Consider the following 55852-nt stretch of genomic DNA (forward strand, 5'->3'; position numbering starts at 1 on the left):
TCGACCAGCTCTCCTCCTTCGCCGACGAAGTCACCCGGGTCGCCCGCGAAGTCGGCACCGAGGGGGAGCTCGGCGGCCAGGCCCAGGTCAAGGGAGTCTCCGGCACCTGGCGCGACCTCACCGAGAACGTCAACCAGCTGGCGTCCACCCTGACCACCCAGCTGCGGGCGATCGCGCAGGTCTCCACCTCGGTGACCCGTGGCGACATGACCCAGCACATCACCGTGCAGGCGCAGGGCGAGGTCGCCGAGCTGAAGGACAACATCAACCAGATGATCGTCACCCTGCGGGACACCACCAAGAAGAACGCCGAGCAGGGCTGGCTGGACTCGAACCTGGCGCGGATCGGTGGCCTGCTGCAGGGGCAGCGGGACCTCGGCGAGGTCTGCCGCATGATCATGAATGAGGTGACGCCGCTGGTCGACGCGCAGCTCGGCGCGTTCTTCCTCGCCGACGCCGACGACGGGGTGACCCGCCTCGGACTCACCGCCGCGTACGGCTACGTGGCCCGGGACCACAAGATCATCTTTGGGCCGGGCGAAGGGCTGGTCGGCCAGGCCGCCGTCTCCCGCCGGACCATCCGCGTCGGCGCCGGCGCCACCGGCGCGCTCACCCTGCGCTCCGGTCTGCTCAGCATCCCGCCCCGGGACCACGTGGTGCTGCCGGTGCTGTTCGAAGGCGAAATGCTGGGGGTGATCGAGTTCGCCTCCGTCGCCGCCTTCTCCGAGCTGCACCTGGCGTTCCTGGAGCGGCTGGTCGCCACGATCGGCATCGCCGTCAACACCATCCAGGCGAACAAGCGCACCGAGGAGCTGCTCGCCCAGTCGCAGCGGCTGGCCAACGAGATGCAGGCCCAGTCGGCCGAACTGCAGCGCACCAACGCCGAACTGGAGGACAAGGCCCGGCTGCTGTCCGAGCAGAAGGGCAACATCGAGACCAAGAACCGGGAGATCGAACTGGCCCGGATCGGTCTGGAGGAGAAGGCCCAGCAGCTGTCCCGGGCCTCGGCGTACAAGTCGGAGTTCCTGGCCAACATGAGCCACGAGCTGCGTACCCCGTTGAACTCGCTGCTGCTGCTGGCCCGGCTGCTGGCCGACAACCCGGACGACAACCTCACCGGCAAGCAGATCGAATTCGCCAAGACCATCCACAGCGCCGGCTCCGACCTGCTGTCACTCATCGACGACATCCTCGACCTGTCGAAGATCGAGGCCGGCCGGATGGACGTGCAGCCGGCCGAGGTGCCGTTCGGCGAGATCCGGTCGTACGTCGAGCAGGCGTTCGCGCCGCAGGTCGACGAGAAAGGGCTGGAACTACGCGTCGAAGTGGCGCCGGACCTGCCGCCGGCGGTCGTCACCGACGCGCAGCGGCTGCAGCAGATCCTGCGCAACCTGCTGTCCAACGCGGTGAAGTTCACCGATGCCGGGTCGGTGACGCTGCAGATCGCCCCCGCCCCGCCGGACCTGACCTTCGAACAACCCGCACTGTCCACCGCCGACCAGGTGGTCGCCTTCACGGTGATCGACACCGGAATCGGCATCTCCGACGACAAGCTCTCGCTGATCTTCGAGGCGTTCCAGCAGGCGGACGGAACGACCAGTCGCCGGTACGGCGGCACCGGCCTCGGCCTGTCGATCAGTCGCGACCTGGCCCGGCTGATCGGCGGCGCGATCTCCGTCTCGTCGGTGCCGGGCGAAGGATCCACCTTCACGCTGTACGTTCCCGACGTGCTCAATACCGACGCGGTGCTGCCGCCGGCACCATTGCCGGCCGCCGCGCCGATCCGCACCGCGCTGCCACCCCTGACCCGGCCGATCGAGGTGGACCGCCCCGAACCGCCGACCACCCGGCGGCTGGACGGGGCCACCGTACTGATCATCGACGACGACGTCCGCAACGTCTTCGCGCTGACCAGCGCGCTGGAGCTGCACGGGATGACCGTGATCTACGCGGACAACGGGGTCGACGGCGTACGGAAACTCGCCGAACGCCCCGAAGTGAACATCGTGCTGATGGACGCGATGATGCCGGACCAGGACGGTTACGAGACGACCCGGATCATCCGCCGCAACGAACGCTTCGCGGACCTGCCGGTGGTCTTCCTGACCGCCAAGGCGATGCCGGGTGACCGGGAGTCCGCGCTGCAGGCCGGGGCGACGGACTACATCACCAAACCGGTCGACCTGGACGAACTGATCACCCTGATGGTGACCTGGATCAACGCGGCTGAGGAGTTGAACTCGTGACTGCCGGATCGGCGAAGGTACTGCTGGTGGACGACCGGCGGGACAACCTGCTCGCCCTGGAGGCGATCCTGCAGGGGTTGCCGGTGCAGGCCGTGGCGGTGGAGAGCGGCGAGGATGCGCTGAAGAAACTGCTGGTCGACGACTTCGCGGTGATCCTGCTGGACGCGCAGATGCCGGAGATGGACGGATTTGAGACGGCCAACCACATCAAGCGTCGTGAACGCACCCGGCACGTACCGATCCTGTTCCTGACCGCCGCGGACCGCGACGCCCAACTCGCCCTGCGCGGGTACGCCGCCGGTGCGGTCGACTACCTGATCAAGCCCTTCGACCCGTGGGTGCTGCGGGCCAAGGTCGGCGTCTTCGTCGACCTCTGGGTGAAGAACCGCCAACTCGCCACCCAGGCGGACCTGGTCCGACAGCGGGACGAACAGGTACGGCAACTGTGTGCGGCGATCGACCGGGCAACCGCCCGGCTGCGCGACGGCGAGGTGAATCCGGCCGAGGTCGCCGACGAGTTGGAGACGGCCCGCTGGGGCGGCGACGGCCGGGTTGGCTGACCGCGACGCCGAGCCGGCTGGCCGCCCCCGGTCAGCCGGCGCCGTTACGGATGGTGAGCGCCGATCGCAGCCCGGTGATGTTCAACACCCGGTGCAGGAACTCGCCGACGTTGGTGAGCAGCAGCAGACTCTGCGCATGGCTGGCCTTGCGAGTGAGCACCACCAGGGTGCCCAGCCCCTGCGAGTCGCAGAAGGTGACGCCGGCCATGTCCAGCACGATCCGGGCCGGCGCGTCACCGAGCAGATCGTTGACGGTGGTGGACAGCTGGGCGGCGGTGAGCATGTCGATCTCACCGACGAGGCGTAGCACAGCCTCGTCGGGAGTGCGCCGCAACGCGATCGACAACTCCGCCCGCTCCACCCGGCCAGCGTATCGCGACGGCGCGAACCCGGCCCTGGTACGGCGAGCGCCGCACCCCGGCCGCCGGGCCCGGCAGTCGCCGCGACCCGGCCGCTGGGCAGGGTCGGATGTGCGGTCGCCTGGTGACGCTGCCACAATGGCAGGGCCGTGACTGCCACCGAAACTGCCGGCGCCCGCCCGTACCCCGCGCACGCGCCCGCATCCCAGGCCCTGTTCGACCGCGCCACCAGGTTCATCCCTGGCGGGGTCAACTCGCCCGTGCGCGCCTTCCGGGCGGTCGGCGGGACACCCAGGTTCATGACCCGGGGGTCCGGCCCGTGGCTGTTCGACGCCGACGACCGGCGCTACCTCGACCTGGTCTGCTCCTGGGGACCGCTGATTCTCGGCCACGCCCACCCCGAGGTGGTCGCCGCGCTCAGCGCAGCCGCCGCGCACGGCACCAGCTTCGGTACGCCGACGCCCGGCGAGGTGGAGCTGGCCGCCGAGATCGTCGACCGTACCCCGGTGGAGCAGATTCGGCTGGTCAACTCCGGCACCGAGGCGACGATGTCGGCTATCCGGCTGGCCCGGGGTCACACCGGCCGGCCCCGGATCGTCAAGTTCGCCGGCTGCTACCACGGCCACGTCGATGCACTGCTCGCCGCCGCCGGCAGCGGGGTGGCCACCCTCGGGCTGCCCGACTCGCCCGGGGTGACCGGTGCCGCCGCCAGTGAGACGATCGTGCTGCCGTACAACGACGTGGCGGCGGTGGAGGCGACCTTCGCCGAGCACGGCGACCAGATCGCCGCGATCATCACCGAATCGGCCGCCGGCAACATGGGAGTGGTGCCGCCCGCCCCCGGCTTCAACGCCGCGCTGGCCCGGATCGCCCACGCCCACGGCGCGCTGCTGATCGTCGACGAGGTGATGACCGGGTTCCGGGTGGCCCGGGGCGGCTGGGCCGAGCTGGAGCCGGTCGACGCCGACCTCTACACGTACGGCAAGGTGATGGGTGGCGGCCTACCGGCCGCCGCGTTCGGCGGCCGGGCCGAGATCATGCGGCAGCTGGCCCCGGCCGGCCCGGTCTACCAGGCCGGCACGCTCTCCGGGAACCCGCTGGCCTGCGCCGCCGGGCTGACCACGCTCCGGCTGGCCGACACCGACCTGTACCGGCGGCTGGCCGACACCGCGACCCGGGTCGCCGAGCTGGCCACCGGGGCGCTCACCGCCGCCGGGGTGCCGCACCGGCTCTCCACCGCCGGCACCATGTTCTCCATCTTCTTCACCGACGCCGAGGTCACCGACTACGCTGGCGCCCGCCTGCAGGACGTCGACGCGTACCGCGCCTTCTTCCACGCGATGCTCGCGCACGGCGTCTACCTGCCCCCCAGTGCGTTCGAGGCATGGTTCGTCTCGGCGGCGATCGACGACGCCGCCCTGGAACAGCTCGCGGCGGCGCTGCCAGCCGGGGCCGCGGCCGCCGCTGCGGCGGCGGACGGCGCGCTGCGGGCACCGACGCTGAGGGACAACGCATGAAACGGACGGTCGTCCACGTACTGCGACACGGCGAGGTCCACAACCCGGAGAAGATTCTGTACGGCCGGCTGCCCGGTTTCCGCCTCTCCGAACTCGGTGTGCAGATGGCCAAGGCGGCCAGCCAGGCCCTCGCCGACCGGGACGTGGTGCACGTGGTCGCCAGTCCGCTGGAGCGCGCCCAGGAGACCGCCGAGCCGATCGCAGCCCAGTTCCGGCTGCCGGTGTCGGTCGACGAACGGCTGATCGAGTCGGCCAACTGGTTCGAGGGCCGGCGGGTCTCCCCCGGCGACGGGTCGTTCCGCGACCCGCGTAACTGGTGGGTGCTGCGCGATCCGGTCACCCCGTCGTGGGGCGAGGCCTACACGGCGATCGCCGAGCGGATGTTCGCCGCGGTGCACGCCGCCCGAGTCGCCGCCGAGGGCCACGAGGCGGTCTGCGTCTCCCACCAGCTGCCGATCTGGACGCTGCGCCGCTACCTGGAACGCAAGCGGCTCTGGCACGACCCGCGCCGCCGGCAGTGCGGCCTGGCCAGCCTGACCGCGATCCACTTCGAGGACGCGAAGGTGGTCGGCATCGGCTACTCCGAGCCGGCCGCCCACCTGATCGCCATGTCGCCGTCGGCGCGGACGGCCAAGGGGGCCTGAGATGCGGTCGGCACGTCGTGGGCTGATCGTGCCGGGCCGCCGGTCGGCCGCCGGGCTCGCCCGGTCCGCCGCCCTTCTCGCCGGTACGCTGGTCGCCGCGCTCGCCCTGACCGGCTGCGCGGCCAGCGACTGGGCGACCGACTGCGAGACCGACCCGCAGGGCGTGATCCGGTGCACCGGTGACGACCGGCCGGCGGCACCGGAGCTGGACGCCGAACTGCTCGACGGCTCCGCGTTCGATCCGGCGGCGTACCAGGGTCAGGTCGTGGTGGTCAACTTCTGGGGCTCCTGGTGCCCGCCCTGCCGGGCCGAGGCCGCCGACCTGGAGGCCACCTACCAGGCGACCCGGGACCAAGGGGTGCGCTTCCTCGGCATCAACGTCCGCGACGAACGGGACAAGGCCCGCGCCTTCGAGGCGGGTCGGGTGACGTACCCGAGCCTGTTCGACCCGGCGAGCCGGCTCGCCCTGGACTTCAACATCCCGCCGAACAGCATCCCCGCGACGATGATCATCGACCGGAGCGGCCGGATCGCCACCGTCGTACGCGCCGAGATCCGCCAGGACGACCTGCAGCCGCTGGTCGAACAGGTCGCCGCCGAGGCGACCAGCACCGGCGTCGGCACCGACCCGGACCCGGCCGATGGGTGAGACGTTCGCCGAGATCGCCCGAGGCGGTCCGGTGCTGCTGGCTCTCGGCCTGGCCGCGCTGGCCGGGCTGGTCAGCTTCCTCTCCCCGTGCATCCTGCCGCTTGCCCCCGGCTACCTGTCGTACGTCACCGGACTGGCCGGCTCCGACCTCGACGCCACCGGCGGCCGCAGCGGCAGCGGTGGCGGCGCGGGTGCCGGCGGTTCATTCGGCGGCCGACACGGCCGGGTGCTGGCCGGAACCCTGCTGTTCATCAGTGGCTTCACCGTGGTCTTCACCCTCACCGCGATCCTGATGGCCAGCGTCGGCCGCCACCTGTTCGTCTACCAGCGGCCGGTGGAGATCGGCGTCGGGCTGCTGATCATCCTGTTCGGGCTCGCCTTCCTCGGTCTGGTGCCCGGCCTGCAACGCGAGGTGCGGGTACGCCGGCTGCCGGAGGCCGGCCTGGTCGGCGCCCCGGTGTTCGGCGCGGTCTTCGCGCTGTCCTGGACGCCGTGCGTCGGCCCCACCCTCGGCGCGGTGATGGGGATGGCCACGGTCAGCGGCCAGACCGACCGGGCGGCGGCGCTCGCCGTGGCGTACTGCCTCGGGCTCGGTCTGCCGTTCGTCGTCTTCGGCCTGGCGTTCCGCCGGCTGCTCGGCGTGTTCACGGTGATCCGGCGCAACAGCCGCTGGGTCACCCGGGTCGGCGGGGCGATGCTGATCCTGGTCGGGGCGGCGCTGGTCACCGGCGCCTGGACCGACTTCGTCATCTGGTTCCAGGCCACCGTCGGGGCCGGCGAGGTCGGCATCTGATGTCCCGGCCGAATCCGGCGCTGGCTCTGCTGCGCAACTCGTGGCGGCAGCTGACCAGCATGCGGACCGCGCTGATCCTGCTCTTCCTGCTGGCGGTGGCGGCGATCCCCGGTTCGCTGCTGCCGCAACGCGACGTCAACATCGAAAACGTCGACGCGTACTTCGCGGCGAACCCGCAGCTGGCCCCGGTGCTGGACCGGCTCGGCATGTTCGACGTGTTCGCCTCGACCTGGTTCGCGGCGATCTACCTGCTGCTGTTCACCTCGTTGGTCGGCTGCATCGTGCCCCGGCTGCGCGAGCACGTACGGGCGTTGCGGGCCGCGCCACCGGCCGCGCCGCGCCGGCTGGACCGGCTGCCGCAGCACGCTCGCTGGACCACCGGCGGCGACGCCACGGCCAGCGACGCCACGGTCGGGCACAGCGCAGCCGGGGACGCACCCGCCGCCGCGCGGGACGCGATCGCCGCCGAGCTCCGCCGCCGCCGCTGGCGGGTCACCGTCACCGACGACAGCGTCGCCGCGGAGAAGGGCCACTTGAAGGAGACCGGCAACCTGGTCTTCCACCTGTCGCTGATCGGCGTCCTGCTCGGGGTCGCCGTGGGCAGCTGGTTCGGCTGGAACGGCAACCGGCTGCTGGTCGCCGGGCCGGACACCGCGTTCTGCAACACCGTGCAGCAGTACGACGAGTACCGACTCGGCCCCCGGATTTCCGACGGTGACCTGCCCCGGTTCTGCCTGGAACTGACCGACTTCACCGCCACCTTCCTGGAGACCGGACAACCGGCCAGCTACTCCGCCGAGGTACAGGTCGACGCCGACGGCGGTGCCGCCCGGACCGAGACGTTCTCGGTGAACTCCCCGCTGCGCCTCGACGACGCCAACGTCTACCTGCTCGGGCACGGCTACGTGCCGGTGCTGCGCTACACCGACCGCTACGGGCAGGCGCAGACCGTCTCCGCGCCGTTCCTGGCCGTCGACGGGATGCTGACCAGCGAAGGGGTCGCCAGCTTCCCGGACGCCAACGTCGACCCGGCGACCGGCGCACGCGATCCGCAGCTGCAGGTGGCCTTCGAAGGGCTCTTCCTACCGTCCGCCCCGCAGCAGCCGCCGTACGTCCGCTCCACCCACCCGGAGCTGCGCGACCCGGCGGTGATGCTGTGGGCGTACCGGGGCAACCTCGGGCTGGACGCCGGTATCCCCGGCTCGGTCTACCAGATCGACCAGCGGCAGGTGGAGGCCGGCAGGCTGCTGCCGGTCGGTGACCCGCAGCTGCTGCGGGTCGGCGAGACCATGACCCTGGACGACGGCACCACCATCGAGTTTCTCGACATTTCGCAGTACGTGACCCTGTCGGTCCGGCACGATCCCGGCAGCGGTCTGCTGCTGGCCAGCTCGGCGGCGCTGCTGCTCGGGCTGATGCCGGCGCTGTTCGGTCGGCGCCGCCGGGTGTGGTTCCGGGTCACACCGGCCGGCCCCGACGCAGCGTCAACGACACCCGGTAGTAGCTTGGTCGAGGCCGGTGGGCTGCCGCGCACCGACCATCCCGGGTTCGGCGACGAGTTCCGGGAGCTCATCCGGGCACTCGGCGGCGACGCCGGGCCACGGGAAGGACGGCACTGATGTCAGCACTGTCGGATCAACTCCTGGTGGTGGCGATCTTCGCGTACCTGCTCGCGATGATCTGCCACGCGGTCGAAGCCGGGTTCGGCACCCGGCGTACCGCCGCCGCGACGGTGCCCGACCGCGAACTCGCCGCCGTCGCGGCGGCCGGGACCGGCGGCGGACCGACGCAGCCGGCGCCCGGATCCGACCTGACCGGTCCGGCCATCTACAAGACCACGGGTACGGGCAGCGAGCGGACCGGCTGGGCCGGCGTCGGACTCGCCGGCTGGTTCGCCGTCGGCGCCACCGTGCTGGGTGCCTTGTTCCACCTGGCCTGCCTGGTCACCCGCGGGGTCGCCGCCGAGCGGCTGCCGTGGGGCAACATGTACGAGTACATGCTGGCCATCACCTTCGTCGGGGTGGCCGCCTGGCTGGTGATGGTCTACCGGCGGCCGTCGCTGCGCCCACTCGGGCTGTTCGTCGCACTGGTGATGGTCGTCCTGCTCGGCCTGGCCGGCCTGGTGTTCTACACCCCGATCACCCCGCTGGTGCCGGCGCTGAAGTCCTACTGGTACGCCATCCACGTCTCGACGATCATGGCGTCCTCCGGGCTGCTGCTGCTCGGCTCGATCCCGGCCACGATGTTCCTGCTCCGGTCCGGATACGAGCATGGTCGGCGCGGGTTCCCGTACCTGCTGGCCAAGCGGGTCCCGGCCGCCGCCTCGCTGGAACGGCTCACCTTCGGGCTGCACGCGATCGGTTTCCCGATCTTCACCTTCGCGGTTATCGCCGGGGCGATCTGGGCCGAACACGCCTGGAGCCGGGCGTGGGCCTGGGACCCGAAGGAGACCTGGGCGTTCATCTCCTGGGTGATCTACGCCGGCTACCTGCACGCCCGGGCCACCCCGAGCGTCCGGCGGACCACGGTCACCTGGATCGCGATCCTCGGCTTCCTCACCATGCTGATGAACCTGATCGGGGTCAACTACTTCTTCGAGAGCCTGCACTCCTACGCCTGACCGGCACCGGCCCGAGTCCGGAGGCGGCGGCGCGAATCACCGCCCCGGGTGGTGGCACCGGCCGCCGGGTAGGCCAGACTTGGCGGCATGGCGTCTCCAGGTTTCCCGTACCAGGATCTGAAGGACTTCGTCGCGGCGCTGGAGACGGCCGGTGAGCTGCGGCGGGTCGACGTACCGGTGGATCCGACGCTGGAGATCAGCGAGGTCGTCACCCGGACCGTGCGGGCCGGTGGGCCGGCGCTGCTGTTCGACCGGCCCACCCGGGGCGAGATGCCGGTGGCGATCAACCTGTTCGGCACCGAGCGGCGCACCGCGATGGCACTCGGCGTCGAGAACCTGAACGAGATCGGTGACCGGATCGGGGCGATGATCAAGCCCGACCTGCCGGTCGGCTGGTCCGGCATCCGCGACGGGCTCGGCAAGGTCATGCAGCTCACCTCGCTGCCGCCACGCAAGGTCAAGACCGCGCCCTGCCAGGAGGTCGTCTACACCGGCGCGGACATCGACCTGAACCGGCTGCCCGGGCTGCAGGTCTGGCCCGGCGACGGCGGCATCTTCCACAACTACGGGCTGACCCACACCAAGCACCCGGAGACCGGCAAGCGCAACCTGGGCCTCTACCGGCTGCAGCAGCACTCGCCGACCACGCTTGGCATGCACTGGCAGATTCACAAGGACTCGACTGCCCATCACGCGGTCGCCGAGCGGCGCGGCGAGCGGCTGCCGGTGGCGGTGGCGATCGGCTGCGACCCGGTGGTCAGCTACTCGGCGTCGGCGCCACTGCCCGGCGACATCGACGAATATCTGTTCGCCGGGTTCCTGCGCGGCCAGCGGGTCGAGATGGTCGACTGCAGGACCGTACCGTTGCAGGTGCCGGCGCACGCCCAGATCGTGCTGGAGGGCTATCTGGAGCCGGGCGAGCGGCTGCCGGAGGGCCCGTTCGGCGACCACACCGGCTTCTACACTCCGGTCGAGCCGTTCCCGGTACTGCACATCGAATGCATGACCATGCAGCGGGACCCGCTCTACCACTCGATCATCACCTCCAAGCCGCCGCAGGAGGACCACGGGCTCGGCAAGGCCACCGAACGGATCTTCCTGCCGCTGCTGCGGATGCTGATCCCGGACATCGTCGACTACGACCTGCCGGCCGCCGGGGTGTTCCACAACTGCGTGATCGTGTCGATCCGCAAGCGCTACCCCAAGCACGCCCAGAAGATCATGTCGGCGATCTGGGGCGCCCACCTGCTGTCGCTGTCGAAGCTGATCGTCGTGGTCGACGACGACTGCGACGTGCACGACTACCACGAGGTCGCGTTCCGCGCCTTCGGCAACGTCGACTACGCCCGCGACCTGCTGCTCACCGAAGGCCCGGTCGACCACCTCGACCACTCGTCGTACCAGCAGTTCTGGGGCGGCAAGGCCGGCGTGGACGCGACCCGCAAACTACCCACCGAGGGCTACACCCGGGGCTGGCCGCAGGAGATGACCATGGCGCCGGAGATCGTCTCGCTGGTGGACAAGCGGTGGCGGGAGTACGGGATCTCGTGAGCGCCGCAGCCACCGCCGGGCCGGCCGGCGCGCCCGCCGCCCCGGTCGGCAGGATCCGGGCCTTCCTACGGCTCGTCGCGATCGAACACTCGGTCTTCGCGCTGCCGTTCGCGTACCTGTCCGCGCTGACCGTGATGGCCCGCCTCGACGGCGGCGTCCGCTGGCTCGACCTGCTGCTGATCACCGTCGCGATGGTCGGTGCCCGGACGTTCGCCATGGCCGCGAACCGGATCATCGACCGGCACATCGACGCGCGCAATCCGCGTACCGCCGGGCGGGAACTGGTGACCGGGGCGGTGAGCGTCCGGACGGCCTGGACCGGCGCGGTGGTCGCGCTGGTGGTCTTCCTCGGCGCCGCCGCCGCGCTGAATCCGCTCTGCCTCGCGCTGGCCCCGTTGGCGGCGGTCCCGCTGGTGGTCTACCCGTACGCCAAGCGGTTCACCGACTGGCCGCACGCGGTGCTCGGACTGGCCCAGTTGGTCGGCCCGGTCGGTGCCTGGCTCGCGGTCACCGGCACCTTCGACGGTGCCGGGCCGGCGATCCTGCTCGGCGCGGCGGTCGGGCTGTGGATCGGTGGGTTCGACCTGATCTACGCCTGCCAGGACGCCGAGGTCGACCGTGAGATCGGGGTACGCAGCGTGCCCGCCCGGTACGGTCGACGCTTCGCGCTGCACGCCTCGACGGTGGCGCACCTGGTGACGTTCGCCCTGTTCGGATGGTTCGGCGTGCTGGTCGGCTTCGGCTGGCCGTGGTGGATCGGGCTGGCGTTGACCGCGGTGGCGTTCGGCTACCAGCATCTGGTGGTGACACCGACCGATCTGTCCCGGGTCAACCGGGCGTTCTTCACCGCCAACGGCTTCGTCGGCATCGCGTTGTTCGCGTTCGCCCTGGTCGACCTGGTGGTACGACTCGGTCTGCGCTGACCGTTGACCGCCCCGGCCGGTCAGCGCCGCTGCCGGTAGCGGGCGCTCTCGAACGACCAGTCGACGGTGCCCCGGACGGCGTACCCGACCCCGGTCAGCAGGCCGTGCGCCGCCCGGTCGTGGTCCGGCCCGAACGACGGCACCTCGGCCCGGCGTGCGTCGAACGCCGCCATCTCGGCCCGCCACCGGTGCGCGACGGTGACCAGCGCGTCGCCGATCGGCACCCGCCGCGCCTCGGCGACCGCCACCACCAGGTTGTGACCGCCGGCGGTGGTCAGGTCGCGGGGCAGCGAGAAGAGGTCGTTGTACCAGGAGAGCAGGTCGTTGCCGGCGACTCGGACATCACGTACCCGGGGGTGGTGGAAGACGGCGTCCGGCACCGGGTCGCCGGTCGCGTAGTCGATCAAGGTGTACGCCACGTGCGCCGCCGAAGTGGCCCGGCGCAACTCGACGTACTCGTCCGGGTCGGGCCGGTGGCCGGTCGCCTTGTTCGCCGCCTCGCGTACCGCTCCGTCGAGGTGCTCCGCCACCGCCTCGACGAACCGGCGGCGCCACCAGTCGGGCATCGACTGGCGTACGGCCTGCCACGGACCGGCGAGCATCCGGCGCAGCGGCCCGGCAAAGGCCGGGTCGGGACCCGGTGCCGGGTCGCTGCATACTTCCTGGTCGCTGCCCGGTTTCGAACCTGCGCGCAGCACCGCCAGCACCTCGTCGGCGAGTCGGCGTAAGCTCCCCTCCTGCGGATCCGCGACCCCGTCGAACTCGTCGTCGAGCAGGAAGAACCAGGCGAACATGGCGGCCAGCACCCGCAGCCGGTCCACCGGCGCGCTCGGGTAGAGCCGGGCGGCGTACCGGCCGATCCGGGCCCCGGCGAGCCGACGGTGGGTGGCGGTGGCCGGCGGCAGCCCGCACCGCTGCAGCCAGCCGGGCAGCCAGGCGTCGGCCTGCGCCGCGTACGGGGACAGCACGGCGGGCAGCGGGCACGCGGCGCGCAGCGTAACGAGCAGCTCGCCGAGCAGTTCGGCGGCGGGCTCATCGAGGCCGGCGGAGCTGTGCTGTACGGCGGAGCGGGGCGGCGGCGGAGTGGATTTCCGGGAGTCCATGGCCTGCCTGCGAAGTTGCTGCCAATGTGTCCGTATGGCGGATCGTCTTACCCTATGGGGTGACCGGGCACCGGCGACAGTCCGCGACCAGCCACGCGAACAGGGACCTGATGAGAAGACCATGGGTGATCGGTGTTTCCGGGGCGTCCGGTACGCCGTACCCGGCCGCGGTGCTCCGCGCGCTGCTCGACGCCGGCCATCCGGTCGACTTGGTGGTGTCGCGGGCGGCCCGACTCACGCTGCTCGACGAGACCGGCGCGCCGCTGCGGGACAGTCACTGGCGTGCCGACCTGGAACGCTGGCTCGGCCGTGGACTGGACGACGCGGACGTACGGTTCTGGCCGGCGGGTGATCTCGCCGCCGGGCCGAGCAGCGGCTCGTACCAGGCGCGCGGCATGGTGGTCGTGCCGGCCAGCACGGCGGCCTGCGCCGGCATCGCCATCGGGCTGTCAAAGGATCTGCTGCAGCGGGCCGCCGAGGTCAACCTCAAGGAACGCCGGCCGGTCGTGCTGGTCCCCCGGGAGACCCCGGTGACCCGCAGTCACCTGGAGCACCTGCTCGCCCTGCACGATGCGGGGGCGGTGGTGCTGCCGGCCAGTCCCGGCTTCTACGGCGCGGGTGCCGAGGCCACCGCTGCCCAGTTGGTCGATTTCGTCGCCGGCAAGGTGCTGGACGCGCTCGGCGTACCGCACGATCTGTTCCGGCGGTGGTCCGGCGAGTTGGGCGCGGACCGGGCGTGACCACCGGTGGCGGTACGGCCGGTGTCAGTACGGTACGACCCGGCGTCAGTACGGCCCGGCTCCTCCTGATCCGTTTTCGGTCTGCCGGGGCCGGGTGGTCTCCGCGCTTTCCGCCTGCATCTCCTCCAGCACGCCTTCGCCTTCGAGTAGCGCACGCACCTCGGACTCCCGGAACCGACGATGGCCCCCGGGAGTTCGGATACTGCCGATCCGGCCGGCCGCTGCCCATCGTGTGACGGTCTTCGGGTCGACGCGGAACAGCGCGGCCACCTCGCCCGGCGTCAGCAGACGATCTCCAGTGTCCACGGTCCCCTCCTCGCGTCCACGACGGCTCTGGCGTGGCCAGTCAGCCCCCCGATGGACCGTGTGCCAGATGCCGTAGTGCCAGACGTACGGCCATTAGAGCACCGGCCGACCGCCGTGTCCGGGAAATGAGGAAAGCTACCGGACTGGGCAGTTACCCGGTAGGATTTGCGCCCTATGTTGTAATTTACCCCAGCTCGCCAACCAGCGGATCCGGATGCGCAACGAGGCTGACACCGGCGCGGATGACTGCGGACCACCCGGGCGGGCGACAGGCACTAGGGTCTACATCCCGTGGACGCCATCGACCTCCGGCTCGTCGACCTGCTGCGCGGCAACGCCCGGCTCTCCTACGCCGAACTCGCCCGTCAGGTCGGACTCTCCGCACCTGCCGTGCACGAACGGATCGGCAAGCTCGAAACCTCCGGTGTGCTGCGCGGCTATCGGGCCGATGTACAGCCGGAATCGGTCGGCCTCGGCGTCACCGCCCTGATCGGACTGGTCGAAGACTCAGGAGCCGACACCGAGGCGGTGCTCGACGCGCTGCGCTACATGCCGGAGATCGAGTCCTGCTACTTCATGGCCGGCACCGAGTCGTTCCTCTGCCTCGCCCGGGTCGGCACCATCGCCGAGTTGGAACAGCTCATCATGCGGCTGAACCGGACACCGGGGATCGCCAACACCCGGACCAGCGTCACGCTGTCCACCAAATGGGAGAACCGGCCCCGCCCCCTGACCGGGTGATTCGGCGACGTCACTTGTTACCGTCTGCGAGTGAATCAACTGGACCGGTATGATGATGCCGGCCGGGCCTGGGTGACCGACGCGATCGCCAAGGTCGAGGCGGACGCCAACCGGTCCGCCGACACCCACCTGCTGCCGTTCCCGCTCCCCCCGGCCTGGGGCATCGACCTCTACCTCAAGGACGAGTCGGTGCACCCGACCGGCTCGCTCAAGCACCGGCTGGCCCGCTCGCTGTTCCTCTACGGCCTGTGCAACGGGTGGATCGGGCCGCAGACCACGATCGTCGAGGCGTCGTCCGGCTCCACCGCCATCTCCGAGGCGTACTTCGCCCGGATGCTCGGCCTGCCGTTCGTGGCGGTGATGCCCGCCGCCACCTCGGCGGAGAAGATCGCCCAGATCGAGTTCCACGGTGCCCGCCCCCATCTGGTCCGTGACCCGGCCGCAGTGGTGGTCGAGGCGCGGTGGCTCGCCGAGGACCTCGGCGGGCACTTCATGGACCAGTTCACCTACGCCGAACGGGCCACCGACTGGCGGGGCAACAACAACATCGCCGAGTCGATCTTCGCCCAGCTGGCGCTGGAACGGCACCCGGTCCCGCACTGGATCGTGGTCGGTGCCGGCACCGGCGGCACCAGCGCCACCATCGGCCGGTACGTCCGCTACCAGCGGCACCGCACCAAGGTCTGCGTCGTCGACCCGGAGAACTCCGCCTTCTACCCGGCGTGGTGCAGCGGCGACTGGTCGACGTCGACCGGCCGGGGGTCGATGATCGAGGGGATCGGTCGGCCGACCGTCGAAGCGTCCTTCCAGCCGTCCGTGGTGGACCGGATGATCCAGGTCCCGGACGCCGCCTCACTGGCCGCCATGCGCATCGCCAGCGAACTGCTGGGTCGGCGGGTCGGTGGATCGACCGGCACCAACCTGTGGGGCGCGTTCGCGCTGATCGACAAGATGCGCGCCGCCGGCGAGCAGGGCTCGGTGGTGACGTTGCTGTGTGACAGCGGCGAACGGTACGCCGCCAGCTACTACTCGTCCGACTGGCTGACCCGGCACGGGATCGATCTGGCCCCGTACCGGGCCGTGGCCGAACAGTTCCTGCGTACCGGCGAATGGCCGACCGACGCGCGATGATCAAGATCAGGCGCGCTGTGCCAGCCCTGGGTAGTGCAGCACGAATCCGTCCGGATCCACCGTCACCTCGGCCGTGAAGCTGTCGCTGCGGTACCGGATTCGGTCGGCGCCGAGCACCGTGTAGGTCTGCTCCATCGGCATCACCTCCAGGCTCGGCACCCGGACCCAGGCCGCGACCAGCCGGTGTTCCTGCCCGACCGGCTGCTCCGACAACCGCAGCCGGCGGACCGGCAGGGTGTTGAACAGCGGTGCGGCGTCCAGATCGACGTCGAGCGCCGCGTCGAGCCGGCCCGGTTCCTCGGTGCCGGGCAGGCCGACCGGGCTGCGCCCGGCCGACCGCAAAGCACGGTCCAGGTCACCCTGTTCGGCGGTGCTCACCCGCCACCGGCCGAGCGCCCGTTCCATCCGTACGGTCCGCAGCCAGCCGGCACCCTCGACGGTGACCGTGAGCCGGACGGCGGCCCACTGCTCGTCGGTGGCGAGCTCGTAGTGGCAGCTGTACGGCAGCGGCGCCGCCGCCACCGCCACCCCGCGCGCGGTCAGCCCGCGCTGATCGTCGAAGAGGACCTGATCGGCACCGCCGGTGTCCGTCCGCGTCCAGACGATCGATTTCGGCAACGTCGGCATGCTCCCGACCGTACCGGCCCGACGAGCCGCCGAGGAGCGGGTCGCCGGCGCCGGTCACACAGGCGGGTCAGTAACTGCGGCTCGGCCGCCGGTCGGTGAAGCGCCGGTCACCGCCGCGCCGCCGATCACCGCCGCGCCGCCGGTCACCGCCGGCCCGCTCGGCACCGCCCCGGCCGGCCCGCTCGGCACCGCCCCGGCCGGAACCGCCCCGGGCACCCCGCTCGACGTCGCCCCGGAAGCGGTCCGCTCCGTCGGTTCGGGAGCGGTCACCCCGCCCCCGGAAGCGGTCGGGGCGGTCCGGCCGGAACCGGTCCCCTCGCGGGCGGGACTGCCGGGGCGGCTCCGGCTCGTTCACGATCGGTACGCCGCTCGGCTCGGTCGCTCCGGTCAGCTCGGACAGCGCGGCGTCGCCGCGGCGTACCCGGGTCTGGGCCGGCTCGACCCCGGCCTTCTCCAGCATGGCCAGGGTGCTGCGCCGCTGCTTCGGCAGCACCAGGGTGGCGACCGCGCCGGACTCGCCGGCCCGCGCGGTCCGCCCCGCCCGGTGCAGGTAGTCCTTGGGGTCCTTCGGCGGGTCGACGTGCACCACCAGCGAGACCCCGTCGACGTGGATGCCCCGGGCGGCCACGTCCGTGGCGACCAGGACGTTCGTCCGCCCTTCCTTGAACTCGGCAAGGGTACGGGTGCGTACCCGCTGGGTCTTGCCGCCGTGCAGGGCACCGGCCCGCACCCCGACCGACGCCAGCTGGTCCACCAGCCGGTCCACGCCCAGCTGGGTACGGGCGAACATCATGGTCCGCCCGGAGCGCGCGGCGATCGAGGCGGCCACGGCGAACTTGTCGCTCGGCGGGATCAGCAGCAGATGGTGGTCCATGGTGGTCACGGCGGCGGTGGCCGGCGCGGTGGAATGGGTGACCGGATCGGTCATGAACCGCTGGACCAACGTGTCGACGTCGTTGTCCAAGGTGGCCGAGAAGAGCAGCCGCTGGGCGTCCGCCGGAGTCTTGGCCAGCAGCTCGGTGACCTCCGGCAGGAAACCCATGTCGGCCATCTGGTCCGCCTCGTCCAGCACGGTGATCTCGATGTCGTCCAGCTGGCAGACGCCGCGCTGGATCAGGTCACCGAGCCGCCCCGGGGTGGCCACGATGATTTCCACGCCGCGACGCAGCGAATCGATCTGCCGGTCGTACGGAACACCGCCGACCGCCGTCTTGAGGAAGACCCCGACCGCCCGGCCCAGCGGGAACAACGCGTCGTTGACCTGCATCGCCAGCTCGCGGGTGGGGACCAGGATCAGGGCCCGGGGTCGCAGTGGGCGGGCCCGGCGGCCGTCGGCGATCCGGGCCAGCAACGGCAGGCCGAACGCGAGGGTCTTGCCGGAGCCGGTCTGGCCCCGGCCGAGCACGTCCCGGCCGGCCAACGCGTCGGGCACGGTGGCGCGCTGGATCTCGAACGGAGTGGTGATGCCCTCCCGGGCGAGTGTCCGGACCAGTTGCCGGGGCAACCCGAGCGCCGCGAAGTCAGGCTCGTCGGCAACCGGCTCGGCGGCGGTGGCCGCGACTACCGGCTCGGCGGTCTGACTGGTCGGCTGCTCCGCCGGCAGGCCGGCGGCTTCGGGCACGGTGTCGAGAACGGAGGGGAACGTGCTGGGATCAGCGAAGGTGGTCAAGAAAACCTCTCAGAGCGGGGCGGATCTTCGCGAATGGCCCGTTCCGGTGTGCACCGTTGAATCGCCCGCAAGATCGCCCATGAGCACGCGGTAGCGCGCCGGGTTGATGATCGAGTGACAAGTGTACGGGTTTGCCGCGCTGCTGCCACCTGACCCGTCCCACCGGTGGGCCGGCTCACCTCCGCCGATCCGGCGTCAACCACCCAGCAGCCCGTCGAAAATGTCGGCGAAGGTGTTACCCACGGCGAGCACCGCGACGACGCCGATGACCACCATCACGGCCAGACCGACCACCATGGCCAGCACCACCTTGGTGGTACCGCGGTCCTCCCGCTCGGGCAGGTCCGCCCAGCCCTGGGCCAGGATGTGGCCGGTCAGCGAGCCGGAGTTCTCCACGGCTGGATCGAACGCCATGCCGCCGGGTCCCTCGGGCATGCCGCCGGGTGCCCCCATCGGCAGACCCATCGTCGGATCGGCCGCCGGCCGGCTGGCCGCTCCGGGTTGGGGAGGTACGCCGGGAGCACCGGCCGGGCCGGGTCCGGGCGCGTCGTTGTCGGGCCGGCGGGCCCCGTACACCCGCCCGGCCGCCGGGGCGGGGGTGCTGCGTGCCCATTGTCCGTAGGCCGGCGAAGGCTCCGGCGGCACGACCGGCTCCGGCGACGCCGGTGGCTCGGGCCAGGGCGTCGGCGGTGACTCGCGCCACGACGACGGTGGCACCGCCGGTGGGATCGTGTAGCCGCCAGCCGCCTGGGTCATCTGGTAAGCGGTCCCGGCCGGCGGCGGGAACGGCGGTGGCGGAGTCGGGCCCGGTGGGTTCGGACCCGGGCTCGGTGGGTACGGGCCCGGTGCCGGACCGGGTGAGGTCGGCCGAGGCGGCAACGGCGGAGCCGGGGCCGGGGCGGGTTCCGGCTCGGGTGAGGTCGGTCCGGACGGTGGTTCCGCAGGGGCGGGCGGCTGTACCGGGTCGGGGGGTAGGGCCGGATCACTGGGCGAGGGCTCGTCGGTACGACGCGCACCGTAGACACGGGTACCGCCGGTCGGCACCCGGAGCGCGCCGACGTCGCTGGCGGAGACCCGTTGCGCTCCGGCCACCGTGGCGCGGGCACTGGCCGCTGCGGCCTCCCCGCCGGCCGCCGGAGGCGCCGACACCGCGGCGGGCGGCTCAGTCGCGGCGGCTGCGGACGCCGACGCGGCATGGTCGGCCGGCGGCCGGTCCGACTTGGCCGGCGGCTGCCAGGGCGAGGCGAACGCCGACCACGGGGACGCTGGCGACGCGGGAGCCGGCGAGGTCGGAGCGGACGGCTCGGCCGCCGACGACGAGGCCGCCGAAGATGAGGAAGACGTACCAGGGACGACCGGGACGTCGGCACTGGAACCGGTGCCGACCGGCGACGCCCACAGCGCACCGGCCGGTGGTGGCGGCGGCGGACTGAACGGAGCCGGCAACTCCTCTGCCGGTGGCGGCGCCGATCCGGACCGGTCGACCTGGTCGGGCACCCGCCGCTGACCACCGTCGACCTGGTCGACCGACGACCAGGGCCGAGCTTCGTCCATCACTGCCTCCCGTGCCAGCTCACCGGAACGCCTCCGGCCGGTGAGGAGTCCGCCGGGTTTACCGTGCCATACCGATGCACCTCGGCACAGCCGGAGTATCGGCGTACCGACCGTGGCCGTCTGTCCGGTCTCGGGCGCAACAGTCCGACCGGAGGACCTACGGTCAGCCTTCCAGCGGGCCTGCGCTCGGGGTGCCGGTCGACGTCGCCGACGCGCTCGGGCCGGCCGACGCGGAACTCGACCCGCTCGGGGTACTGGTCGGCGTCTGGGAGCCGCTCCCCTCCGGGTCCGGAGTCTCGGAGCCGCTAGCGTCCGGGTCCGGGGTCTCGGAGCCACTCTGATCCGGATCCGGCGTCCCGGAGTCGGGGTCGGTCGGCGACGGACTCGGGTCACTCGGCGTCGGCATCGGGCCGGGCGTGGACGGGCTGGTCGACGGTGACGGGGAAGGCGACGGCGAATCCGTCGGGTCCGGCGACGGCGAGTCGGACGGATCCGGAGACGGCGAATCCGTCGGGTCCGGTGTCGGATCGGGCGTCGGGTCCGGCGACGGCGTGGGTGTCGGGGTCGGGGTCGGGGTCGGGGCGACCTCGCGGATCACCCGGGTCGCCGCGTAGAACCGGGACCACCAGACGGTGGAGACCTTGACCACGTCTCCGGTGGTCGGCGCATGCACCATCTTGCCGTTGCCGACGTACATCCCGACGTGGTGCACCGTCGTCCAACTGGACCCGGAGGCGAAGAAGATCAGGTCGCCGGGGAGCAGTGCCGACCGGTCCACCTTGTTGTGCCGGGTCGCGTAGTACTGATCCTTGGCGACCCGGGGCAGGCTGAAGTAGTCGGCGCCGGGTGACCGGTACGCCGCCCACATCAGGCCGGAACAGTCGTAGCGGTGCGGCCCCTCGGCCCCCCACAGGTACGGCTTGCCGAGCTGCTTGAGAGCGAACTCCAGAGCGGCGACGGCACGGGGATGGGCGGCGGCACCGTCGACCCCGTCGATGCCCTGCCCGATCTCCTGCTCGGCGGCCTCCCGCTGGCGTTCGATCGCCACCAGCTGCTCGGTGTTCTGCTCCTTCAACGCGAGCAGCGCGGTCTCCCGCTGCTTGAAAGTGCCCTCGGTGCTGCCGAACTCGCTGCGTAGCGCGTCGACCAGGGCCAGCGCCGCCGCGTAGGTCTGGTACGCCTCCTGCTCGGCGGCTGCGGCGAGCGAGACGTCCCGGTTGGCGCCGTCGGTGCCGATACCGGGCTGCTGGCCCCGCTGCAGTCGGGACAGGGCCCCGAGTCCGTGCAGGTCACCGCGGTACTCGCCGGGTGGCATCGCGGCGGCGTCCTTCAGCGCGTACGACGCCGCGCTGTCCGCGTCCCGCTGCGCCTCGATCAGCGCGGTCCGCGCCTCGCGCAGCGACTGCTCGGCGTCGGCCAGCGCGGTTTCCGCCGCGGCCTGCTCCTGTTCGAGCTCGAGCAGCTGCTGACCGAGCAGCGCGACCTCGGTCTCACCGGCGTAGATCTGCGCGGCGAGCGGGCCCTCCACGGGGGTGGGGGTGATGGCCGGCGCTTCGGTCGTCGGTCCGGTGCCGGGTAGCTGCAGGCCGCCGGCGGGCACCGGCCGGCTGCCGGTGTCCGGCACGGTCACCGGCTGGGCGTACACCGGGGAGGCGAGGGCGACCGCGGTGACGGCACCGAGCAGGCCGGCCCACAGGGCCGGGCTCAGCCGGACCGGAACGGCACCGACCATCACGAACCGGCGCTGCCGCCGTGCTCGATCGCGCCGCTGGCCCACTGCCGCGCCCCTGCTTCTTCGTGCCATGCCCGCTCGCTCCCCGTACGGCGCATTTGTCCCGGTGCTGATGCGCGGAACCGAGTCGCGTCGCCTGGTGTCGCCTGTCCCACATCGGTCTTACCGCACGGGGCTGCTGATGTCGATGTTTCCTGAGGTAACGAGAAGCTGAGAGGTTGGCGACCCGGGCATGACGCAGGTCGCTGTGCCGCCGGGCGACGAGCCGACCGACGGCCCCGGGACGTACGCTCGAACGCGGATCACGGCTGATGGTCGTCGACGGCGGGTCGTCGGCGTGGCCGGCCGGGAAGGGACGTGGCGGACGTGGACGCTGGTCGCAAGCGTGAGCTCGAAGAGAAGGTGTACGCCGGGGAGCGGCTGGACTATACGGACGGGGTGGATCTGTACGCCAGCGACGACCTGGCCTGGCTGGGCCGGCTGGCGCACCACCGGCGGACCGAGCTCAACGGCGACCGGGTGATGTTCAACGTCAACCGGCACCTCAACCTGACCAACGTGTGCAGCGCCTCCTGCGCGTACTGCTCTTTCCAGCGCAAGCCGGGCGAGAAGGACGCGTACACGATGCGCATCGACGATGCGGTCCGTAAGGCCAAGGAGATGGAGGACGAGCAGCTCACCGAGCTGCACATCGTCAACGGCCTGCACCCGACCCTGCCCTGGCGGTACTACCCGAAGGTGCTGCGCGAGCTCAAGGCGGCGCTGCCGAACGTCAAGCTCAAGGCGTTCACCGCGACCGAGGTGCAGTGGTTCGAGAAGATCAGCGGGCTGCCGGCGGACGCAATCCTCGACGAGCTGATGGACGCCGGTCTGGAGTCGCTGACCGGTGGCGGTGCGGAGATCTTCGACTGGGAGGTCCGCCAGCACATCGTCGACCACGCCTGCCACTGGGAGGACTGGTCCCGGATTCACCGGCTGGCCCACAGCAAGGGGCTGCGTACCCCGTCGACGATGCTGTACGGCCACATCGAGGAGCCCCGACACCGGGTGGACCACGTGCTGCGGCTGCGCGAGTTGCAGGACGAAACCGGCGGCTTCACCGTCTTCATCCCGCTGCGCTACCAGCACGACTTCGTCGACTCGGCGGACGGCAAGATCCGTAACCGGATCCAGGAACGCACCACGATGGCGGCACCGGCCGAGTCGTTGAAGACGTTCGCGGTGTCCCGGCTGCTGTTCGACAACGTGCCGCACGTCAAGTGTTTCTGGGTGATGCACGGGCTGTCCGTGGCGCAGCTGTCGCTCAACTTCGGCGTCGACGACCTGGACGGTTCGGTGGTCGAGTACAAGATCACCCACGACGCGGACTCCTACGGCACGCCGAACACCATGCACCGTGAGGACCTGCTGCACCTGATCTGGGACGCCGGCTTCCAGCCGGTCGAGCGGGACACCCGCTACCAGGTGGTACGGGAGTACGACCGGCCGCCGACGCTGGCCGACCGGCGGGCCGAGCCGCAGCAGATCTGGGCCTGAGCGGGCCGGTCCGGCAACGCCCAAAGCAGCCCGGACCGGCCTGATCCGGCCGGCAGGTGTCGACCCGCCCGAGCGTGGGAAAGACGCTGCGGTGAGTCAGCCGCGTGGCATGCTGTCCCGCCTCCGTGGCGTGTGGGGCAGTTTCTGGGCGGTACCGGCGGCGTTCGCGACCGGCGCGGTGCTCGGCGCGATCCTGCTCACCGCCCTGGAGCTGCGGCTACGACTGCCGCTGGACGGCTTCCTGCCGAGCGGGCCGGCCGGCGCCAGGTCGCTGCTGTCGTCGGTGATCACCGCGATGATCTCGTTCACCGCGCTGGTCTTCTCCATCACGGTGGTGGCGGTGCAGCTGGCCTCCAGCCAATACTCGCCCCGGGTGCTGCGGACGTTCCTGCGCGACCGGGTCACCCAGGCCACCCTCGGCACGTTCGTCGCGACGTTCCTATTCGCGATGGTGGTCCTCGCCGCGCTACCGGACCAGGCCGACGCCCGGCTGCCGGCGCTGTCGCTGGCCGTGTCGATGGCCCTGGTGCTGGGCAGCACCGGAATGTTCATCTACTACCTGCACCACATGACCGCTCTGATGCGGGTCTCGCACATGATCGCGGCGATCGGGGTACAGAGCAGACGCAGCATCGGCCGGTGGGCGCCCCGGCCGACCGATCCGACCGGTTCCCCGGACGGCCCGATCGTCGACGTGCTGGTCGCACCGGCCACCGGGGTGGTCGTCGAGGTCGACGTCGGCCTGCTGGCGCGGCTCGCCCGCCGGCACGGCTGCGCCCTCACGGTCGAGCGGATCCCCGGCGAGTTCGTCGTGGCCGGCATGCCGCTGGTCGCCGTACACGCCGTCGGAGACACGCCGCCCGGCCCGGTCGACGCGACGCTGGCCGGGCAGGCCGTCGAGGTGGGCGTCGAACGGGTCCCCGGCCAGGACGTCGGCTTCGGGCTACGGCAGCTCGCCGACATCGCCGAACGGGCGCTCTCGCCCGGCATCAACGACACCACCACCGCCGTCCGTGCTCTGCAGGAGACGCACGACCTGCTGCGCCGGCTGGCCGACCGGCCGGACCGGCCGAGAATCGTCCGGGACGACGACGGGACGGTCCGGGTCCACGTCCGCCGACAGTCGTTCGCCAGCCACCTCGCCACGTCGATCACCGACATCCGGCGGGCAGCCGCGGACCAGCCCAGGATCGTCGAGCTGATCGACAGCATCCTCGCCGATCTGGCCACGGCCGCCCGGCCCGAGCACCGGCCGGACATCCAGCGGTGCCGGGCGGCCTCACCGGCCGCCGACGCCCCGGGACGCCGCTGAGGAGTACCAGCGGCGACCGGCGGTGGCGGTCACCCCGTGCACCAGGGTGCTGGCCGCGATCACCAGCGTCCCGGCCGCCCACAGCCGGGAATCCGTCGCCCCCTCGGCGTAGCTGTACGTCAGGTAGAACAGCGCGGACACGCCGATCGGGCCGAACCAGCCGAGGAACACCGTGTCCCGCCACGACATGCCCAGCGCCGGCCGCAGGGCCAGCACCATCGGCAGCCGGCGCAGCAGCAGCACGGCCACCGGGAACGCCACGACGGGCCAGCCGAGCTCCAGCCACTGCCGCCACGGGACCACCAGACCGAACAGAAAGAACACCGGCAGTACGAGGTACCGGGTGAGTGCGTCGTCGAGTTGCTGCTCGGACGCGCGGGACCGGCGGCCGATCAGCCGGTTGTAGGCCAGGCCGGTGACGAACACGGCGAGGATCGCGTCGGTACGGGCGACCCGGGCGACGCCCAACGCGGCCACGCCGAGAACCACGGCGAAGACCAGCAGCGAGCCCTGGTCGACCTTTTCCCGCGCCTCGGCGGCCCGTACCGCCCAGCCGGCCAGGCAGCCGACCGCCACACCGACCAGGACGGCACCACCGACGCCCCAGGCCGCCTCGGCCACCTGCTGCCCGGCCGGCCGGGCGGCGGCCGCGATCAACGCCAGCGCGACCAGCAGATACGCGAGCCCATCGTTGATCCCGGACTCACCGCTGATCACCTGACGCAGCCTGGCCGGCAGTGCCCGTTCGGCCGGTGTCCCGGACACGACGCTCGACGCCAGCACCGGGTCGGTCGGGGTCAGGCAGACCCCGAGCAGCACCGCCAGGGCGACCGGTAGACCGAGCAGCAGCCAGGCCAGACCGGCGCTGACCACCGCCATCCCGGCCATGCCCAGGGTCAGCAGCACCCCGACCGGGCGGGCCACTGTCAGATACCCGGTGGCGGGGAACCGCAGCGCGACCGCCATCAGGGAGATGGCCAGCAGGATCCGGCTGGCCTCCCGGAGCAGGCCGGTGGTGTCGTGGTGGGTCGGGTCGATCAGCCCGGACACCGGGCCGACCAGGACACCGAGCAGCAGCGCGAGCAGCGGTTCGCTGACCGGCGCGCGGCGGATGGCGCTCGACCAGAAGGCCAGCAGTACGGCGAGCACGCCGACCAGCGCGTAGCTCAGGTGCAGCGGGTGCATCCGGACACCTTCACCGCAGCGGCCGGCGGTTCAAACCTGGCGACGCCGACCCTCGGTGCCCCGTGCCATCGAGGGTCGGCAGTCACCTGGGCCGGTTATCCGGATGGCGGCCCGGCAAACCTGGTCCGAATGCGGCACAAGCCCAGGCGTACCCTCATGGGGTCATGACGGAATCGAAGAGCGACAGTCTCCCGCGCCGGGACGCCGCAGGTCGGGTCGTCGCGTTGCCGGATTTGCTCGGCGTGGTCGGCGCCGGACTGGTGATCGGACTGGTCGTGCTGCTGCTGTTCGACGGCGTGTTCACGCTGATCGGCGACGGCCGACTCGGCCAGTCGAACGGCTGGCTGGCGGTGATCCTGCCGGCGTGGCTGTTCGCCGACGACTTCCGGGCCTGGGCCGGCGGCTCCGCCCGGTTCGTCGCCGCCGCCGTGGCGACCGGCGTCGGGGTCGCCTCCGGGCTGCTCGCGGCCGGGATCGCGGCCGAGCTGCCGGCGACGGCCGGCGGCGGGATCGGGGCGGCGGTCTTCGCCCTGGTGTACGCGGCGGTCTGGTTCCATGGCGTCCGGTGGCTGGACGGCCGGTGAGGAGAGGCATGAGCCCTGCGGTGAAGTACACGCTCGGCCGGATCGGGCTGTTCGTGGTCGTCGTGCTGGCCCTCTGGCCGGTCGACATAAACATTTTTCTGAAGCTCATGATCGCGGTCATTTTCTCGGCCGCGTTGTCCTGGTTCCTGATGCGCGGTTGGCGGGACGAGATGGCGCAGCAGATCGCCGAGTCCGCCGAGCGTCGCCGATCCGAGAAGGAACGGTTGCGGTCCGCGCTGGCCGGCGAGGACCAGACCGACGGTACGGCCGGCAACCCCGGTACGGTCGGCAAGTCCCAGGAGGATTCCTAGCTTTCACCATCCGGCATTGATCGTGCCTAAGTGCGATCGATTCAATGTCGACCGGAAACGCCTCGGCGGATGCGCCTGGGACGGTGGTTGATCATGATGCCCGGATCCTTGCCGTTCCGACGCCTGTTCGACCTGTTCCGACGCCTACTCGACCGGCTCCCGCGACGCACCACGGCAGGCATCATCGCCGGGCTGGCCGCGCTGTCCACGGTCGTCGCGACCATCGGGTTCGGTGCGGCGTCCGCCCGCGACGACGACCTGATCGGCCAGCCGGTCTCCGACGAGCAGCTGGCGGTCATCGTCGCCGCCGCCGAATCGTGCCCGATGCTCAACCCGGCTCGGGTCGCCGGCCAGCTGATGGCCGAGTCCGGGCTGGACGCCGACGCGGACACCACCACCTCCGGCGGGCAGGGCATCGCCGGGCTCGACGCACAGGACTGGCAGGACTGGGCGCCGTGGCCGGCGGGGTGCCCGATCCGGCGCTCACCTACGTCGGCCAGGCCAGCGGCTACGCGGCGTACTACAGCAAGCTGCCGCAGTTCGGCGGGTCCGGCGACGAGCCGGCCGACACGGACCGCCAGCCGAAGGCGGTCCCCACCGAGTGCGTCGAGCTGATCGTCGAGGCCGGATCGGCCTGCCCGGCGGTCACGCCCGCTCGACAAGGAAACCGAGAACCTGCTGGAGTCGGTGCAGCGGCTCACCGACTTCTACGCGATGGACGCCCGGATGACCACCGACCCGTCGCCGTCGGCCACTCCGTCGCCGTCGGCCTCCTCGTCGCCGTCGGCGTCGCCGACCCCGGCCGCCTCCCCAACCGGTTCGCCGAAACCCGGATCAGCCACGACCCCGCCGGGTACGGCCAGCACCCGGCCGGCGGCGCCGCCACCCAGCCCGCGCGCCACGAAGAACCCGCCGAAGCAGACCACCCCGGCGGCACCGCCCGCCCCGGTACGCCCGTCCAACACCTACCAGTTGGTCGGCAAGGAGACCGGGTTGTGTGTCAGCGCCGGTGCCGGCTCCGACGGGACCCGGCTCACCCTGCAGCGCTGCGCCGAAAACAAGTCGCAGTGGTGGCAGTTGCGCAGCGACGGCACGATCCGCGCCAACGGGCTCTGCATGGACGTGGCCTGGGGTGCCAGCGACGATGGCACCGCGGTGCAGGTGGCGTACTGCAGCGGCAACCCGGCGCAGAACTGGCAGAAGTGGCAGGGCCGCAGCGGCACCCTGGTCAACCCGCTGACCGGCAAGTGTCTGGACGTCGACGGTCACGGGGTGGGCTCACCGCTGATGATCTGGTACTGCGTGGGTCACCCGAAGCAGACCTTAAACCAGCGGTGACCGTACGGCCGGCCGGCCCCGACCCGGGGCCGGCCGCTACCGCACGACGGGTGCTGGGTCGGTCCCTACCCGGGCAGTTGTGCTTCGATCGCGGTGACCACCGCGTCGTCGGTCGGCTCGACCCGGGGCCGGAACCGGCCGACCACCCGGCCGTCCGGCGCGATCAGGAACTTCTCGAAGTTCCACTGGATGTCACCGGCCGTGCCGTCGGCGTCAGCGGTTTCGGTCAGCTCGGCGTAGACCGGGTGCCGGCCGGGCCCGTTGACCTCGATCTTGGCGAACATCGGGAACGTCACCCCGTATGTCGCCGAGCAGAACTCCTGGATCTCCTCGGCGCTGCCCGGCTCCTGGCCACCGAACTGGTTGCACGGGAAGCCGACCACCGAGAAGCCCCGGTCGGCGTACCGCTCGTGCAGCTGTTCCAGGCCGGCGTACTGCGGGGTCAGCCCGCACTTCGACGCCACGTTGACCACCAACAGTGCCTTGCCGGCGAAGTCCCTCAACGAGCCGGGCTGCCCGGCCAGGGTGGTGAGCGGAATGTCGTAGATCCCCACGTCTCGATCCTCTCTCGTCCGCCGATCCGGGTCAGCCAGAACGGTGCCGATCGCGGTACGCCAGTAGAGTACTTCCCGCCCGGATCTGCGCTTCGTGACCAGGCCCGCGTCGAGCAGCACCTTCAGATGGTCGCCGACCGTGCCGGTGCCGAGCCCGGCTGCCGTCGCCAGCTGCGAGGTGCTCATCGGGGTCGCCAGTCGAGTCAGGATGGCCGCCCGGTTCGCGCCGATCAACCTGCCCAGCCCGGCTGCCGTCACCGGCGTGGAGTCGGCGAGGATGCCGCTGGCCGGATAGACCATGCCGAATCGGGTGGGCTGGTCCCACAGCACCCAGCCACGGGCGCAGTGCGCGGGAACGAAGACCAACTGCTCGGCTGCGTCGAGCCGCATCGGCGGCGCCGGGTAGTCGTTGACCTGCAGCCGGCCGTCGCCCAGCCAGCGCATCTTCTGATTGAGGTCGGCGAAGACACCAGCCCAGCCCTGACTGCTGAGCCGGGCGGTGCGTCCGACGATGTCGGCCCGTAGCCGGCGCTCCCGGTCCGGCCACTGTGGCTGCACCGTATTCCGCCACACCCAGTCGAGCAGGTCCGCTGCCTGCCCAGCGAGGCCGTCGGCCAGCAGCACGTCGGCGAGCGGCCCTGGTCGGGTCTCGCGTAGATCGGCGCGGATCTGCTCGTCGCCACGTGCGGCGACGGCCGCGAGCTCGTCGGCGAAGGTCGGTGCCGCCGACAGCGGAGCCAGGGTGAGCCAATCCGCGGTGAACCGGGGCCGGAACGACGCTGCCAGCAGGGCACGGAACACCGGCCGGGAGTCCAGCAGATGCTGGAACGCGACCAGGTGCGGTCGTCGCCAGTCGTGCTGCCACGGTCGACGTGGGTAGTGCAGGGACCGGAGCGCGGCGACGGTGTCGGTCAGCGGTGAGACCACGAACCGACTGCGGGCCAGCAGGTCCGCCGGCACCTGCCAGACCGTCATGTTTCGCCTCCAGACGTAACGCTACTGGACCGGCGCTGCCGGACTGCAGCATCAGGCGGGTGAGGACCTACTCGGAATTGTTCGCGGTACGCGAGTTCCGCCACCTGTTCCTGGCCAACTGTGCCGGCATCGCCGCACACACCAGCTCGTCGCTGGCGCTCGGTGCGCTGACCTACGCCACCACCGGGTCCGCTCTGCTCACCGCGCTGAGCATGTTCGGGGCACCGCTCGCCGGCGTACTCGGCAGCGTGACCCTGCTCTCGGCGGCGGACAGCGTGCCGCCGCGTCGGGCGATGACCATCGCGGCGCTGGTCGCCCTGGCCGGCGCCGCCGCGCAGGCCGTGCCAGGACTGCCATTGTGGGCCCGGTTCGCCATCATCGGTCTGGTCACCTACGTCGCGTCGATCACCGCAGGTGCCCGGTGGGCGCTGATCAACGACATCCTGCCCGGCGGGGCGTACGTGCTCGGCCGGTCCACGATGAACGCCAGCGTGGGCATCATGCAGATCGCCGGGTTCGGCGTTGGCGGAGTTCTGCTGGTCTGGCTCAGTCCGTACCAGGTGTTCCTGGTCGCTGCTGGACTGCGCGCGGTCGCGGCGGCGATGGTCTGGTTCGGTCTGACGGAACGGCCGACCCGGACCACCGAGCGGACCTCGACCGCCCGGACCTGGCGGGTCAACCGAGAGCTGTGGGCCGATCCGGGACGGCGATCGCTGCTACTCAACCTGTGGCTGCCCAACGGGCTGGTGGTCGGCTGCGAGGCCCTGTTCGTGCCGTACGCCGGGGACCGGGCCGGTTTCCTCTTCGCCGCTGGTGCGCTCGGGATGCTCGCCGGTGACGTACTGGTGGGTCGATTCCTTCCGCCGGAAGCTCGGCAGCGGGCCGTCCTGCCGCTGCGGCTGCTGCTTCCGGTGCCATATCTTGTCTTCCTGTTGCGGCCGGAGTTGCCGGTGGCGATGTTGCTCGCTCTGATCGCCTCGGTCGGCTTCGCTGCCTCACTGCCGCTGCAGGAACGGCTGATCGCCCACTCTCCGACCTACGCGCGCGGCCAGGTGCTCGGTCTGCAGCAAAACGGCATGCTGGCAGGACAGGCGGTCTGCGCGATCGTCGCCGGGACCGTCGCGGATCACCTTCCCGTGCACCAGTCGGTCGCGGTGCTTGCCGGACTGTCGCTCGTCGCCACCGGGCTGCTGGCCCCAGGGCTGCGGCGAACCCGCCCGGTTCCGGCGCGGCGGGCTGCCGGAACCGAGGCGGGCGCGCTTATCGGGACGCTGACCGAGGAAGGGCCGGTCAGCCGCGCCGCCACTTCTGGTTGGCGCCGCCGTGGCACTCGTAGATGATCAGGCGGGCACCGTCGGCGGTGTTCCAGTCGACCACGTCGACGCACTTGTTGGCCTGCGGGTTTACCAGGTCACCGGCGCCGGAGAGCACCCACTGCTGGGCCGGGTTGCCGCTGCAGTTCGCGAGCTGCACCACGGCGCCGTTGGCGGTCGAGCCCCAGGCGACGTCCATGCAGAGGCCCAGCGCCCGGATGGTGCCGTCGCCGGGGAACGTCCAGTTCTGCGCGTTGGTGCCGTTGCACCGGTACAGCTGCAGGTACTGGCCGTCGACTCCGTTGGAGTTCGGCACGTCGATGCACTTGTCGGCGAGCCCGATGATCCGGCTGGTCGAGCCGCCGCCGGTGGTGGTCAACGACAGCCCGTAGCGGGAAAGGATCTCGTTGACCGGCTGGTAGACGGTGGTGCCGCCGGAGCTGCAGGTGCCACCGGCACCGGAGGTGACGCCCTGCGCCTGGGTGCCGGCGAGGAACGGGCCGCCGGAGTCACCGGGCTGCGCGCAGGCGCTGCTGGAGACCAGTCCGTACACGAGCTGGCCCGAGTAGTTGACGGTGACGTTCTTGGCGGTGATGGTGCCGCACCGCCAGCCGGTGGTCCGGCCGGACCGGCAGACAGCGGCCCCGACGGCTGCCTCCTGGGAGCCGGTGACGTTGACCGTGCCGCCGCCGTAGTTGTTCACCCAGGGCCGGGGCACCCAGTTGGCGTTGGTCTGCACCCAGGCCAGGTCGTCGCCGGGGAACGACGAGCCCCGGAAGGTGCCCTGCGCGACCCCGCTGCCGGCGGTGGAGGCCCCGACGCCGCCGCAGTGGCCGGCGGTGACGAATCCACCGGCGACGGCGAAGCCGACCGAGCAGAGCACGCTGTTGTTGATCACGTACTGGTCGCCGCCCCGGATGTCGTACACGGGGCGGTAGGCGTCGTCGCTGCGTACCACCGATGTGGCGGCGGTGGGCAGCCCGGCGGCGCGGGCGAAGCCGGCGGCCGCAGCGGCGTCGGCGGCCTCGATCGTCACCGTGTTGGTGACCGGGTCGACGTACCAGGAGTGCACGGCGGTGTCGGCGCTGGCGGCCCGTCGGTCGAGTCCGGCGGCGAGCCGGTCCAGCTCGGCGAGGCTGCGGGTGACGGTCCGGGGCTCGGCACCGGCTGCGCGGACCCGGGCGGCCTGCGCCGGGTCGGTCACCCCGACGACGACGGTACGGCCGTCGGCGGCGACCCAGGTGCCGGCGTACGCGTCGGCCAGTTCGGTGCGCAGGCGGTGTTCGATCGGTACGGCGGCGGCCTCGACGGCGAGCCGGGTGGCCAGCTGGTCCGGGGTGAGGTCGAGATCCCGGCGCAGCGCGGCGAGCTGGCCGGCGGGCAGCGCGGCCATATCGGCGGTTGCGGCGGAGTCGGCCGGATCGGCGATCTCGGTGGCGGTGGCCGGCGCGCTCGTGGCGGGGCCGGGGGTCGGCGCGCTCGTGGCGGGGCCGGAGGTGCCGGCGGTCGGCGCGGCGGCGGCCGGTGGCGGTACGGCGAGCAGGCTGGCGCTCAGGGTCAGGCCCAGCAGCGCACCCAGCTTGCGGTTCATCTGCATACCTCCGGGAGGTCGATGTGAGCAAGTCGTGAGAGCGCTTTCAGATAGGAAAGTTTACTAATTGACAAACTTCTGTCAATGTCCACAGAGGTCGACCCGATCAACCGCTGCCGGATGCCGGATGCCGCCGACGGACGGGTTCGACCGGGTTCGGGCTGGGTTCGCCCGGTGCGCCGCGGACCGGTTCTCCTGACCGCCGCAGGCGGCTGCGCCGTGCCGCGCTGGCCCGACTCCGGTCATGGCGCGGTCAGCCACGCGGTCGTCGACGTGCTCGGGAACGTGTTGGCCAACCGGGTCAGCTCGGCGGTCCGCCAGCCTGCCGCCGGCGCCGCGTCATTGACAGCTCGTCGACGGCCAGCATGATCACGCCATGGCGTGCCCACGACAGTTCTGCGAGGACGACACGGGGACGTCCGACAGTGAGGTGTACGGAGCCGACGCACAGATCCCCTCTTCCCCGGCTTCGAGGATCACCGACGCCACCGGCACCGCCGGGCTGACCGGCACCGACGCCACGAGTTGCAGGTGAGACACCTTTCCCGCCGGCTGAAAGGTATCTCACCTTCAACTGATCATGGTGATCCCGGCCGGGCGGGCGTGTGACCCCGGCTTGGTGGGTGTCGGGGGTGGGGGCCGGTCAGGGTGAGCCGTGCAGGACGACCCGGTAGCCGAGTTGCTGGCCGTATGTCATCAACGGGCGCAGGGTCGGGACGAGTTCGGTGGCCTGTGTGGTCCAGTGGTGTCCCCGGTTGCCGTCGAGTCGGCGGTGGCGGACCGGTGTCGTCTGCCGTTGTCGCCGCAACTCGCGTCGCAGGTGGTGCAGCCGCTGATAGGCCGTCGACCGGCCGGAGCGCCAGTCGAGCCAGCGCAGCCACCAGTCACGTAGTACCTCGGTGATCATTTCTCTCCCTTGATCAATTGGTCGATGGTCAGGTTTCTGTGTGTCGGGGAAGTCGGTAGAGTCCGTGGCGCTGGACGAAGATCTCCCGCCGGTCGGCGGCGTTGCCGTGACGGTCAATGACGTATCCGGTCAGCCAGATTCACCCGTCGTAGGTCCACTTGCGCTCGACGGCGATGACCCGGAGTCGGATGGCGCGGCCGTCGGCGAACTGGACGCTGGCTTCCCGGCCGATGATCAGCACGTCGCCGGGTTTCGGCTCCGGCGTGGCGAGTAGCCGGCTACTCACCAGGCCGATCCGCCATCGGGTACGTCGTACGCCCGCAGTCCGGGCACCACCTGGACTTGACCTTGACTGGAGTCCGCCGCGACGACGATCCAGAACTTCGAGACGCTCGTGGTGCCCGGCCTGCTGCAGACCGTCGACTACACCCGTGCGATCACGGTCGCTGACGCATCGCAGCCCACACCGCAGGCCGTAGAGGAACGGGTAGCGGTCCGCGTGGAGCGACAGAAGCTGCTCACCGAGGAGAAGCTTCGCCTGGTCGCGGTCATCGACGAGGCGGTGCTGCACCGCCGGATCGGCGGACCGGAGATCATGGCTGACCAGCTGACAGCGCTGCTCGAAGCCCAGGACCGGTGGAACGTGATCATTCAGGTCATCCCGTTCGGCGAGGGCGCATACGCCTCGATGCTGTCGAGCTTCCACATCCTCAGCTTCGACGAAGGGCCAGGGGTGGTCTACATCGAAGGGCTGACCGGAGACCTCTACGCTGAAGGTGAGGATGTGCAGAGGTGCGCCAAGGTCTTCGACGACCTGCGGGCATCTGCCCTGTCACCCGCAGCATCGGCCGAGATGATCAAGGACCTCCGGGATAGGGAGACACCATGAAGGCACTCGACAACCAGTGGCGCACGAGCAGCCGCAGCGGCCACAACGGTGCCTGCGTGGAGGCGAGGTACGTCGACCAGGCCACCGAGGTGCGTGACAGCAAGGACCAGGCTGGGCCGGTGCTGTCCTTCACCCCGACCCAGTGGACCGGCTTCGTCCAGGACATCAAGACCGGCAGGTTCGAAGCCTGATACCCGTCCGACCGCTGGCCCGGCAAGCGAATGCCAGCGGTGCTGCTCCGTCGATGTCTGCCTGGAGCGTTGGTGAGCGATCCGACCGCTGACAGAGGGTCGAGTTAGATTCACCCGGTGCGTCGCGGACCGGTTCTCCTGACCGCCGCAGCCGGGTGCGCCGTGATCCACGTCGCTGGCGTTTTGACAGCCAGCCCGTCCTGGCGCTACGCCGAGGTGCTGGCGATCGGCCTGCTCGTCGCCTACGCCGTGGTCAGCGGGCTGCCTACGCCACGGTGGGCGGTGCCGGCGGCGCTCGCCGTCCTGATGCTGGACGCCGTCCGGACGATGCCTGCCGACCGGGCCGAGGGCCACGGCTGGCAGGTGCTGCGGCCGGATACCGCCGGCGTCGACCGGCTCGCGGGTGTCGAGGCGGGCCTCGCCCTCTGCTGGGCGTCGCTGACCGCGGTGGCGATACTGCTCGCGGTGTGGCACCGCCACCCCCGGCGGCGCCGGACAACGGTCGCCACAGCACTGGCAGCCGCAGTGATCATCGGGTACACGGTGATCCGGATCTCCGCCATCTGGCTGACCTTGGCGGCGGACCACCGTGACCATCCGACCGGGGCTGACCTGGCCGGCTCGGTGATCGCCGTGAGCCTGGCGGTGCTGCCGCCGTTGGGGCTCGGGTTGGCCGCGCTGGCGCTCGCCACGGCGCTGGCCGGGCACCGCCGGTGGCTCGCCTCGGCCGGTGCGGCGTTGCTCGCCGTCACCGCGCTGCCCCATGTGGACGCGGCCATCCGAGCTGTGCCGCTGCCGCTGTACGTGGGCGACCAGCTGGCCTGGTCCGCCGCCTACGCCATCGGGTCGACGCCGTCGACGCCGTACCCGGTCACGGCGCTCATCACCCTGCTGGAACTGGTCGCGTACCTGCTGCTCGTCACGGGCTTGACCAATCTCCACCCGCCGACACCCACTGCCCGGACCGAGGCAGGCCAGTCGCGGCTGTGAGCCCTCGGGGTCGCTGCCGCACTCGCTGACCAACTGCCGGACGACGGCGCCTATCCTCAGTAAACGATAACCGTTATCATCACCATGCCGGTTGCCGAGCGAGGAGGCGTCGATGGCGCATGTGTTGCTGGTGGAGAGCTGGGTCGGTGCGATGGCCCACCTGCTGCCCAGGGCCGTGCTGGAGGCCGGGCACCGGTTCTCCTTCCTGACCCGCGACCTGCACCACTACCTGCGCGGCGCACCGGCCGGAGGTGCGCACCCGCTGCTCGCCGCGCACAACGTGCTGACCGCCGAGACCAACGACCTGCCCGGACTGCTGGAGCACGCGGAACAGCTGCACCGGGCGCTGCGCTTCGACGGCGTACTCACCTCCTGCGACTACTACCTCGACACCGCCGCCCAGCTGGCCGCCCACCTGGGACTGCCCGGCGCGGACCCAGCGGCGGTGCGCCGGGCGTACCGCAAGGACCTCGCCCGGGCGGCGATGGACGCCGCCGACGTGCCGCAACCCCGGTACGCGCTCGCGCAGAGCTGGTCCGACGTCGCGCAGGCCGCCCGGGAGCTGGGCTTCCCGCTGGTGGTCAAACCGGTCGACCTCTGCGCCGGCATGTACGTGCGCGAAGTCGCCGACGAGGCCGGGCTACGGGCGGCGTTCGACGCCCTCACCGGGTTCCCGGTCAACGCCAGACGCCAGCCCCGGGTGCCGACGGTGCTGCTGGAGGAGCTGCTGTCCGGCCCGGAGGTGAGCGTGGAGACGGTCACCGTGGACGGACACACGACGGTCGTCGGGGTGACCGACAAGAGCCTCGGCGGTGCCTCGGGGTTCGTCGAGACCGGACACATGTTCCCGGCGTCGCTCGACCCGGCGACCACCAGCCGGGCCGGTGAGGTGGCGGTGGCCGCGCTGGCGGCGGTCGGGCTGGACCGCGGGGTCGCCCACACCGAGCTGCGGTTGACCCCGGCCGGGCCCCGGGTGGTCGAGGTCAACCCCCGGCCGGCCGGCAACCAGATCACCGAGCTGGTGCGCCGGGTCACCGGCATCGACCTGCCCATGGTGTACGCGCAACTGGCGCTCGGCGGGACCGCCGACCTCACACCCGCCGACACCGGCGTACGCAGCGCGGCGATCGCATTCGTGCTGCCGCCGCGCCCCGGTGTCGTCGCCCGGATCGACGGAACCGGGGCCTGGGAAACCGACCCACGGGTCGTCGACTGGTCGGTGAAACCCGCCGGCCACCGGGCCGGTGACAGCGGCAGCAACAACGACTACCTGGGCCACGTCATGGTGGTCGACACGGCCGGGGCCGGCGCGCGGACCGTCGCCGACGGCCTGGCCGCGCAGGTACGGGTCGGGTACGTCGACGACGGCGGCGGCACCGACCGGCACCGGTCCGCCGCCGCGCCGGCCGGAGCGGCGGTATGACGGCGTCCACCGACAGCACCACGGCGGCGTCCGTGTCGCCGGACCAGCCGGCGTCGTCCGTGTCGCCGGCCCGGCCGGCGTACCGGTCCCTCGCCGCGCTGATCGACGCGGTACGGGCCGGACGGCACGGCGTGGACCCGACCCGCTGCCAGGTCAGTGTGGGGTTCGTGACCAGGCAGGGCGCGCGGCACGCGAATCGGCTGCGCAGCTACCGCAATCAGGTGCTGAGTCTGCGGGTCGACACGGCGGTAGGCTCCTGCGCGGTCGAACCCGGCGAGCTGCCCGACGAGGTCGTCTACGACTGTGTCGGCGCCACGGTCGCCGACCTGCTCGCCCATCCGTTGCTGCCGGTGCGGGTGGCCGCGCTCGACGCGTACCTGATGGCGCAGCACCCGCACGCCGAGGCGGCCGACACGGTGGTCACCGTGCCCGCCGGCAGCTCGCTGGCCAAGTCGCAGACCCGGGCCGCCGCCGTGGTCGACCTGCTGCCGCCGACCAGCGGCCCGGTCCTGGTCGTCGGGGTGGTGAACTCGCTGCTGGCCCGGCTCCGGGCCGACGGCCGACGGTATCTGCCGTGCGACCTGGCCGGCGGCCACACCGAATGGGACGAGCCGTGCCTGCCCGACGCGGCGGCGCTGCTGGACCGCTGCGACGCGATCCTCGCCTCGGGAATGACGCTCGGCAACGGCACCTTCGAGCCGCTGCTGACCCACGCCGCCGCCGAGGGCAAGCCGTTCGTGGCGTTCGCGCAGACCGGCAGCGCGGTGCTGCCGTGGTTCCGCGGAGCCGGGCTGACGGCGGTGTCGGCCGAGCCGTACCCGTTCTTCTGGCTCGACGGCGGCCCGACGGCCCTCTACCGGTACGGGGTGTCCGGGTGAGCGCGCCGCAGCTGCTGAACCTGGTGGGGCACACCCCGCTGATCTACGTCGACGCGCCGCTGCCGCACCCGCACGGCGGCTTCTGGGCCAAGGTCGAGTCCGTCGCGCCGGGCGGGATGAAGGCCCGCGCGGCGGTGGCGATGCTGGCCGGCGCGCGGCGGCGCGGCGAACTCCGCGACGGCGCACCGGTGGTGGAGTCGACCAGCGGCACCCTCGGCATCGGGCTGGTGTTCGCCGGGCAGGCCCTCGGCCACCCGGTGGTGCTGGTCGTCGACCGGGAGCTGGAGCCGTCGATGCGGGCGCTGCTACGCGCGTACGGAGCCCGGCTGGAGGTGGTCGAGCGGCCCCACCCGACAGGTGGCTGGCAGCAGGCCCGCCGGGAACGGCTGACGCAGGTGCTGGCGACGCTGCCCGGCGCGTACTGGCCGGACCAGTACCACAACCCCGACAACGTCGCCGGGTACGCGAGCCTCGGTGACGAGATCGCCGCCCAGGTCGACGCCGTCGACGTGCTGGTGTGCAGCGTCGGCACCGGCGGGCACAGCGCCGGGCTGGCCCGGACGCTGCGCCGGCACTGGCAGCAGCTGCGGCTGATCGGCGTGGACACCATCGGTTCAACGATCTTCGGCCAGCCGGCCCGGCGGCGGGTGATGCGCGGGCTGGGCAGCAGCATCTATCCGGACAACGTGGACTATCCGGCGTTCGACGAGGTGCACTGGCTCGGCCCGGCGGAGGCGGTGGACACCTGCCGCCGGCTGGCCCGGACGGCGTTCGTCACCGGCGGATGGTCCACCGGCGCGGTCGCCAGGGTCGCCGCCTGGGTGGCCCGCACCCAGCCGGACACCCGGGTGCTGGCGGTCTTCCCCGACGGCCCGCACCGCTACCTCGACTCCATCTTCGACGACGGCTGGTGCGGCCGGCACGGGCTGCTCGGCCCCACCCCCGGCCATCCGGTCGAGATACCGCACCCCGGTGCGGTGGAGGTCACCCGGTGGAGCCGCTGCCGGGTGGTCGGCGACCCGCTACGCCACGAGCGGGTGCCGGCATGAAACTGTCCTGGCACCCGTACCGACTGGTGCTGCGCGAACCGCTGCGGATCTCCCGGTCGGTGATGGCGCACCGCGAAGCGGTCCAGCTGACCGTCACCCACGACGGGCTCGCCGGCCACGGCGAGGTCGTCACCAGCGGCTACTACGGACTCGACCGGGCCGCGATCGAACGTACCTGTGCCGGCTGGACCGGCCGGCTCGCCGGCTGTGCGGATCCGGCGGCCCTGCGCGACGAGCTGAGTACGTTCGACGGTTCCGCCGGGGTGCTCGCGGCGCTGGACGCCGCCGTGCACGACCTGCTCGGCCAGGCCCGGGGGCGGCCGGTGCACCGGCTGCTGGCAGCGCCGGTGCCGACGCCGGTCGCCACCGCGTACACGATCGGGCTGGTGCCGGTCGCGGACGCGGCGACGACCGCGCGGCGGCTGGTCGCCGCCGGGTTCGCGGTGCTGAAGGTGAAGGCCGGTGACGACGCCGACGTGGCCCGGGTGGCGGCGGTACGCGCGGAGGCACCGACGGCCCGGCTGCTGCTCGACCCCAACGGCGGCTGGTCCGCCGAGCAGGCGGTACGGCGGCTGGACGCGCTCACCCCGTACCGGATCGACGCCGTCGAGCAGCCGATCCAGCCGGGGCGGCCCGATCTGCTGGCCTGGGTGGCCGCCCGCACCACGGTCCCGGTCGTCGCCGACGAGGACGCCGAGGACCTGGCCGACCTGGACCGGCTCACCGGCGCGGTCGCCGGGGTGAACGTCAAGCTGGCCAAGTGCGGCGGGATCGTCGCCGCCACCCGGATCGTCGAGGCGGCCAGGGAACGCGGCCTGGACATCATGCTCGGCTGCCTGGTCGCCAGCACGCTCGGCGTCGCACCGGCCGTGCACCTGGCCGGCCTCGCCCGCTGGGTCGACCTGGACGGGCACCTGCTGATCGCCGACGACCCGTGGACCGGGATCGGCGGCCACGACGGCGTGCTGCGCCTGGCGGACACCCCCGGCCTCGGCGTGACACCGACGGCGACGACTGGAGACCGGGCGGAGGCGGCGCGGTGAGGGCGACCTGGACGACGCTGACGAGTTTCCCCCCGGCGATCCGGCTCCTGGTGGTCAACCAGCTCGGGGTCAACGTCGGCTTCTACATGCTGCTGCCCTACCTGGCCGGTCACCTGCGCGACGACATCGGCCTGTCGGCCACCCTGGTCGGCCTGGTCCTCGGCGTGCGCAACCTGAGCCAGCAGGGACTGTTCCTGGTCGGCGGATCGGCCGCCGACCGGCTCGGCGCACGTGGCGTGATCATCGCGGGCTGCGGGCTGCGGGCGGTCGGCTTCGCGGTGTTCGCGGTCGGCGGGTCGCTGCCCGCACTGCTGGCCGCCTCGGTGCTGACCGGGCTGGCCGGGGCGCTGTTCAACCCGGCGGTACGCGCCTACCTCGCCCAGGCCGCCCCCGAGCGCCGGGCCGAGGCGTTCGCCCTGTTCAACGTCTTCGCCAGCGCCGGTGCGCTGCTCGGGCCGCTGCTCGGCAGCGCGCTGCTGCTGGTCGACTTCCGGGCCGCCGCGATCGGCGCGACGGTGGTGTTCGCCGCGCTGACCGTGGCGCAACTGCTGGTGCTGCCACCGCACCCGGTGACCCGCAGCGGGCAGAGCGTCGGCCGGGACTGGCGGGAGGCGCTGACCGACGGTCGGTTCCTGGCGTTCACGGTGGCGTTGAGTGCGCTGTTCGCCCTGCAGACCCAGCTGTACCTGGTGCTACCGGTGCAGGCCGAGGCCGCCGCCGGCACCGCGCTGGCGGTGGCGGCCCTCTTCGTGGTGTCCACGGTGGTCACTCTCGTCTGGCAGGTGCGGTTGACCGGCTGGCTGCGTCGGCGGTGCAGCCGTGGGGTGTCCATCGCGGCCGGGTTGGCGGTGGCCGGTCTCGGCTTCCTGCTGCCGCTGCTGCCGGTGACCGGCCCGCCTCCGGTGCGGGCGCTGCCGACGGTGGCCGCCGCGCTGGCGCTGGCGGTCGGGGTGATGATGGCGCAGCCGTTCGTGTTGGAGCTGGTGCCCGGCTTCGCCCGCGACGGGCTGACCGGCACCTACTTCGGCGTGTTCTACCTGGCCTCCGGGGTTGTGGCGGCGCTGGCCACCACCGCCGTCGGCCGGTTCATGCAGACCGGTGGCCAGCCGGACGGGGCGGCGCAGGGCGTACCCGCCGGAGCGTGGCTGCTCTGCGCCGGGCTGGGCCTGGCCTGCGGCGCCGCTGTGTGGGCGCTGCACCGCCGGGGCCTGCTCGCCCCACGTACGGTGCCGGCCACCGCCGGAAAGGCGGCCCGGTGAGCGGGCCGGTGGTCGGGGGCGGGCCGGTGGTGTCGGGCGGCAACCTGCTCACCGACAACCCGCAGCTGTACGAGGCCCAGTTTCCCGACCCGGAGCACCGGGCGGCGAGGTTCGTGGCCGACCTGGTCGACCGGTTCGCGCCCGGACCGCCCGGCCGGCGGCTGCTCGACCTCGGCTGCGGTACCGGCCGCGACGCCGGGTACCTCGCCGACGCCGGCTTCGACGTCACCGGGTTGGACCTGTCCCCCCGGATGCTGGCCTACGCCCGCCGCCACCAGCGGGTCCGGTTCGTCGAGGGTGACCTGCGTACGTTCGACCTCGGTCACCGCTTCGACGTGATCACCTGCCTGGACAGCGCGCTGCTGTACTGCCACGACAACGCCGACCTGACCACCGCGCTGGCCAACTGCCGACGGCAGCTGACCCCCGGCGGGCTGTTCGTCGCCGAGATGCGTAACGGCGCGTACTTTCTCGGCAACACCGACCTGGTCAACGGGCCCAGCATCCGGTCGGTGCGCTGGCAGGGCGTCACCTACACGTCCCGTACCACCTTGTGGATCGACCCCGCTGCGCAGCTGCTGCGCCGCCGTCGGGCGTGGACCTGGCCGGGTGCCGAGCAGGAACTGGTGCAGAGCTCCGCCTGGCGGCTGCTCTTCCCGCAGGAGCTGCGCCATCTGCTGGACCGCGCCGGGTTCGACGTCCTCGCCCTGTTCGACGCCCCCGGCCCGCGTACCGAACCGCCCTGGCATTCCGGCGCCGAGCTGGCGACCGGCCTACGCGGCGACCGCCTGCACCTGGTCGCCCGCCGCCGCGACGACGCGGCCTGATCCCCTCCGAAAATCCCCTCTGGAAGGAAACTGACATGTCGACTGTTGCCCGACTACGCCGCCGAACATTGCTCGGCGGCGGTGCCGCCGTGACCGCCGCGCTCCTCGCCGGCTGCGGTGCCGACACCCCCGCCGGCACCGACACCGCCGTCAACGGCGGCACGCCGAAGCGGGGTGGCCGGCTGCGGGTCGCGTTCGCCGGTGGCGGCGCCACCGAGAACCTCGACCCGCACCTGGCGAACCTGTTCAACGAGGCGTCCCGGGCCAAAGCGATCTTCGACAAGCTCGCCGACTACGGCCCGGACGTGTCGATCCAGCCCCGGCTCGCGCTGAGTTGGGAGCCCAACGCCGACCTCACCCGCTGGCGGGTGCCGTTGCGGGAGGCGACCTTCCACGACGGCCGGCCGGTGCGGGCCGCCGACGTACTGGCCAGCTACGCCCGGATCACCGACCCGGACCGGGCGTTCCGCGCCAAGGCCAGCCTGTCCCTGATCGATCTGCGGGCCAGCCGGGCCGTCGACGACCGTACGGTGGAGTTCGCGCTGACCCGTCCGTTCGCCGAGTTCGGCAACGTGCTCGCCGCATTCGGCGCGTACATCGTGCCCGAGGGCAGCGAGTCGTTCGACCGACCGATTGGCTCCGGGCCGTTCACGTTCAGCAGCTTCACCCCCGGTACGTCGCTGCTGCTGGCCCGGTACCCGGACTACTGGGACGGCGCCGCGCACCTCGACGAGCTGGAGTACGTGATCGCCAACGAGGAGTCGGCGCGGGTCAACGCGCTGCTCGCCGGGCAGGTCGACTACGCGCACGACATCAGCCCCACCACGGCCCGCAGCTACGCCGCCGACGACCGGATCGCCATCACCCGGATGGCCAACAGCGGCCTGCAGGGCTTCACCATGAAGCTGGACCGGCCCCCGTTCGACAACCGTGACCTACGGGAGGCGATGTTCCTGCTCACCGACCGGCAGCAGCTGGTCGAGACGGTCCTGTCCGGATCCGGGCAGGTCGGCAACGACCTGTTCGGCAAGGGCTACCAGTACTACGCCGACGACATCCCGCAGCGCGAACCCGACCTCGACCGGGCCCGGGCGCTCATCGACCGGGCCGGCGCAAGCGGCCTGCGGATCCCGCTGGACACCGCGCCGGTGGCCGCCGGGTTCGTCGAGGCGGCCAGCGTCTTCGCCGACCAGGCCCGCGCGGTCGGGCTGAACGTCGAACCGGTGCAACGCAACAAGGACACGTACTGGCGAGAGGTGCTCGACAACGGAGTCATGGCCTGCTTCCGCTCCGGTGCCATGCCGATCGAGACCCACATCTCGCAGCGACTGCTGAGCACCTCGACGACGAACGCCACCAAGTGGACGCGGCCCGAGTTCGACGACCTCTACGCCACCGCCGTGTCCACCGCCGACGAGGCGGGCCGGCGGCAGGCGTACGGCGAGATGCAGCGGATGCTGCACGCCGAGGGCGGGCTGCTGGTGTGGGGCTTCGCCGACTTCCTCGTCGCCACCGCGCCCCGGGTCGGCGGCGTGTCCGCCGAGGCCCCCGCCAACACCCTCGACTGGGCCCGGTTCGACAAGGTGTGGCTGGCTTGAGCCTGAACCGCTACACGGTTCGGCGGCTACTGCTCGGCGTCGGGCAGGTCGCCGGCATCACCACCATCGTGTTCGTGCTCACCGAGGCGCTGCCCGGCGACGCGGCGGTGGTGATCGCCGGCGACCAGCCCGACCCGGAGCGGATCGCGCTGATCCGCGAACAGCTCGACCTCGACCAGCCACCGTGGCAGCGGTACCTCGACTGGCTCACCGGGCTGCTGCACGGAGACTTCGGCGAATCCCTGATTTCCCAACAGCCGGTCCTGGACATGATCGTCGGCAGCGCCGCAGCGACCGTACTGCTGGCCGCCGCGACGCTGCTCGTCCTCGTCCCGCTCGCGATCGGCCTCGGCATGCTCGCCGCCCGGCGCGAAGGCGGCCGGCTCGATCGCGCCATCAGCGCCGTCGCGGTCGGTCTCTATGCGGTACCGGAGTTCGCCCTGGCCATCCTGCTGGTCGCGGTCTTCGGCGTACGGCTGGGCTGGTTTCCGCCGACCGCCGTCGGCACCGGCCCCAACCTGCTCGCCCAGCCGGCAGTGCTGGTCCTGCCGCTGCTGGTGCTGCTGGCCCGACCGATCTGCTCACTCAGCCGGCTGACCCGCGCCGGCATGGTCGACGCGCTGCGCTCCGAGTACGTCGCCCACGCCCGCCGCCTCGGCCTCGGTGCCCGTCGCCGGTGGCTGGCCCACGCACTGCCCACCGCCGCCGCGCCGGTCGTGCAGCAGCTCGCCCGGACCACCGACTGGTTGCTCGGCGGCGTCATCGTCGTCGAGGCGGTCTTCGTCATCCCCGGTCTGGGCACCGCCCTGGTCGACGCGGTCGCTGCCCGGGACGTCCCCACCGTCCAAGGGCTGTGCGTGATCGTGGCGGTCACCACCGTGGTCGTCAACCTGGCAGCCGACCTGGTCGCGTTCCGGCTCGCCCCGCGTACGGCAGGTGCCCGATGACCGGCCAAGCTCCGATGATCAGCCGGGTTCGGCGGACCGGCCGGGTGCCGCGCCTGGTCACCGGGGTCGTCCTGCTCGCCGTACCGCTGCTGCTCGCTCTCGCCGGTCCGGCCCTGGTCGATCTGGCCCTGGTCGGCAACGGCGCGGACCGGACCCGGCCGTTCGACCAGGCAGGGCTGCTCGGCACCGACTTCGTCGGCCGGGACGTCACCGGGCAGCTCCTGCTCGGCGGCCGGTCCGTCGTCGCGGTCGCCGCCGCCGCGACCGCCCTGGCCTACCTGATCGGCGTACCCGTCGGTCTGTTCGCCGCGCTCACCCGCCGGCGCTGGCTCGACGAGGTGCTGATGCGCCCGCTGGACCTGCTCCTCGCCGTCCCGTCGCTGCTGCTGCTCATCCTGCTCGCCGCCACCGCACCCCAGGGGCCGGTGACGCTGGTGGTAATCGTCGCCGTCATCGCCCTGCCGGAGATCGCCCGGATCACCCGCGCCGCGGCCCTGCCGCTGGCCCACGGACCCGCGATGGAAGCGATGCGGCTCTACCGGGAGACGTGGTGGCGGCGGGCGGTCGGGTACGTCGCCCGGGGTATCCGCCGGGTCCTGCTGGCCGACGCCGGGATCCGGTTCATCGGCGCCGTCTACCTCGTCGCCACCGCCAGTTTCCTGGGCATCGGCGTCGCCCCGGACGCCGCCGACTGGGCCGTCATGGTCGACCGCAACCGCGCCGGGATCTTCCTGCAGCCGTGGGCGGTGGTGGTGCCCGCCGCGCTGCTCGTCGCGCTCGCCGTCGGGGTCAACCTGGTCACCGATCAGCTGCTGGCCACCCGGCCGGAGGTCACGAAGTGATCCGGGTCGACGGGCTGTGCGCCGACACCGGTGGACAGCGGCTGCTGCGCGACGTGTCGTTCACCGTGGCGGCCGGCGACGTCCTCGCCGTCGTCGGCCCGTCCGGCAGCGGCAAGACCACGCTCGGGCGGGCGCTGCTCGGCGAAGCCGGACCCGGCGTCCGGCTCACCGGCGATGTCGAGATCCATGGTCGCCCCGTCAGCCCAGAGACACCGCCGGCCGGCGGCACCGTCGGCTACATTCCGCAGCAGCCGGCGGCGGCGCTGACCCCGGTACGCCGGATCGGTCCGGTGCTGCGCGAGATCGCCCGCCGGCACACCCCGGCGTCGTCGCGCCGGACGCGGCGCGCCGCCACCCGGCAGGCGGTCCGGGCGGTACTGGCCCGGGTCGGCCTGCCGGACGACCGCGACCTGCTGCGGCGCTACCCGCACCAGCTCTCCGGCGGCCAGCAGCAGCGGCTGGTCATCGCGCACGCCCTGCTGGCCGGTGCCCGCGTCCTGGTCGCCGACGAACCGACCACCGGGCAGGACAGCCTCAACCGCCGCGACGTCGCCGCCGAACTACGCCGTCTCGCCGGCTCCGGCGTCGCGGTCGTCCTGCTCACCCACGACCTGCACCTGGTACGGGCGGTCGCCGATGGCGTCCTCATGCTCGACCGGGGCACCGTCGTCGCCTCCGGTCCACCGGACGCGGTCCTTCCTGACACCCCAGCTCGGCCAGCGCGGACCCCCGCCGCTGACCCGCCGGGCGGTGTCAACCAGCTGCTGCGGGTCGCCGGGCTCACCGCCGCGCACCACGGCAGCACCGTCCTGCACGACATCGACATGGTCATCGGCCCCGGACAGCGCCTCGCCCTGGTCGGCCGCTCCGGCAGCGGCAAGACCACCGTCGCCCGCTGCCTGGCCGGCCTGCACCCACCGAGCGGCGGCAGTATCGAACTCGACGGCCGCCGACTCGCCGGCTCGATCGACCGCCGGCAGCGGGGCGACCTCACCACCGTGCAGTACGTCTTCCAGGATCCGCGGGCCAGTTTCCAGCCGTCCGCCGCCCTGCTCGACCAGGTCGCCCGCCCCGCCGTACGGCTGCACCGCCAACCTACCGCCGACGCGCTGCGGACCGCCCACGACCTGCTGCGTCAGGTCGGGATCGACGATGCTCTCGCCGCCCGCCGCCCCGACCGGCTCTCCGGCGGTGAACTGCAACGCGCCGCTCTGGCCCGCGCCCTGGTGGCCCGACCCCGGCTGCTGGTCTGCGACGAGATCACGTCCGGTCTCGACCGCGTCAACCAGGACCGGATCCTCGACCTGCTCGACGAAGTGTGCCGCACCCACCGGCTCGCGCTGCTGGTCATCACGCACGACCCGGACGTGGTCGACCGGCTCGCCGACCACGTCACCGTGCTCGACCACGGCCGGGTCGTGGAACACGGTCCCGCCGCCACCGTGCTGCGCGCCGGCCGGCAGCCGCTGACCCGCGCCCTGCTCGACCCTGACCTGCCGCGACCGCGCGACCCCGACCTGCCGCGACATCTGCCGCGACCCGCAACCACGTCCAGCACCGGAGAGATGAGCACCACGTGAACGACCAGAACATCGGTCCGTACGACATCCGTACCGCCACGCCGCAGCACCTCGACGGTGCCCGCAGCGTCATGCTCGACACCTTCTACCAGGTGTTCGGCTACGGCTATCAGCCGCGGTGGCACGCCGACGTCATCGACCTCGCCGGCACCTACCTACGGCCTGAGCGGCATGCGCTGTTCGTCGCGGTCAAGGGCGACGAGGTGGTCGCCACCACCGCCGTCCGCGCCGCCGCGCCGAACAGCCCGCCGCATCCCCGCTGGCTGGTCGACCGCTACCCGGCGGCGAGCACCGCCCAGCTGTTCCGGGTCTACGTACGCCCGGAACACCGCCGCAACGGGCTGGCCCGCGCACTGGTCCGACGGGCCGTCGCGTTCGCCGCCGGGCACCCCGGCTACCGGGCGGTCTACCTGCACACCGACACCGGGGTCCCCGGGGCGGAGGCGTTCTGGCGGAGCGTGGCCGAGGTGGTGCACGACCCCCGCGACGGCAGCCCGCACGCCTCCCGGGTGGTGCACTTCGAGATACCGATCCCCGTCAAAACCCGGCGCGTCCCGGTAGCAGCGGGTTCGGCAGGTCGGAGCCGATGGCCGCGGTCACCGTGCTAGGAGAGAGCCCGTCTGCAAATGTCACCGTGCTCGGGGCTGCGGCCCGGCCAGGAAGTCCGGGTAGGTGAGCACCTTGGTGTAGTTGGCGAACCCGGCGAGGACCGAAATCTCCTGGACGATCACGTTGTCCCGGAACGAGTAGCCGACCACCATGACGATTGGGACCACCATCAGGACCACGATCAGCAGCACCGTCGGGGACAGAAACCCGTACGGGACCAGGCGCCGGGCCAGCGTGGATCGGGGCCGCCCAGGGGCGGCCGGTGCGGCGCGGGTCGAGGCCGGGGTGCCGTCAGGGTCATGACTTCTCCTTGGTCGGGTGCCGCGCCGGGTGTTCCGGCGCGGCACCTGGGCGGGACTACTCGATGACCGAGGACCGGTTCTCCTGTGTTGCGGGCGAGTGCGTCGGGCAGGGTCTTCGAGGCGGCGCCGTCGACCAGCGGCTCAGCCTGCAGGAGAAGGAGAAGATCGCGGCACTGGCCGCGGCGTTGGTTGAGGACAGCTCGACCATCATGATCAACAGCGGGACGACGACCCTGGCGGTCGCCCGCAACCTGGGCGAGCACCGCGACCTCACCGTGGCGACGAACAATCTGCTGGTGCCCGGGGCGCTGCCACCCACCGTCATCGGCGACATCGGCGTCGGCGCGGTAGATGCGGAGGCCGGTTGCACGACCAGCAACCTCGCCGAAGCCGCGATGATGCAGGAGATGATCTCGCGCGCCGGCCGGGTGGCCATCCTCGCCGACTCCTCGAAGTTCGGCCGCCGACTCTTCGCCCAGGTCTCCGAGCTAAGCAGCGCGGACTACCTGATCACCGACACCCTGCCGCCCGCCGAGCTGCGGGAGGCTCTCGCCGCGAACGAGGTGAAGGTCATCACCCCACCCGCCTCATCACGACAGCGAGGAGCCCGCAACGCGGTCTGCCGGGCACAATCTCCGCTCACCAACGGCTGCCCTGCTGGAGCCCGCCGGGCCGTCGGACCGTCGCCCCACTTGCGTCGCCACCCCTTTCGTACGAAAGAATCCCTTCATGACCGAGGACTGGGAGCTCCCTTCAGGCTCCAGCCTGGACAGCGCGGTACCGCACTCGGCGCGGATCTGGAACTACTGGCTCGGCGGCAAGGACAACTTCGCGGTCGACCGGGCTGCCGGCGATGAGGTGATCGCCCACATTCCGGACATCCCCATCGGCGCCAAGTCCGAGCGCGCGTTCCTCAAACGGGTGGTCAGGTTCCTTGTCCAGGACGCCGGCATCCGGCAGTTCCTCGACGTCGGCACCGGACTCCCCTCGGCGGACAACACCCACGAGGTCTCGCAGTCCCTCGACCCGCACTGCCGGGTGGTCTACATCGACAACGACCCGCTGGTCATGGCGCATGCGCGGGCGCTGCTGACCAGCGCCCCGGAAGGCAGCTGCGACTACATCGAAGCCGATCTACGGGAGCCGGAAGCGATCCTCGCGTCCGCGCGGCGGACGCTCGACTTCTCGCAGCCGGTCGGGCTCATGCTCCTCGGCGTCGTCAACCACCTCATGGACGACGACGTGGCGTACGGATCGGTCGCGCAACTGGTGCAGGCGATGCCCACCGGCAGCTACCTGGTGCTGACCCACTCCACCGCGGAGATCCACGGCGAGCCGATGCTGCGCGTGATGCGGGAAACCACCGAGCGCGGCGGCACACCGATCCGCGCCAGGACCAAGATCGAGCTCGAACGCTTCTTCGACGGGATGGATCTGCTGGAGCCTGGCGTTGTCACGTGCTCGCGCTGGCGCCCCGACCCGGAGTCCGACGAGCCGGAGGTCTACCTGTTCGGCGGTGTCGGACGCATCGGTTGAGCCATTACAGGTCATCTTGTCGTCTGCTGGTCAACTGTTCCTCGTGGCATGTCGGCGGTAGCGGCCGGGTGGTAGGCCGTGGCGGCGGGTGAAGGCCCGGTTGAAGGCGAACTCGGAGATGTAGCCCAAATGGTGGGCGATAGTGGCGACCGGCAAGGTGGTGTCGCGTAGCTTGCGGGCGGCCACGTCTAGGCGCCAGCGGGTGAGGTAGGTCAGTGGCGGTTCACCGACATGGCGGGTGAAGCGCCGGGCAAGAGTGGCGCGGAAGACGTTGACAGTCGCGGTGAGGGTGTCCAGGGTCACTATCGTGACCGGGTCGCTCGTGCAGCACGGCCAGAACCTGCGCGGTGAGCGAGTCACGTAGGCCCCGCAGCCACGATGCGTCGATCGTGTCACCCTCGGTGTCGAGCCAGGCCCGCACACGTGGATCAGCAGCAGATCGAGCAGGCGCACCGCAGCGGTACCCGAGCCGGTGGCGGCGCCGCTGCGGGTCTCGTGGGCCAGCAGGTCCAGAACCGAGCGCAGCCACGGTCCGCTCGCCGGCTGGGCGGTGGCCACGTGCAGCACCGGCGGCAGTAGAGCCCCAGCAGGGCATGGACAGCGGCCGCGTAGTGGTAGCCCGCGCACAGGATCCGGGTCCGTGCGCCGGGCCCGTCGAGCACCAGCTCACCGTCGGGACGGATGAGGCCGCGCTTGAGGTCCTCATCGAAGCGGCGCGTCGGCAGGCTCGGGTCGGTGGCCAACTGGTGACGCGCCCCGGCAGGCAGCAGCACGAGGTCACCCGGGGTCAGTTGGCGCGGCGGCGCGGCGTCGATGCTGAACCAGCAGGTGCCTGCCACCACGGCATGGAACGTGGCACCTTGGCGGTCCGGCAGCTCGATGGCCCAGGGAGCCCGCGCGTCGAAGGTCGCCATCAGGCTCGCGTCGACCCGCGCCAGCTCCAGCACGTCGCCAAGAACATCCACCCGCACAGCCTAAATCCGCAACGCACACACGAGCAGACGGGATGAGACTGAGAGACAAGCACATTTACGCCAGCGCTCGCGACCCGCAAACGGTCCGCGTCGATGGGCGGATAACGCCCGTCGTCCTCGACGTCACCGACCGGGCCGCCATCAATCGGCTCGCCGCACTGGCCACCAAAGCTGACCTGCTGATCAACAACGCTGGCACGGCGGCGTTCGCCCCAGCCCTGGACGCTGATCGCGACGGGGTGGCCCGGGAATTCGCCGTCAACTTCACCGGCCTCTACGACATGGTCCGAGCGTTCGCTCCAGTCCTGGCGAGAACAGGGGTGCGCTGGTCAATGTGCTGACACTACTCGCGTACGCGCCGGCACCACCGATGGCAGGTTACTCGGCCTCCAAGGCTGCCGCGCACTCGCTGACCGTCGCCTTGCGACCGGCACTGACCCGAGCCGGGGTCAGCGTCCACGGCGTCTACCCCGGCGGTATCGACACCGACATGCTGACCGGCGCGGACACGCCCAAAGCGGCGCCCCGAGCCGTCGCCGAGGCGATCCTCGACGCATCGCGGCCGGAGACGAGGACATCTACCCGGATCCGACGTCCGCGCAGATGAGCGAACTGTGGAACACCGACCCGCGGGCCTTCACCGCAGCGTTCACCGCCATGGGCTCCTGAACATCGCCACGCGGTGCGGGAAAATCGCGGATTGGTGGCCGGTGGTGGACGGGTTGCCTGAACGGATGGCGGCGTTGCGGTCACCCTTCGCTCAGCGGTTCGACTCGTCCCGCCACGCGATCCAGTCCTTCAGTACGCCGAGGTCGTAGCGCGGCCCGAGCGCGCCGACCGTGAACATCGAGACGCCCAGGGCCCGCAGTTGCTCGCCGAGCGCATCGGGCGTTCCCGCCGGCGTGGGCGCGCCAGCCACCGCAGTCGACACCTCGATCGCGGCGAGGTCGCGGCCCACGTCGGCGCAGTGCCGGCGCAGCACGGCCATCTTGTGCGCGAGGGTCGGCGGGTCGCCGAAGCAGTGCCAGATGTCGGCATGCTCGGCCACCAGCCGCAGGGTCCGGCGTTCACCGGCGCCTCCCACGAGGACCGGGATCGGCCGGGTGGGCGGCGGGTTGAGCCGGGTCCATCGAGCCCGGATCCGGGGCAGATCCCCGCTCAGGCGGTCGAGGCGCCCTCCGGCCGTGCCGAACTCGTAGCCGTACTCCTGATAGTCCCGTTCGCACCAACCGGCACCGATGCCGAGGACGAGCCGGCCCTCGCTGATGTGGTCGACGGTGCGGGCCATGTCGGCGAGCAGGTCGGGGTTGCGGTATCCGGTGCAGCTGACCAGTGTGCCGATCTCCACCCGGGAGGTCGACTCGGCCCAGGCGCCAAGCATCGTCCATGCCTCGAAATGCCGGCCGTCCGGATCGCCGTCGAGCGGGAAGAAGTGGTCCCAGTTGAAGATGATGTCGACGCCGAGCTCCTCGGCCGCCGCGGCGGCGTTGCGGATCTGGCGGTACTCGGCGTGCTCCGGCTGAATCTGCAGGCCGATCCGCACGGGCCTGTACATGTCGTTTCCTCCCATGTTCACGGGCGTCGTGCCAAGGCGGGGGCGATGCTCAACGTCCGGCTCCGGGCCGCCGCACCGCTCGTGCGGACGCGGTGCGGCCCTGGCTGTCGGCCGGCTGTTGCGGGCGGCGGTACTCGGTGAAGTGCTCCTCGCGGAACAGGTCCGGCCACCGCCCTCGGTCGAGGCGCAACTCGCGGCCGCGCTGCAGCATGCGTCGCCAGTACGGCTTGACCGGCGGCCACTTGCTTCCGGCCTGGCAGTACGAGGTGTCGATGAAGTAGCGGTCCTTGGTACGCCCGTCCGGCCGGGGCCGCCGGGCGTGGAAGAGTGCCGAGTGCAGCACGACTGTCGAGCGCGCCGGGAGTTGCTCGAGATTGAGCTCACCGGGTAGCACGGTGGTGCCGAAGTGGGCGCGTGCGGTCTTCGCCACCCGCTCCCGGTGCGAGCCGGGGAGCACCACCAGGCTCGACGTCCCATCGTCGAGGCCGTCGAGGTAGTGCAGGGTGTGGACCATGCGGTGGGCCGGGTCGACCTGCGGCCCGTACTCGTAGTCGTGGTGCCAGGCCTTACCGGGGAGTCCGGGTGCCTGGCGGTCGCTGTGCAGGTGGTGGAAGGCGAACGCCGGTCCCAGCAACCGGATGAGCAGCTTCATCAGCGGGGGGTAGGCGATCAACTCGCCGTGCGTCGGCATCTCAAGCTCCATCAGCGGCGGCGTACCGTGCTTGTCCGGATCGAGGCAGCTGTCGATCGACCGGGCGCGCAGTCCGTCGTCCACCCAGCGATCCACCTCCTGCCGCAGTCGGTTCGCCAGGTCGACCGGCAGGAAGCCGGGAAGGATCAGATACCCCTGGTCGTCGAACTGGTTCAGCTGGGCGTCGGTGATCGCCGGGTTCGTGAACTTTTCCATCTGCAGCGTGGTCACGTCGTCGACTCCGTTCTGTGCGCGGTGTGCGCCGCAGCACCGTCGGGCGTGGTTCGGGCCACCTGGCCGGATCCTCATCCGCAAGGCAGCACCAGGCAAACCATTGAGCAAGTTTGGCAATATTTTTGCCATCTGGCAACCCTCGCTCGTGTTGCCTATCTTTGCCAGATTGGGCAACATGCCGGTATGGGCACCCCACTGATCAGCATCGTGATCCCCTACAAGCAGCGCCTCGACAACGTGCGCATGGTGTTCGCGTCCCTCGCCGAACAGACGCTCGACCGCGCCCGTTTCGAGGTCGTCGTCGGGGCGATCGGGTACGATCACCGCTACCTGCGGCTGTGCCAGGAGTACGCCCGCCGCCTCGACATCGCGACCGTGATGGTGGAGCGGCCCTGGAACACCAGCCACGCCCGCAACATCGCGCTGCGGCAAGCGTCCGGCGACGTGGTCGTACTCCTTGACGCCGATGTCATGCTCCCGCCCCGCTGTCTGGAGTCGATGCATCGCCGGTATTTCGCCGACGGGACTGCCCGGTGCGTAATCGGGCAGCTGATCGGCTACGACAACTTCTCGACGACCGAGGCGGTGGCCGCCGCGCCGTTCAGTCGCCACCGCGCCGTGCTCGCCCGACTGGATGCGACAACCGGGCTGCGGGAGGACCCTCGCTGGCGGTTCGAGCCGGTGACGCTGCCTTGGACGATGGTATGGACCGGTTTCGTCGCCATCTCCGGTGACGTCGTACGCCGGCACGGAGTCTACTTCGACGAGGACTTCTGCGGCTGGGGTGCCGAGGACCAGGAGTGGGGCTACCGAATTGCCGCCACCAACACACCGATCCTGCTCGGCACGGACCTCTGCGGCCTGCATCTGCCGCATGCCCGCGACGCGGAGATCAACTTCGCGGCCTTCGCGACCAACAAGGCTCGTTTCCTGGCGAAATGGCCTCGGCCCGACGTCGAGTTGTTCCGGGCCAGCGACTCCTGGGTGGCCAACCGTGAGATTGGCGCGCTCCGCGCCGAGGTAAGCACCGCGCTCGACGGCGAGGGTCAGTCGCTGGGCGTCGCCCGCGGCACCGCAAACGGCGTCGATGTCCTGGTGGTGGGCCTGGCCCTGGACGAGGCCGGCGAACCGGTGGAGGACGTGCTCGACCCGGGGACTCCGCGACAGGTGACGCCGCTGATCGGCCTCGCCCTGCCCTATGCCGATGGCGACCTGGCTGAATGTCGGGTGTTGCCGCGCGTACTGCGGCTAAGTGAGCGTTTCCGGAACATGGTGCTGGCAGAGGCTGCCCGGGTGGCCCGTCGGGTGGAGACACCGTCGCCATCCGGGAGCTGACGTTGACGACTCAGGCAACTTTTGGCAAAATTTGGCATAAGCTAAGACTTTCGTCCTGAAAGACATCCCAGGAGCTTGAATGTCAAGCAGCAGCCTCGTTGAGGTGGCGGGCCGCCTGCACCGGATTCACCGCGTACACCGTGTACCCGGTGGCGACCAGCGCCCGCACCCACGGACCCCGATCGGTCTCGATACCGATCTTTACCCAGGCGGCGGCGTCGGCGGTGTCGACGTCGTCACCGAGCGCCTGGCCGATCATCGCGTGCAGCCTGGCCATCCCCACGACGCCCTCGGGCAGCCGGGCCCTGGCCAGCCGGCGGCCGGAGGCGTCCATCACCTCAACGTCGTGGTGCTCCTCGGCCCAGTCATCTCCTACAAACAGCAACACGTCTCCCGCCTCCGCCTATCAAGCCGATCACCTTCGGTAGCCAGGAGGAGAACCATCAACGACCTGATGAAGCAGTGCTCACGCCGCGACCGGGCGGGCACGACATCCCATCAGCGATCAACTCTCCACACCGACCGGCAGCGGCACGATCTCTCATCAGGACTCGACGTCCAGGTAACTGGAGTGCTCGTCCGCCGGCGGCTACCTACCCACCAGGAGTTTGCCGGATGGCTCACTCCCAGAACTCATTAGGGGACTCCGATGCCAGACCCGATCGGCGTCGTGACACTGACCCGGCACCGCCACCAGATGCTGCGCCGCGCGATGGCCTCCGTCCTCGCCCAGGACTACCCGGGTGAGATCGAGCACATCGTCGTCATCGACGATGATCCGGAGTCGGTGGCGGTGGTGGAGTCAGCCCCGACAGCCCCCGGTCGGCGCACCGTCGCGCACCTGGTCGAGCGCTCACCACAGGAGCGCGAGGAGCCGCCGCGTGACCGGCGCTTCGTCTATCCGCGGCTGTCCCGGCTGTTCAACACCGGTGCGCGGATCTCGTCTGCCGAGTGGATCGCCTTTCTCGACGACGACAACGAGTTCGAGCCGCACCACCTGAGCAGCCTGCGCGACCTCGCACGGCGGACGGGCGCCGACGCGGTGCACTCCGGACGCACCATGTGGAACGCCGACGGCACGCCGTACACCGATGAGGTGTGGCACACCTCGTTCACGTACGAGGAGGGCCGGCGGCTCTATCAGCTCATGGTGGACCGGGGCGTCCGTTTCCCAGGGTCGAACGTCGTGATGGACCGTGCCGATCCCGGCATTCGCAGCGCCTCGTTCCGTCCCAGCACGGTCACCGGTCCCGATGATCCGATCATGACCGTCGACCAGAGCGTCTGGCTGCTGCGCCGCGAACTGCTGCTGCGCCTGCCGATCCCAGAGGAGTTCACCGAGGAGGACCACGCCAACAACGTCGCGCCCGACGACAAACTTCTCGGCAGGTTGGTGAGCAACGACGTACCGATCTTCTCCACCGGCGGGGCGACCGTACGGTACTACCTGGGCGGCGTCTCCAACTGGAAGCAGCGGGAGACTGTGGCCGCGGCCCGAGCGGCTGCGGCCGCGGCTGACTGACGGGACACCCCGCACCACCCGTGACCATCAACACACCACCAGTGATCGCGACCGTGGTCGAAGGGAGCGCTGACAGCGTGCGGATGCATGCCGACCAAGTGGACATCACGGTGGCGGACGTGGCCTGCCTCGTCGCCGAACAGTTCCCCCGGTGGCGGGACCTCCCCGTCCGGCCGGTGACCTCGCACGGCACGGTCAACGCCCTGTTCCGGCTGGGCGACGATGTCGTCCTGCGGTTCCCGCTACGCCCCGACCCGGGCGCCACCGCACGGGCGTCGCTGGAGCACGAGCAGGACCTCGCGCGCCTGATCGCCCGGCACACCCGACTGCTCGTGCCCGAGCCGCTCGCGGTCGGCCGGCCCGCCGCCGGCTATTCCGGATGGTGGACAGCGTACGGGTGGATCCCCGGTGACACCGTAGAACCGGGCACCGGCGTCGACCAGCTGGAGCTCGCTCGCGATCTCGCCCGGTTCGTCGGTGAGTTGCAGAGCATGGATACCGGCGGGC

58 protein-coding genes and 4 pseudogenes (1 of these 62 cut by a window edge) are annotated in these 55852 nt (G+C 71.4%); 41 read left to right on the forward strand and 21 right to left on the reverse strand.

What is annotated here, in order from left to right; translation table 11 throughout:
- Both ACFHWT_RS18195 and ACFHWT_RS18200 read left to right on the forward strand, forming a co-directional pair.
- A partial coding sequence (locus ACFHWT_RS18195; protein ID WP_416595862.1) for an ATP-binding protein occupies positions 1 to 2246 on the forward strand: 2246 nt, incomplete at its 5' end.
- Positions 2243 to 2806, forward strand: coding sequence for a response regulator (locus tag ACFHWT_RS18200; RefSeq protein ID WP_278173190.1), 564 nt, complete (start codon positions 2243 to 2245; stop codon positions 2804 to 2806). The genes ACFHWT_RS18195 and ACFHWT_RS18200, both read left to right, overlap by 4 nt.
- 31 nt (positions 2807 to 2837) lie before the next feature.
- Here the strand turns inward: ACFHWT_RS18200 and ACFHWT_RS18205 are convergent, their stop codons facing one another.
- The gene (locus ACFHWT_RS18205) at positions 2838 to 3167 is read right to left on the reverse strand and encodes an STAS domain-containing protein (RefSeq protein ID WP_281552162.1); all 330 of its coding nucleotides are present in this window, start codon (positions 3165 to 3167) and stop codon (positions 2838 to 2840) included.
- Positions 3168 to 3314: 147 nt separating this feature from the next.
- Here ACFHWT_RS18205 and hemL point away from each other — a divergent pair, with 147 nt between their 5' ends.
- The 8 genes from hemL (at position 3315) to mqnP (ending at position 11862) form a co-directional block, all read left to right on the forward strand.
- Positions 3315 to 4682, forward strand: a complete 1368-nt coding sequence (hemL, locus tag ACFHWT_RS18210) for a glutamate-1-semialdehyde 2,1-aminomutase (RefSeq protein ID WP_416595863.1) — start codon at positions 3315 to 3317, stop codon at positions 4680 to 4682.
- A complete protein-coding gene (locus ACFHWT_RS18215; protein WP_123607031.1) occupies positions 4679 to 5326 on the forward strand; it encodes a histidine phosphatase family protein in 648 nt (215 codons plus the stop codon). The genes hemL and ACFHWT_RS18215 overlap by 4 nt, the downstream gene beginning before the upstream one ends.
- A gap of 28 nt (positions 5327 to 5354) precedes the next feature.
- A complete protein-coding gene (locus tag ACFHWT_RS18220) occupies positions 5355 to 5975 on the forward strand; it encodes a redoxin domain-containing protein (RefSeq protein WP_416595930.1) in 621 nt (206 codons plus the stop codon).
- Positions 5968 to 6768, forward strand: a complete 801-nt coding sequence (locus ACFHWT_RS18225; RefSeq protein WP_416595864.1) for a cytochrome c biogenesis CcdA family protein — start codon at positions 5968 to 5970, stop codon at positions 6766 to 6768. Before ACFHWT_RS18220 ends, ACFHWT_RS18225 begins: the two co-directional genes overlap by 8 nt.
- A complete protein-coding gene (gene resB, locus ACFHWT_RS18230; protein ID WP_416595865.1) occupies positions 6768 to 8387 on the forward strand; it encodes a cytochrome c biogenesis protein ResB in 1620 nt (539 codons plus the stop codon). The genes ACFHWT_RS18225 and resB overlap by 1 nt, the downstream gene beginning before the upstream one ends.
- Positions 8387 to 9388 (forward strand): c-type cytochrome biogenesis protein CcsB, encoded by a 1002-nt coding sequence (gene ccsB, locus ACFHWT_RS18235; protein WP_416595866.1) that lies wholly within the window; start codon positions 8387 to 8389, stop codon positions 9386 to 9388. Before resB ends, ccsB begins: the two co-directional genes overlap by 1 nt.
- An 87-nt stretch (positions 9389 to 9475) precedes the next feature.
- The gene (locus ACFHWT_RS18240) at positions 9476 to 10939 is read left to right on the forward strand and encodes a menaquinone biosynthesis decarboxylase (RefSeq protein WP_416595867.1); all 1464 of its coding nucleotides are present in this window, start codon (positions 9476 to 9478) and stop codon (positions 10937 to 10939) included.
- A complete protein-coding gene (gene mqnP, locus ACFHWT_RS18245; protein ID WP_416595868.1) occupies positions 10936 to 11862 on the forward strand; it encodes a menaquinone biosynthesis prenyltransferase MqnP in 927 nt (308 codons plus the stop codon). Before ACFHWT_RS18240 ends, mqnP begins: the two co-directional genes overlap by 4 nt.
- Positions 11863 to 11882: 20 nt before the next feature.
- Here the strand turns inward: mqnP and ACFHWT_RS18250 are convergent, their stop codons facing one another.
- Positions 11883 to 12965, reverse strand: a complete 1083-nt coding sequence (locus tag ACFHWT_RS18250; protein ID WP_416595869.1) for a terpene synthase family protein — start codon at positions 12963 to 12965, stop codon at positions 11883 to 11885.
- A 110-nt stretch (positions 12966 to 13075) separates the two neighbouring features.
- Here ACFHWT_RS18250 and ACFHWT_RS18255 point away from each other — a divergent pair, with 110 nt between their 5' ends.
- Entirely contained in the window at positions 13076 to 13705 is a 630-nt protein-coding gene (locus tag ACFHWT_RS18255; RefSeq protein WP_416595870.1) for a UbiX family flavin prenyltransferase, read from the forward strand.
- 45 nt (positions 13706 to 13750) lie between these two features.
- On the opposite strand, the gene ACFHWT_RS18260 is transcribed toward ACFHWT_RS18255, so the two are convergent.
- Positions 13751 to 14011 carry a BldC family transcriptional regulator gene (locus ACFHWT_RS18260; RefSeq protein ID WP_416595871.1) on the reverse strand — a complete coding sequence of 87 codons (261 nt, stop codon included), beginning with the start codon at positions 14009 to 14011 and terminating at the stop codon, positions 13751 to 13753.
- A 291-nt stretch (positions 14012 to 14302) separates the two neighbouring features.
- On the opposite strand from ACFHWT_RS18260, the gene ACFHWT_RS18265 reads away from it, so the two are divergent.
- Together ACFHWT_RS18265 and ACFHWT_RS18270 are read left to right on the forward strand one after the other, a co-directional pair.
- Positions 14303 to 14752 (forward strand): Lrp/AsnC family transcriptional regulator, encoded by a 450-nt coding sequence (locus tag ACFHWT_RS18265; RefSeq protein ID WP_416595872.1) that lies wholly within the window; start codon positions 14303 to 14305, stop codon positions 14750 to 14752.
- Positions 14753 to 14782: 30 nt separating this feature from the next.
- Entirely contained in the window at positions 14783 to 15883 is a 1101-nt protein-coding gene (locus ACFHWT_RS18270; protein WP_416595873.1) for a PLP-dependent cysteine synthase family protein, read from the forward strand.
- Between the two features lie 6 nt (positions 15884 to 15889).
- Here ACFHWT_RS18270 and ACFHWT_RS18275 read toward each other — a convergent pair whose 3' ends face one another.
- The 3 genes from ACFHWT_RS18275 to ACFHWT_RS18285 all read right to left on the reverse strand — a co-directional run bounded on the left by ACFHWT_RS18275 (position 15890) and on the right by ACFHWT_RS18285 (position 18935).
- Positions 15890 to 16510, reverse strand: coding sequence for a putative glycolipid-binding domain-containing protein (locus tag ACFHWT_RS18275; protein WP_416595874.1), 621 nt, complete (start codon positions 16508 to 16510; stop codon positions 15890 to 15892).
- A 67-nt stretch (positions 16511 to 16577) separates the two neighbouring features.
- The gene (locus ACFHWT_RS18280) at positions 16578 to 18014 is read right to left on the reverse strand and encodes a DEAD/DEAH box helicase (RefSeq protein ID WP_416595931.1); all 1437 of its coding nucleotides are present in this window, start codon (positions 18012 to 18014) and stop codon (positions 16578 to 16580) included.
- Positions 18015 to 18374: 360 nt separating this feature from the next.
- A complete protein-coding gene (locus ACFHWT_RS18285; RefSeq protein WP_416595875.1) occupies positions 18375 to 18935 on the reverse strand; it encodes a hypothetical protein in 561 nt (186 codons plus the stop codon).
- 337 nt (positions 18936 to 19272) lie between these two features.
- On the opposite strand from ACFHWT_RS18285, the gene ACFHWT_RS18290 reads away from it, so the two are divergent.
- Positions 19273 to 19686 carry a hypothetical protein gene (locus ACFHWT_RS18290; protein WP_416595876.1) on the forward strand — a complete coding sequence of 138 codons (414 nt, stop codon included), beginning with the start codon at positions 19273 to 19275 and terminating at the stop codon, positions 19684 to 19686.
- Positions 19687 to 19896: 210 nt separating this feature from the next.
- On the opposite strand, the gene ACFHWT_RS18295 is transcribed toward ACFHWT_RS18290, so the two are convergent.
- The gene (locus ACFHWT_RS18295) at positions 19897 to 21537 is read right to left on the reverse strand and encodes a C40 family peptidase (RefSeq protein ID WP_416595877.1); all 1641 of its coding nucleotides are present in this window, start codon (positions 21535 to 21537) and stop codon (positions 19897 to 19899) included.
- A 294-nt stretch (positions 21538 to 21831) separates the two neighbouring features.
- Between ACFHWT_RS18295 and mqnE the strand changes: the two genes are divergently transcribed.
- Together mqnE and ACFHWT_RS18305 are read left to right on the forward strand one after the other, a co-directional pair.
- Positions 21832 to 23001: an aminofutalosine synthase MqnE gene (gene mqnE, locus ACFHWT_RS18300; protein WP_416595932.1), complete on the forward strand. Its 1170-nt coding sequence runs from the start codon at positions 21832 to 21834 to the stop codon at positions 22999 to 23001.
- 91 nt (positions 23002 to 23092) lie between these two features.
- The gene (locus ACFHWT_RS18305; RefSeq protein ID WP_416595878.1) at positions 23093 to 24313 is read left to right on the forward strand and encodes a DUF2254 domain-containing protein; all 1221 of its coding nucleotides are present in this window, start codon (positions 23093 to 23095) and stop codon (positions 24311 to 24313) included.
- Here ACFHWT_RS18305 and ACFHWT_RS18310 read toward each other — a convergent pair.
- Complete coding sequence (locus ACFHWT_RS18310; RefSeq protein WP_416595879.1) at positions 24281 to 25498, reverse strand: cation:proton antiporter; 1218 nt, start codon at positions 25496 to 25498, stop codon at positions 24281 to 24283. The two genes, ACFHWT_RS18305 and ACFHWT_RS18310, sit on opposite strands and share 33 nt — an antisense overlap.
- A gap of 164 nt (positions 25499 to 25662) precedes the next feature.
- Between ACFHWT_RS18310 and ACFHWT_RS18315 the strand changes: the two genes are divergently transcribed.
- From ACFHWT_RS18315 to ACFHWT_RS18325, 3 genes are all read left to right on the forward strand, one after another.
- Positions 25663 to 26082: a hypothetical protein gene (locus ACFHWT_RS18315; protein WP_416595880.1), complete on the forward strand. Its 420-nt coding sequence runs from the start codon at positions 25663 to 25665 to the stop codon at positions 26080 to 26082.
- Between the two features lie 8 nt (positions 26083 to 26090).
- Positions 26091 to 26393: a DUF4229 domain-containing protein gene (locus tag ACFHWT_RS18320; RefSeq protein ID WP_416595881.1), complete on the forward strand. Its 303-nt coding sequence runs from the start codon at positions 26091 to 26093 to the stop codon at positions 26391 to 26393.
- 96 nt (positions 26394 to 26489) lie between these two features.
- On the forward strand, positions 26490 to 27008 hold the full coding sequence (locus ACFHWT_RS18325; RefSeq protein WP_416595882.1) for a hypothetical protein: 519 nt from the start codon (positions 26490 to 26492) through the stop codon (positions 27006 to 27008).
- A gap of 92 nt (positions 27009 to 27100) precedes the next feature.
- Here ACFHWT_RS18325 and ACFHWT_RS18330 read toward each other — a convergent pair whose 3' ends face one another.
- On the reverse strand, positions 27101 to 27358 hold the full coding sequence (locus tag ACFHWT_RS18330; RefSeq protein WP_416595883.1) for a hypothetical protein: 258 nt from the start codon (positions 27356 to 27358) through the stop codon (positions 27101 to 27103).
- A gap of 7 nt (positions 27359 to 27365) precedes the next feature.
- Here ACFHWT_RS18330 and ACFHWT_RS18335 point away from each other — a divergent pair, with 7 nt between their 5' ends.
- On the forward strand, positions 27366 to 27731 hold the full coding sequence (locus tag ACFHWT_RS18335; RefSeq protein WP_416595884.1) for a ricin-type beta-trefoil lectin domain protein: 366 nt from the start codon (positions 27366 to 27368) through the stop codon (positions 27729 to 27731).
- 65 nt (positions 27732 to 27796) lie between these two features.
- Here the strand turns inward: ACFHWT_RS18335 and ACFHWT_RS18340 are convergent, their stop codons facing one another.
- Positions 27797 to 28285, reverse strand: a complete 489-nt coding sequence (locus ACFHWT_RS18340; RefSeq protein WP_416595933.1) for a glutathione peroxidase — start codon at positions 28283 to 28285, stop codon at positions 27797 to 27799.
- 102 nt (positions 28286 to 28387) lie between these two features.
- Positions 28388 to 29260, reverse strand: a pseudogene (locus ACFHWT_RS18345) (winged helix-turn-helix domain-containing protein); the annotation flags it as partial.
- Positions 29261 to 29319: 59 nt separating this feature from the next.
- On the opposite strand from ACFHWT_RS18345, the gene ACFHWT_RS18350 reads away from it, so the two are divergent.
- Positions 29320 to 30600 (forward strand): MFS transporter, encoded by a 1281-nt coding sequence (locus ACFHWT_RS18350; RefSeq protein ID WP_416595885.1) that lies wholly within the window; start codon positions 29320 to 29322, stop codon positions 30598 to 30600.
- Here ACFHWT_RS18350 and ACFHWT_RS18355 read toward each other — a convergent pair.
- The 4 genes from ACFHWT_RS18355 to ACFHWT_RS18370 form a co-directional block, all read right to left on the reverse strand.
- A complete protein-coding gene (locus ACFHWT_RS18355; RefSeq protein WP_416595886.1) occupies positions 30551 to 32164 on the reverse strand; it encodes a ricin-type beta-trefoil lectin domain protein in 1614 nt (537 codons plus the stop codon). The genes ACFHWT_RS18350 and ACFHWT_RS18355 overlap by 50 nt on opposite strands.
- 369 nt (positions 32165 to 32533) lie before the next feature.
- Entirely contained in the window at positions 32534 to 32704 is a 171-nt protein-coding gene (locus tag ACFHWT_RS18360; RefSeq protein ID WP_416595887.1) for a hypothetical protein, read from the reverse strand.
- Positions 32705 to 32807: 103 nt separating this feature from the next.
- Positions 32808 to 33071 carry a hypothetical protein gene (locus tag ACFHWT_RS18365; protein ID WP_416595888.1) on the reverse strand — a complete coding sequence of 88 codons (264 nt, stop codon included), beginning with the start codon at positions 33069 to 33071 and terminating at the stop codon, positions 32808 to 32810.
- Between the two features lie 139 nt (positions 33072 to 33210).
- Positions 33211 to 33357 carry a hypothetical protein gene (locus tag ACFHWT_RS18370; protein ID WP_416595889.1) on the reverse strand — a complete coding sequence of 49 codons (147 nt, stop codon included), beginning with the start codon at positions 33355 to 33357 and terminating at the stop codon, positions 33211 to 33213.
- Between the two features lie 66 nt (positions 33358 to 33423).
- Here ACFHWT_RS18370 and ACFHWT_RS18375 point away from each other — a divergent pair, with 66 nt between their 5' ends.
- The 14 genes from ACFHWT_RS18375 to ACFHWT_RS18440 all read left to right on the forward strand — a co-directional run bounded on the left by ACFHWT_RS18375 (position 33424) and on the right by ACFHWT_RS18440 (position 47195).
- Positions 33424 to 33960: a DUF5753 domain-containing protein gene (locus tag ACFHWT_RS18375; protein WP_416595934.1), complete on the forward strand. Its 537-nt coding sequence runs from the start codon at positions 33424 to 33426 to the stop codon at positions 33958 to 33960.
- The gene (locus ACFHWT_RS18380) at positions 33957 to 34151 is read left to right on the forward strand and encodes a DUF397 domain-containing protein (RefSeq protein WP_416595890.1); all 195 of its coding nucleotides are present in this window, start codon (positions 33957 to 33959) and stop codon (positions 34149 to 34151) included. Before ACFHWT_RS18375 ends, ACFHWT_RS18380 begins: the two co-directional genes overlap by 4 nt.
- Positions 34152 to 34268: 117 nt before the next feature.
- Complete coding sequence (locus ACFHWT_RS18385; RefSeq protein WP_416595891.1) at positions 34269 to 35141, forward strand: hypothetical protein; 873 nt, start codon at positions 34269 to 34271, stop codon at positions 35139 to 35141.
- Positions 35142 to 35253: 112 nt separating this feature from the next.
- The gene (locus ACFHWT_RS18390; protein WP_416595892.1) at positions 35254 to 36564 is read left to right on the forward strand and encodes an ATP-grasp domain-containing protein; all 1311 of its coding nucleotides are present in this window, start codon (positions 35254 to 35256) and stop codon (positions 36562 to 36564) included.
- Entirely contained in the window at positions 36561 to 37442 is an 882-nt protein-coding gene (locus ACFHWT_RS18395; RefSeq protein ID WP_416595893.1) for a Rossmann-like domain-containing protein, read from the forward strand. The genes ACFHWT_RS18390 and ACFHWT_RS18395 overlap by 4 nt, the downstream gene beginning before the upstream one ends.
- Positions 37439 to 38491 carry a PLP-dependent cysteine synthase family protein gene (locus ACFHWT_RS18400; RefSeq protein ID WP_416595894.1) on the forward strand — a complete coding sequence of 351 codons (1053 nt, stop codon included), beginning with the start codon at positions 37439 to 37441 and terminating at the stop codon, positions 38489 to 38491. The genes ACFHWT_RS18395 and ACFHWT_RS18400 overlap by 4 nt, the downstream gene beginning before the upstream one ends.
- Positions 38488 to 39534, forward strand: coding sequence for a dipeptide epimerase (locus ACFHWT_RS18405; protein WP_416595895.1), 1047 nt, complete (start codon positions 38488 to 38490; stop codon positions 39532 to 39534). Before ACFHWT_RS18400 ends, ACFHWT_RS18405 begins: the two co-directional genes overlap by 4 nt.
- Entirely contained in the window at positions 39531 to 40793 is a 1263-nt protein-coding gene (locus ACFHWT_RS18410; RefSeq protein WP_416595896.1) for an MFS transporter, read from the forward strand. Before ACFHWT_RS18405 ends, ACFHWT_RS18410 begins: the two co-directional genes overlap by 4 nt.
- A complete protein-coding gene (locus tag ACFHWT_RS18415) occupies positions 40790 to 41620 on the forward strand; it encodes a class I SAM-dependent methyltransferase (RefSeq protein WP_416595897.1) in 831 nt (276 codons plus the stop codon). Before ACFHWT_RS18410 ends, ACFHWT_RS18415 begins: the two co-directional genes overlap by 4 nt.
- Positions 41621 to 41655: 35 nt before the next feature.
- Positions 41656 to 43218 (forward strand): ABC transporter substrate-binding protein, encoded by a 1563-nt coding sequence (locus ACFHWT_RS18420; RefSeq protein WP_416595898.1) that lies wholly within the window; start codon positions 41656 to 41658, stop codon positions 43216 to 43218.
- Positions 43215 to 44165 carry an ABC transporter permease gene (locus tag ACFHWT_RS18425; RefSeq protein WP_416595899.1) on the forward strand — a complete coding sequence of 317 codons (951 nt, stop codon included), beginning with the start codon at positions 43215 to 43217 and terminating at the stop codon, positions 44163 to 44165. The genes ACFHWT_RS18420 and ACFHWT_RS18425 overlap by 4 nt, the downstream gene beginning before the upstream one ends.
- Positions 44162 to 45007: an ABC transporter permease gene (locus ACFHWT_RS18430; protein WP_416595900.1), complete on the forward strand. Its 846-nt coding sequence runs from the start codon at positions 44162 to 44164 to the stop codon at positions 45005 to 45007. Before ACFHWT_RS18425 ends, ACFHWT_RS18430 begins: the two co-directional genes overlap by 4 nt.
- Positions 45004 to 46587, forward strand: coding sequence for an ABC transporter ATP-binding protein (locus ACFHWT_RS18435; protein ID WP_416595901.1), 1584 nt, complete (start codon positions 45004 to 45006; stop codon positions 46585 to 46587). The genes ACFHWT_RS18430 and ACFHWT_RS18435 overlap by 4 nt, the downstream gene beginning before the upstream one ends.
- Entirely contained in the window at positions 46584 to 47195 is a 612-nt protein-coding gene (locus ACFHWT_RS18440) for a GNAT family N-acetyltransferase (protein ID WP_416595902.1), read from the forward strand. Before ACFHWT_RS18435 ends, ACFHWT_RS18440 begins: the two co-directional genes overlap by 4 nt.
- A gap of 21 nt (positions 47196 to 47216) precedes the next feature.
- Here ACFHWT_RS18440 and ACFHWT_RS18445 read toward each other — a convergent pair whose 3' ends face one another.
- On the reverse strand, positions 47217 to 47543 hold the full coding sequence (locus ACFHWT_RS18445; protein WP_416595903.1) for a hypothetical protein: 327 nt from the start codon (positions 47541 to 47543) through the stop codon (positions 47217 to 47219).
- Between the two features lie 17 nt (positions 47544 to 47560).
- Here ACFHWT_RS18445 and ACFHWT_RS18450 point away from each other — a divergent pair, with 17 nt between their 5' ends.
- Together ACFHWT_RS18450 and ACFHWT_RS18455 are read left to right on the forward strand one after the other, a co-directional pair.
- Entirely contained in the window at positions 47561 to 48355 is a 795-nt protein-coding gene (locus ACFHWT_RS18450) for a DeoR/GlpR family DNA-binding transcription regulator (protein ID WP_416595904.1), read from the forward strand.
- Entirely contained in the window at positions 48294 to 49034 is a 741-nt protein-coding gene (locus ACFHWT_RS18455) for an SAM-dependent methyltransferase (RefSeq protein WP_416595935.1), read from the forward strand. Before ACFHWT_RS18450 ends, ACFHWT_RS18455 begins: the two co-directional genes overlap by 62 nt.
- Before the next feature lie 30 nt (positions 49035 to 49064).
- Here ACFHWT_RS18455 and ACFHWT_RS18460 read toward each other — a convergent pair whose 3' ends face one another.
- Positions 49065 to 49337, reverse strand: a complete 273-nt coding sequence (locus ACFHWT_RS18460) for a helix-turn-helix transcriptional regulator (protein ID WP_416595936.1) — start codon at positions 49335 to 49337, stop codon at positions 49065 to 49067.
- Positions 49338 to 49514: 177 nt separating this feature from the next.
- A pseudogene (locus ACFHWT_RS18465) lies at positions 49515 to 49948 on the reverse strand (cupin domain-containing protein); the annotation flags it as partial.
- A gap of 107 nt (positions 49949 to 50055) precedes the next feature.
- Between ACFHWT_RS18465 and ACFHWT_RS18470 the strand changes: the two are divergent.
- A pseudogene (locus tag ACFHWT_RS18470) lies at positions 50056 to 50677 on the forward strand (SDR family NAD(P)-dependent oxidoreductase); the annotation flags it as partial.
- A 91-nt stretch (positions 50678 to 50768) separates the two neighbouring features.
- Here ACFHWT_RS18470 and ACFHWT_RS18475 read toward each other — a convergent pair.
- Both ACFHWT_RS18475 and ACFHWT_RS18480 read right to left on the reverse strand, forming a co-directional pair.
- Entirely contained in the window at positions 50769 to 51563 is a 795-nt protein-coding gene (locus ACFHWT_RS18475) for an LLM class F420-dependent oxidoreductase (RefSeq protein ID WP_416595905.1), read from the reverse strand.
- A gap of 49 nt (positions 51564 to 51612) precedes the next feature.
- Positions 51613 to 52485, reverse strand: a complete 873-nt coding sequence (locus ACFHWT_RS18480; RefSeq protein ID WP_416595906.1) for a phytanoyl-CoA dioxygenase family protein — start codon at positions 52483 to 52485, stop codon at positions 51613 to 51615.
- Between the two features lie 48 nt (positions 52486 to 52533).
- Here ACFHWT_RS18480 and ACFHWT_RS18485 point away from each other — a divergent pair, with 48 nt between their 5' ends.
- A complete protein-coding gene (locus ACFHWT_RS18485; protein WP_416595907.1) occupies positions 52534 to 53823 on the forward strand; it encodes a glycosyltransferase family 2 protein in 1290 nt (429 codons plus the stop codon).
- A gap of 103 nt (positions 53824 to 53926) precedes the next feature.
- Here the strand turns inward: ACFHWT_RS18485 and ACFHWT_RS18490 are convergent.
- Positions 53927 to 54208, reverse strand: a pseudogene (locus ACFHWT_RS18490) (IS110 family transposase); the annotation flags it as partial.
- Positions 54209 to 54472: 264 nt separating this feature from the next.
- On the opposite strand from ACFHWT_RS18490, the gene ACFHWT_RS18495 reads away from it, so the two are divergent.
- Together ACFHWT_RS18495 and ACFHWT_RS18500 are read left to right on the forward strand one after the other, a co-directional pair.
- Positions 54473 to 55345 carry a glycosyltransferase family 2 protein gene (locus ACFHWT_RS18495; RefSeq protein WP_416595908.1) on the forward strand — a complete coding sequence of 291 codons (873 nt, stop codon included), beginning with the start codon at positions 54473 to 54475 and terminating at the stop codon, positions 55343 to 55345.
- Between the two features lie 83 nt (positions 55346 to 55428).
- Positions 55429 to 55852, forward strand: the beginning of a protein-coding gene (locus tag ACFHWT_RS18500; protein WP_416595909.1) for an aminoglycoside phosphotransferase family protein. It continues 461 nt past the right edge of the window; only the first 424 of its 885 coding nucleotides appear in the window; the start codon lies at positions 55429 to 55431; its stop codon lies beyond the right edge, outside the window.

Origin of the sequence: Micromonospora sp. LOL_021 (assembly GCF_048060215.1) — a bacterium.
GTDB lineage: Bacteria > Actinomycetota > Actinomycetes > Mycobacteriales > Micromonosporaceae > Micromonospora_E.

Coding starts and splice junctions, on each gene's coding strand:
- ACFHWT_RS18215 (WP_123607031.1), top strand. CDS start 4,679: ATGAAACGGACGGTCGTCCACGTACTGCGACACGGCGAGGTCCACAAC.
- ACFHWT_RS18225 (WP_416595864.1), top strand. CDS start 5,968: ATGGGTGAGACGTTCGCCGAGATCGCCCGAGGCGGTCCGGTGCTGCTG.
- resB (WP_416595865.1), top strand. CDS start 6,768: ATGTCCCGGCCGAATCCGGCGCTGGCTCTGCTGCGCAACTCGTGGCGG.
- ccsB (WP_416595866.1), top strand. CDS start 8,387: ATGTCAGCACTGTCGGATCAACTCCTGGTGGTGGCGATCTTCGCGTAC.
- ACFHWT_RS18240 (WP_416595867.1), top strand. CDS start 9,476: ATGGCGTCTCCAGGTTTCCCGTACCAGGATCTGAAGGACTTCGTCGCG.
- ACFHWT_RS18250 (WP_416595869.1), bottom strand. CDS start 12,965: ATGGACTCCCGGAAATCCACTCCGCCGCCGCCCCGCTCCGCCGTACAG.
- ACFHWT_RS18255 (WP_416595870.1), top strand. CDS start 13,076: ATGAGAAGACCATGGGTGATCGGTGTTTCCGGGGCGTCCGGTACGCCG.
- ACFHWT_RS18275 (WP_416595874.1), bottom strand. CDS start 16,510: ATGCCGACGTTGCCGAAATCGATCGTCTGGACGCGGACGGACACCGGC.
- ACFHWT_RS18285 (WP_416595875.1), bottom strand. CDS start 18,935: ATGACCCAGGCGGCTGGCGGCTACACGATCCCACCGGCGGTGCCACCG.
- ACFHWT_RS18295 (WP_416595877.1), bottom strand. CDS start 21,537: ATGGCACGAAGAAGCAGGGGCGCGGCAGTGGGCCAGCGGCGCGATCGA.
- ACFHWT_RS18310 (WP_416595879.1), bottom strand. CDS start 25,498: ATGCACCCGCTGCACCTGAGCTACGCGCTGGTCGGCGTGCTCGCCGTA.
- ACFHWT_RS18315 (WP_416595880.1), top strand. CDS start 25,663: ATGACGGAATCGAAGAGCGACAGTCTCCCGCGCCGGGACGCCGCAGGT.
- ACFHWT_RS18320 (WP_416595881.1), top strand. CDS start 26,091: ATGAGCCCTGCGGTGAAGTACACGCTCGGCCGGATCGGGCTGTTCGTG.
- ACFHWT_RS18325 (WP_416595882.1), top strand. CDS start 26,490: ATGCCCGGATCCTTGCCGTTCCGACGCCTGTTCGACCTGTTCCGACGC.
- ACFHWT_RS18355 (WP_416595886.1), bottom strand. CDS start 32,164: ATGAACCGCAAGCTGGGTGCGCTGCTGGGCCTGACCCTGAGCGCCAGC.
- ACFHWT_RS18365 (WP_416595888.1), bottom strand. CDS start 33,071: ATGATCACCGAGGTACTACGTGACTGGTGGCTGCGCTGGCTCGACTGG.
- ACFHWT_RS18380 (WP_416595890.1), top strand. CDS start 33,957: ATGAAGGCACTCGACAACCAGTGGCGCACGAGCAGCCGCAGCGGCCAC.
- ACFHWT_RS18390 (WP_416595892.1), top strand. CDS start 35,254: ATGGCGCATGTGTTGCTGGTGGAGAGCTGGGTCGGTGCGATGGCCCAC.
- ACFHWT_RS18395 (WP_416595893.1), top strand. CDS start 36,561: ATGACGGCGTCCACCGACAGCACCACGGCGGCGTCCGTGTCGCCGGAC.
- ACFHWT_RS18405 (WP_416595895.1), top strand. CDS start 38,488: ATGAAACTGTCCTGGCACCCGTACCGACTGGTGCTGCGCGAACCGCTG.
- ACFHWT_RS18420 (WP_416595898.1), top strand. CDS start 41,656: ATGTCGACTGTTGCCCGACTACGCCGCCGAACATTGCTCGGCGGCGGT.
- ACFHWT_RS18430 (WP_416595900.1), top strand. CDS start 44,162: ATGACCGGCCAAGCTCCGATGATCAGCCGGGTTCGGCGGACCGGCCGG.
- ACFHWT_RS18450 (WP_416595904.1), top strand. CDS start 47,561: ATGACCGAGGACCGGTTCTCCTGTGTTGCGGGCGAGTGCGTCGGGCAG.
- ACFHWT_RS18475 (WP_416595905.1), bottom strand. CDS start 51,563: ATGTACAGGCCCGTGCGGATCGGCCTGCAGATTCAGCCGGAGCACGCC.
- ACFHWT_RS18495 (WP_416595908.1), top strand. CDS start 54,473: ATGCCAGACCCGATCGGCGTCGTGACACTGACCCGGCACCGCCACCAG.